The organism is Mesobacillus maritimus (assembly GCF_019749255.1).
GTDB lineage: Bacteria > Bacillota > Bacilli > Bacillales > Cytobacillaceae > Mesobacillus_B > Mesobacillus_B maritimus_A.
The window spans coordinates 115344-173014 of the sequence record NZ_JACWFH010000001.1 but is presented as its reverse complement, the minus strand read 5'-3'; the positions used below and the strand labels follow the sequence as shown (position 1 = coordinate 173014).

Here is a 57671-nt window from a genome sequence, read left to right as displayed (position 1 = left end):
CATTTGGGTGTCGGACAAAAGCCCTTTTTCACTAAAATTAGGCTGTAATTTTGGTTTGCTCTAGGTGAAAGGAAAACCAGGCTGCGATTTTCCTTTTAACAGCCTGGTTGAAAATTTCCTCCATTAGTGTTTAGAATCAGATTCCATTTCTGACTCAACATCGCCTGAGCTACTTAGGATTGGCAACTGTAAGCCAGCGTTGATTGCAGGTAGAGCAATCGCTATTTTAGGTGCAATTTGGATTGGAAGGACGAAAGCACCGCGTTTAGCATTAACAATTTGTCTGACGTCTCCGCTATTATCTGCTTTTACCTCTGCGCGTTGTGGTTGATTTTGTCCTGTGTTTTGTAGTGTATCATCATCGCTACGGCCACCGCGGCCACCCCTGGAGTTACCCCATTTACTTTCTAACATCTATAAACACACTCCTTTTCAAATTTTTATTCGTGCAATTCGGTAAACGAACGAGTTTTACAATGGAATCATAGTTTATTCGGAATCGGCGTCTGCTGATTTCTCAGGATCCGGAAGTTCAAGTTTAAAAAGGGTACGGTCATTAAATGTTAACTTCACATTTCCCCGCAAATTTCCCTCTACTTTAGGGAGAAACCTTTTATTTTGAAGAAATTGTCCGATTAACGGTAAACCCTTCTGGAGCTCCTTAAGATTTTTCAGGACACTTTCAGCAATACTGTCGTTGACTGCATCCATGATTTTCTGCATATCTTCCTCGCTCAACTTGTAGTCTCCACCTAAGGGATACTCCTTCCCATTGACAAATACAGTTGGGACAGCAACAGTGATATCTTGACTGTCTTCACTCATTCATCTTCACCTCCTTTGCACTTACTACAGTATATAGGGAGAGTGACCAAGCCGTTTCCGCTAATATCTTGGTTCATTCGCACATTTTTTAGATATTTAGCCTTCAAATTAAAAAAAACGTTAGGAATAACCCTAACGGAAGGAGTAAATTTAGATATTGTTTTCGTGAAAATTGTTGTTAAAAACCTAACATAGGTAAAGCGATTTTGTATGTTTCCATATAGGTATGAAGCTCTTTTTCGCTAGTTACGTTGAACTAAAAAAATCGTCGTTCAGCATATTAGATTAGAGAAAAAGCATTACATAATATGGAATCCTGAATCAACATGGATATTTTCACCGGTTATTCCACGCGATAAGTCACTGAAAAGGAATACGGCCGTATCGCCAACTTCTTCAGGAGTTGTGTTTCTACGCAAAGGTGCCTTTTCTTCAATTTCTTTTAGGATTGAATTAAAATCACTTACCCCTTTAGCCGATAACGTACGGATTGGGCCAGCCGAGATTGAATTCACGCGAATATTTTCTTTCCCCAAGTCACTGGCTAAATAACGAACGCTTGCATCCAAGGAAGCCTTTGCCACACCCATGACATTGTAGTTCTCAATTGCTCGTTCTCCCCCTAAATAAGTAAGGGTTACGATACTTCCTCCATCGACCATTAGCTTCTTTGCTTCTTTAGCAACAGCAGTTAGAGAATAGGAACTAATATTATGTGCGAGTAAGAATCCATCGCGAGTAACATTTAAGTAATCCCCATTTAATTCTTCTTTGTTGGCAAACGCAATACAATGAGCAACTCCTTGAATAGTGCCCACTGATTCTTTAATTCCATTAAAGCATGCTGCAATATCCTCATCTTTAGTAACATCACAAGGAAGCACAAGATAGTTTTTATCTAAGGAAGCTGCTAGTTCCCGAACACTTTTTTCTAACCTCTCCCCTGCGTATGTGAAAATAAGATTGGCTCCTGCTCCGTGAAGAGATCGAGCTATTCCCCATGCAATGCTACGTTTATTAGCTACACCCATTACGACATATGTTTTTCCTTCTAAAGAAAAGGTCATTGGTAATCCTCCTGTTAATACAAGTTATTAGTACCTAGTGCTAATATTACAACATATCCTGCTCTTTGAAAAGGGAAAGAACCAAGAAGTAGATTGTACCATGGATTGCGACTAGTGATAATTGGTGTATGTTGTGTGTAAAAAAGCTTGAGTTTTAAATAGATGGCTGTTGGATTTGTAAAGATACACCGTTGAAGTTTGTAGATAGAACATGGATTTAAGAGCGCTAAAAAAATTTATGGGTACCTTCGTGATATATGAAATCCTTTCTCCCAACACACCTACCTTATAAAATAACCCCGCCACTGCAGAATGGCGGGGTAAAGTCTAAATTATCTTGAATATTTCCATATTCCTAACTCAAGTTCCATCTTTAACTCTTCTACATATTCATTTGATCCTGTTACAATCAGACGATCATGTAAACGTAGTTCGGTATCCCCGTGAGGCACAATTGAATCCTTTCCTCTTAGAATACGAACAAAAATGACATCCCCTGTAAACGGAAATCTTCTTAATGTCATCCCATCAAATTGGTCATTCAGCATTTTAATTTCATACAAAGATGATTCCTGATTGGTAAGAATGTTTAATATTCCTGGCGATTCAATTAGAGCACGTAATAGAGTAGTTGTTGACATCAGCACGGAAAACACCTCAATATCCTGCTGTTTCAAACTAGTTTCCAACTCTGGATTTTCAATCCTGGCAATGACCCTTCCAGCCCCATGTTCTCTTGCTGCACGGGCAATCAATGCATTCGTATTTTCATTGCCAGTTGAGATAACAATAATATCTGCATTGTAAATATCCTGTTGCTTAAGCGTATCCGGCGAATAATCTTCCACTTCAAGAATATCAAATAGTGAACTAGATACTTTATTTTCTGCCTTATCTTGTTTTGTATGATATAAAACGGGCTCGTATAAGGAAGAAAGTCCCCTAGTAACGGATAGCGTCATTTGATTTGCTCCAATTAAAGCTACTTTTAACTTCCTATCTTTGCTAGCTGATTGTGGAAATAGTTTCTTAAATACAATTGGTGTTATTACACATGAAATAATCGCCACTAGAATTAAGGTCCCGCTCATTTCAGATGTAATAACTTCCATCCTTTCCCCGATTGTTGCAGCTGCAATAACTAGTGATAGTGTCGAGGTTAGCAAAAAGCCTGAAGCAATCACAGTCTTTGTATCGTACCACTTTCGCAAAATATATATAGGAACTATTTTTGAAAGTAATAATGCGATCAACAGAAGTGGAATCAGTAAAAGCATTTTAGGATCACTTAATAACGACCAGATATCCAAACCTACTCCAATCATCACAAAAAAGATTGGGATAAGAAATCCATATCCAAAAGAATCCAACTTATGAATTAACTCTTGATCAGGTGCTAATAAAGATACGAGTACCCCTGCAAGAAAGGCTCCGAGAATATTTTCTGCACCAACAGTTTCTGATATCGCCACTAAAACGATTAGCAACGTAAAAACAGCCCTTGTTCCAATTTGGGTTGTTCCGGTGGAAAGGGTTGAGACGAATTTACGACTCTTAAAACGATTTCCGATAAAATACAGGACAACCCCCGCTGCGAATAGAAGGAGAAGGAGCCACGTATTTCCACCCTCTGTATCATAAATTGATACAAATACAGCCAGTAGAATCATCGTAACGAGATCTGCAATAACTGCGACAAGTAAGATAATCTGTCCAATGTTTGTCTTCATTAAATGCGCTTCTTTTAATGTCGGTACGACAACGCCTAACGAAATGGTTGAGATAATCAAAGTCATTAAAAAGACATTATCGATAAAACCAGCCAAGACAAATAAATAAGATAAACCTAGCGAAGCGATAAAGATTCCTACAAAAATAACACTTGATATGATAAAGGCATTCGGCTCACTATTTTGAGCTGTTGATTTCTTCCCTTGTTGTTTTTTCACTTTAAAAGCACTAAAGTCTATTTCAAGTCCGCTTAAAAACATGAGGAAAAGAAAACCCAACGTAGACAGGGTCTCAAGCCACATATCGTCATGAACTAAATCAAATCCACTTTTCCCTATAAACAACCCCATAATAATTTCAGCAACAACAACCGGGATAAAATTCAGTTTAAATCGATGCAATAAAATAGGTGTTAAAAAAGCGATGATAATAACAATTAAAAGTGATGTAACGGAAGCATGGTGTTCCATCCTATCCCCCCTTACTTAGTAAGATAACTCATAAATGTAGTGGCAATCCCAAAATAAATTAAAATCGAGATAATATCATTAATCGTTGTGATAAAAGGACCGGAAGCCACTGCCGGATCAATTTTTAAGCGGTGCATGATTAGTGGAATCAGTGACCCTGCTAAAGTTGCAACAATTAAAGTAAAAAAGATTGAAATTCCCACAAGCATGCCCAGGAAAAGGTCCCCGTACCAGAAATAAATAATTAAAGTAATGAGGATCCCACATGTCAAACCAGTAATAACCCCTGTCCCTGCTTCTCTGATAATAATTTTTATTTTACTTTCATTCTCAAGGTCCCCGGTTGCAATTCCGCGTACTGCAACCGCAAGTGCCTGTGTTCCTGTATTTCCTGCCATCCCTGCAATTAACGGGATAAAAATAGCAAGAATTGCTACTTGATCCAACGTTTCCTCAAATCTGCCAATTAAGCTTGCTGTCAACATTCCTAAGAACAACAAAATAACAAGCCATGGCAGCCTTTTTTTAGCCGCTGATAGTGGATTTCGGTCAATTGAGTCTAAATCTGCTAACCCCGCGAGCTTTGAATAGTCATCAGACGCTTCTTCTTCCATTACGTCAATGATGTCATCAACAGTAATAATCCCTAAAAGATGGTCTTGGAAATCTACTACTGGTAAAGCAAGAAAATCATAGTCTCTCATCATTCTTGCTACCTCTTCTTGGTCTTCGCCAACGGATACAGATACAACACGGTCGTACATAATTTCCGAAATCATAACATCATCTTCATTAACAATTAAATCTCTTAGCGTCAACACTCCTGCTAGACGCTTCTCTTCATCAATGACATAAACATAATAAATGGTTTCCGCACTTGGTGCTTTACTTTTCAAAATATGCATCGCTGAACGAACGGTCTGATTCGCTGCAATTGCAATAAATTCGGTTGTCATGATACTTCCTGCCGTGTACTCCTCATAATGGAGTAACTCTTTTATCTCTTGGGCAGAATCTTTGTCCATAATCGTTAAATAACTAACGACTTGATCTTTATTAAGCTCATTAAGAACATCAACTGCATCATCTGCATACATTTTTGAAAGCATATCCGCTGCATAATCTGGCGCCATTTGGGCTAGAACACCACTGTATTCATCATCTTCTATCTCGAGGTTTTCAAAAAGGTTGGCCATTTCCTCTGGAGATAGGAAATGATAAACATGAAGCCGCTCAGCTTCATCTAACTCCTTAAAGAAAGTCGCTTGGTCATAAGAGTGCAACTCAAGAAATTCGGAGCGAAACTTTTCGATGTTGTCAGTTTGAAGAGCATCTAATAGAAGCTCTTTATCGATATGCTGTTTCTGTGAAGACTCCTGCGCTGATTCAGACATAACCATTCCCCCTTTCGAATGTTGGCCCCCTTAGCCTCCTGGGATTCTTTCTCTTTTTAAAAAGCAAGCCCTTAAACTAGAGGCTTGCTTTGCATTAAGATGTTTTTCATATCGTTAGGAAGAGGTGCTGTAAAATCCATCTTATTATGGTGAATTGGATGGATAAATTGTACTGCATGACAATGAAGTGCCTGCCTTGTTATATAATTGTTATTACCACCATAAAGACCATCTCCTATTAACGGGTGGTTTATATAAGACATATGAACACGGATTTGGTGTGTCCGACCAGTTTTCAATTTTAGCTGTAGATAGCAAAAATCGTCAAATTGTTGGAGGACTTGGTAACTTGTGTAAGCATACTGCCCCTCGGGACTCACTTCGCGCTCAATAATACTCGTTTTTTTTCGAGCAATAGGCTCTTCAACGAATCCTGTGGGATTTTCGAAATATCCCTCCGCAATTCCTTGGTAAACGCGTTGTAATGTACCATTCTTTTGTTGTTTACTCATCAAATGATGTACATGACGATGTTTAGCTATTACGACAATTCCCGAGGTGTCTCGGTCCAAGCGTGTGACGATATGGGTGGTCGCTTGAATTCCGTTCTTTTGATAATACCCAATTATTGCATTGGCTAAGCTGCCATTAGGATGCTCTCTAGAAGGTATAGTGTTCATGTTAGCAGGCTTATTTAGGACTAATAAATAGGAATCTTCATATAAGATATCGATGGGAATTCGTTCAGGTTGAACCCCTGTAGATGGTTCTTCTGGAGGAAACCTAACCTCAATGTTGTCCCCGAGCTTGAGTCTATATCGAACCGTCACAACCTCATCATTGACAAGGAGATTTCCACCTTTAAATTTAATATCTGTTAAAGCAGCTTTTGAAATTTCTTGTTCAACTAAAAACTCTCGTAGAAGTTTCCCTTCCATACTCTCAGGAACAGTCCAATTTAAAGTAAAGCATTTATTCATATTCCCACCTGCAATAATCCTTCCGAAGTTTAGATAATATAATGCCTATTCTAATCTGTCAATTATCTGAGATAAACGAATCATGGACTCGTTTCCAAAAAGGAAACGGTCTAAAACGAGCAAAGCGCATTTTCTCATCGGCTACCCTAAACTGAATAGACTTAACATCTTTATGTAATAAGGTTAAATGATCAATTGTCACCTGAAAGTCTGGTCTGTTTACCGGCTTTAGGATACAAGTATGGTGAGCTGGTAAAACAAGGGGGGAACCTACCGTTCTAAATACCCGATTATTGATTGAGGCCATCTCGGTTAACTGAATGGCAGAAAGAGATGGATGAAGAATCGCTCCACCTAAAGCCTTATTATACGCTGTACTACCGGAAGGAGTGGCTACGCATAAGCCATCTCCTCGAAAACGTTCAAAATGCTGACCACGAATCTCTACATCCATAACAAGCGTGCTATCAACCGATTTGACTGTAGATTCATTTAAAGCCAAATAACGAGTCTCTCTTCCTCCGTGTTGGTAACGAATGATTACCTCGAGAAGTGGATATTCAACAACTTGGTATGGCGTTTTGGCTATAGCGATGACAAGCTTTTCAATTTCTTCAGGCACCCAATCAGCATAAAAACCAAGGTGCCCAGTATGCACACCAACGAACGCCGTTTTATCAAGACGACTACTATATCGATGGAAAGCGTATAATAGTGTTCCATCGCCACCGACTGAAATGCAAATATCTGGTTGGTCTTCATCATATTGTAGGTCAAAATCCTGCAGGTAAGTCCTCATCTTATGCATGAGCGTATTAGACCTAGCATCCCCTTTTGAAGTTATAGCAAACCTCATCTTTCAACCACCTCACCTTTTCCAATGCCTACCCGTGGCATCTGTTATTTCTCCTCGTTTTGTTGCAATTCCTTTTTTCTTGAAAAGAAAACCTGTGCTTCTTGTATTTCATCCCTAATTTTAGACATTTCCTCATCAAGATTAAAAGCAGCCTCTGCAGCCCCTTTTAATCTCAGCCTAATTTCCTCTGGGATTTGTCCTTTATATTTATAATTCATGGAATGCTCAATCGTCGCCCAAAAGTTCATGGCAAGTGTTCGTATTTGTATTTCAGCTAATATTTTTTTTTCACCATTTATCGTTTGAACAGGATAGCGAATGACCACATGGTAAGAACGATACCCACTTGCTTTTTTAAAGGATATATAATCCCGTTCTTCAACAATTTCAAAATCATTTCGATTTCGCAGAATTTCAACAACTGGTTTAATGTCATCGACAAACTGACACATGATTCGTAAACCCGCGATGTCTTGCATCTCTTCTTCTAATTTTTCCAATGAGACGCCTTTTTGATTCGCCTTATCAAGGATACTTGCAATAGGTTTTACTCGACCCGTAACAAATTCTATCGGGGAATGGTCCGTATTTTGTTCAAACTGATTTCGCATTCCCCTTAATTTTACCTTGAGTTCTTCAACTGCCTGCTTATACGGTTCTAAGAAATGTTCCCAATGCTTCAAACGCAAGTCACCTCATCCGACCTTTATTCTTCAGATTAATGGGATTTCCCCTCACCCAACCTTTGGTAGAGGAAATCCCTTCATTCATCACGGATGAAGATCTACTCAATTAAAAGTATTTTCGACCTTCTCAACCATCTCTTCTCCGTAATTTGTATTTCCTTTAATATTCTCTATTAGATAATTCATTTCTTCTATAAAAGATTGCAAATGAAGACGTCCATCTTGATTTTCTACATACACTTCATACCCCGACTTCAAACCATTGTTCACAACATGCCATACTTCTTTTGGTATGTTTACATAATTATATTCTCCGTCGAGTTCAGCTATGTAAATAAAGGAGAGGTGATCGGAGTCAACTAACATTTGTCCTGTTGAAATTAATGAATGTAAATGAACTGGTTCATCTGTAAATAACACTAGCTCCTGATTTTTTATTTCTGCGCTTTTAATATGTATTTTTTGTTTCATAACCTTGCCACCCTTCATAAATCCTTTTCCATTTTATCATATAGCGTTAAACTTTACCTAGAAGGAGAGCCTATTCATAACCTCAAATATAAATGCTCCATCCTGCTTCACATAGGAGCTAAGAAAGGAAAACTCACTATGTCACAACACATTGAAATTGAATTTAAAAACCTGATTACGAAAGAAGAATTTATACGTTTATCATCTTACTTACAGTTTCATTCTGAACACTTTAATAAACAAGTGAATCATTATTTCGATACCTTGGATTTTAGTTTGAAAGAGCAAGGGTGCGCACTTAGAGTAAGAAAGAAGTCCACTCATTTTGAGTTAACGTTAAAACAACCTGCTCCTACAGGATTATTGGAAACAAACCAAACGATTTCTGAAACACAGGCGAATTCCATGATAAAAACAGGAATCGTTCCACCGGGACCTGTAGAGAAAGCTCTTTCGCCCCTTCTATACAATCAAGATTTACACTATTTTGGCTCACTAACAACGATCAGAGCTGAAAAGGAATACGAAGGTGGCCTCATCGTGTTAGATCACAGCCTCTATTTAAGTACGGAGGATTATGAAATTGAATATGAGGTAACAGATGAAAAGTCAGGCTACGAGGTATTTAAGGACCTCCTAGCGCAAATGAATATCCCCATACGTAACACCGCTAATAAAATTATGCGATTTTACACACAAAAGAAAGCTGAATTGGGGTCATAAATCATCCTGTCATCAGGAAAATTTATACAATTCATAGCCAATCAAAGCTGTTTGTTTGAGATATGAATTGGGCATTGTTAAAATATAAATCAGAAAGAGAAGCGACTGAATTTTCGCTGGGCTATTTTTATATTAATACAAAAAGGAGTTTTATAATGGTAGAGAATAAGCCTATACCGTTCGAAGCCATCGGCGAGGGTATGCTGCATCAGCTTGTAGACGCTTTTTACATTCGTGTAGCTCAGCATCCTGATCTTGCTCCTATTTTTCCTGATGACTTATCAGAAACTGCCCGCAAACAAAAGCAGTTTTTAACTCAATATTTAGGCGGACCATCTTTATATACCCAGGAACATGGACACCCTATGCTAAGAGCCCGCCATTTGAATTTTGAAATAACCCCTACCAGAGCAAAGGCATGGCTCGCTTGTATGCACGAAGCAATGGATGAAGTCGGGTTCTCCGGAGCGTTAAGAGAAGACTTTTACGCTAGGCTCATCTTTACGGCACAACATATGATTAATACACCTGACCAAGACGAAATAGGTGATGAGTTGTGATTTGGAAACGAGATGAACTATTAAATCAGAAATCGTCTCAAATGCTTCAAAGAAATGAAAAAAAACCATTAGAAATCTATTCTTTCGTTGACCCACTATGTCCTGAATGTTGGGCACTAGAGCCTACAATAAAAAAACTGTTTATTGAGTATGGCAAATATTTTTCGCTACGACATGTGATAAGCGGAAAATTAACCCGGTTGAATTTTGGACAAAGAAAGCAATATGAGAGCATTGCCGAGCTGTGGGAAAAAACCGCTAGTAGAACAGGAATGTCCTGTGATGGGAATCTTTGGCTAGAAAATCCGATTTCCTCTCCCTACTTAGCATCGGTAGCCGTAAAAGCAGCTGAACTTCAAGGTAGAAAAAAAGGGATTCAATTTCTTCGAAAGCTACAAGAAGTGATGTTTCTTGAGAAACAAAACATCTCAAGTATGAATGTGTTAAAAGATTGTGCCCAGGAAGTGGGGCTCGATATACAAGAGTTTTTAACGGACATACATTCCGATAGTGCTTCTAAGGCTTTTCAATGCGATTTAAAGATCACCTCTGAAATGGAGGTACAAGAAATTCCGACTCTTGTCTTCTTTAACGCGAATGTAGAAGAAGAAGGGCTTAAAGTCACCGGACTTTATCCATACGAGGTTTACGTTCAGATTATTGAAGAGATGCTCTCAATGAAACCAGAAGCGGCCACCCCACCACCATTAGAAGAATTTTTAAAACACTATAAAACAGTGGCCACAAAAGAAGTAGCTGTCGTATATAATTTGTCAATTAATAAAGCAGAGAAGGAATTAAAAAAATTGCAATTGAAGCAAAAGGTTGAACAACTCCCAGCAAAATATGGGATGTTTTGGCGTTATACGGAAAGTTGAGGATAAAAATGAAACGACCCTGTAGCAACGGGCTACAGGGTCGTTTTCTATTAATACGAACAAAGGGGATGGGAGAAATTTTTCACGGTCAAACAAAGGGGTATATGTTTGCTTCTGTGAACAACTTCACGTTACTAATATACCACTACTATAAATAATGAACAATAACTTTGTACGTTATTTCACAATATTGTCAAATCTATGATTCATGGATGTCCCTTTATCCACATATAAATGATATACACGATACTTATCAATCGGAGGGAATCCAATGAAAAAAAACTTCCCCTGGATTATTATCATCCTACTAAATCTTTTCTCATTTTGTCTTTATGTATTAGGACTCATGCATATTGTTCCTCTCTTAATTGGTGGTCCTGTTCTGTTTCTATCTCTTCTTTTGTTTTTTATCTTTTTAAATGATCGAAAAAAATTTAAAGGTTTCTAACCCTGGGTTTAAAGTGGAAAGTTCACGAGAAAAGTGATTTGAACACTAGACCACGGTTACATTATTTTAAATACAAATTCATTCAAAAACAACTGGAAAAGAGCTGCCGATTATCGACAGCTCTTTCTATCTTTTCTATGAAAGAAGTGCTTCCATTTCATTCAGCTTTTCTTCAAATACCCTACAAGCATCTTCAATTGGTTTTGGACTAGCCATATCCACTCCTGCTTTTTTCAGAACCTCAATTGGATAATCAGAGCTTCCAGCTTTAAGATAATCCAAATAGCGATCAACTGCCGGTTGTCCTTCCTCCAATATCTGTTTGCTAAGAGCTGTTGCTGCACTGAAACCAGTTGCATACTGGTACACATAGTAATTGTAATAGAAGTGAGGGATTCTTGACCATTCTAAGCCAATTTCCTCATCAATGATAATATCTTCTTCTCCGAAGTACTTTTTATTTAATTCGTAATAATCCTTTGTAAGCGAGTCTGCCGTTAAGGCTTCGTTGTTTTGTACCTTCTGGTGAATGAGGTGTTCAAATTCAGCAAACATTGTCTGTCTGAATACGGTACCTCTAAATCCTTCAAGGTAGTGATTTAGTAGATACAATCTTTTTTGTTCATCATCAATTGATTTTAGGAGGTAATCATTTAATAATGCTTCGTTACATGTTGAAGCAACTTCCGCTACAAAGATGGAATAGTTCCCATATGCATATGGCTGGTTATTCCTTGTGTAGTGACTGTGTAATGAATGCCCCAATTCGTGTGCGAGCGTAAACAAGTTATTCACATTGTCTTGCCAATTCATCAGGATATATGGATTGGTCCCATAAGCCCCTGAAGAGTATGCCCCACTACGCTTCCCTTTATTTTCTTGAACGTCAATCCAGCGATTTTCAAATCCCTCTTTTAGTAAACCAACATACTCTTCCCCCATCGGAGCCAAACCTTTTAGTATCAATTCTTTTGCCTCAGAGTAAGGAACTTCCATTTTTACATTTTTCACAAGTGGTGTGTAAAGGTCGTACATATGAAGTTTATCAACACCAAGGACTTTCTTACGTAGCTTGATATAACGGTGTAGCAAGTGGAGATTGCTGTTCACCGTGCTCACTAGGTTTTCATAAACACTCTCAGGAATATTATTTGCTGCAAGGGCCGCTTCCCGTGCTGATTTATAATGACGAACTCGTGCATTAAAATTATCTTTCTTAATGTTTCCACTTAATGTACTAGCAAAGGTATTGCGAAACTTTCCGTATGTTTCATATACTCCTTTAAAGGCATCCTCTCTGACACGACGATCAGAGCTTTCTAAGAAACGAATATAACGGCCATGCGTAATTTCCGCCTCTTCGCCATTTTCATCCTTAATGGTCGGAAACTCTAGGTCCGCATTATTTAACATCCCAAAGGTATTAGAAGGGGAACCCATTACCTCTGCTGCCTCGGCAAGTAACGCTTCCTGCTCCGCAGATAAGATATGCGGCCGCTGTAGATTGATTTCTTCTATCGCATGCTCATATAGCTTTAATTCTGTTTTTTCTTTAAGAAAGTCCTTTACTTTTTGTTCATCAATTTCAAGAATTTCCGGAACAATATAAGCGAGAGAACTTGCGGCTTGTGAGTATAGGTTACTAATTCGGTCGTTTAAGCCTTGATAAAAAGAATTGGTTGTATCTTGGTCATACCTCATGTGGGCATATGTATACAATTTACCTAGGCGTTCTAAGAGCTTATCTTGATATTGCAGGGCTTCAAAAAGCTGGTCAGCACTTTCTCCTAGCTTGCCTTGAAAATTTTGAACACCTGGGAGTAAGTCTTTTACTTCCTGAAACTCTTTTTCCCAAACCTCGTCACTTGCAAAAATGTCTTCAAGTCTCCATGTATCTTCAACAGGGACTTCACTTCTTGCTGGGAGCTTTTTTACCTGTGATTCGTTCGTCATTCCTCAATCCTCCATCTCAAATTCATTTCAGAATAACCTCTATCCTGATAAGTTCGCTTCAATTCTACGAATTCCTGCATTCCGATAAACATTCAACCCGTACAATTTCCTACATCTGTACTCTTGTGAACCATTCTTGACTATTTTACGCAGCTTTCTACTATTTCATTATATGGCTACGAAAGAAACTGATTCATAATGATTTTATCAAATTTTTCATAAAACTGCTTTTCCGAGCTTACTTGTTGTTCCACCGAGCTAGGGAGATAAAATGGGCGCACCATTTTATAATGATAATCAGCTATTTTTTCTAGGGTTCCAATACTTTCAAGCAAGGTAATATATTCGTTAATTGCCTCAGAAATATCACTACTCTTACATAATGGCATGGTTCGTAAAGTGATTTGCTGTCTCTGTTTTCGAATTAGAAACGCATTACTTACATTCTGCTTCGAAATAATATCCCCGACTTTCATAAAGCGAAGAAGATCAAGATAAAGATAGGTCTGCCAAATCAGAGGTGGCGTTTCAAGAAAGGGTGCAGAAGGTACAGGTAGACCTAATTCAGGTGGAAGCAACTGTAGGTTCATCCTTTTTAGATAAAGCTCGTTTAAGAATCGTTTCTGTGTGAGTGTAGGTTGAATGAAAAAACTTGTTTTGGTTTTCTTGAGTTCATGGAGCATTCCGAAAAGGGGTATTGCTGTTACAGGTGAGGGGGTGAGTAAAACTGATAGGCTCGTTTCATTCCTCTGAAAAGTAGAAATTGAAGCTACCACTTTCTTTGATGACACAGGCATTGTATGTTGAAGAAATATAAAACTTCGGAGATCAGGACAATAAACCGGCATGTTCCACCCTCCTTGTTCTTTTCGTAGAAAAAGATATTGAAAGTGGTTAAAAGAAAATAGATTCGTCCCCATACGCTTTAATTGTTTTCCACCCATAATCCAAATGGGGGTCATTCCGTTTGCTAAATATCCTTGTGTTCTTTTATTAAAGATTTCAGTACTAATAGATGAACATTGAAATTCTAGTGCGTATCTCTTGTGTTTCCACTCAAAAGCAATATCTGCCCTTTGTTTACAGCTGTTTAGATAACTTTCAAGTTCCGCCTTTATTCCTTGCAGTTTAAGCCATTGATAGAGTTGAAGTTTCCCCATCATATGATAGGAGGATTCTCGTTCATAACTTTCTGGACAATTTGCCTCTTTACGATGCGAAAAATGCCAAATTCTTTGGTAACCGAGCTTTAATATCACTAGTTCTCCACAGACCGGACAAAGAAATTCCTCTCTTCTACGATACTCTTCCAATTCATCCCTATCCCGATAATCGGCTAGGGAGAATTTTTCTCCATTTTTTCTATTTGCGACTAACAATTTAGTAGCCTCCCTTCTTCAAATGTTATTCGCCAAAAACAATAATTCCCCTTCCGCCTATGGCTCGTAAAATAAAAAAATCCAGTTCAGAATAGACACTGGATTCTTAGTACCGAAAAAATACTTATATCAAGGCAGGAGCTAAGTTAACTGCTTGGCGGATGGCCTCTTTTAGACTGAGTTCATTCACGATTCCTGTTCCTGCAATATCAAAGGCTGTTCCATGATCAACACTTGTTCGAATAATCGGCAATCCTATGGTGATATTTACACCTGCTTCTAACCCTAATACCTTAATAGGTGCATGCCCTTGATCATGGTACATAGCAACAACAATATCAAAGTCTCCTCTTATTGCACGATAAAATAATGTGTCCGCAGGAAGTGGCCCCTCAACCTGTATACCCTCTTCTTGTGCCTTTATTACTGCAGGTACAATCTTCTCTTCTTCCTCTCCATTCCCAAAAAGCCCGTTTTCCCCTGCATGGGGGTTAATACCACAAACAACGATTTTTGGATTTAAGTTACCAGCCTTCTTTAATGTTTCATAGGCAAGTTTGATCGTTTTATATACCCGCTCTTTTGTAATAAGTTCAATCGCTTTCACTAAGCCAACATGTGTGGTGACATGAATCACCTTTAAATTAGGTGCCGTAAGCATCATTGCGTAGTCCTGTGTTCCAGTTAGTTCCGCTAGTAGCTCTGTATGCCCAGGATAAAGATGCCCACCTTTATGTAATGCTTCCTTACTAATTGGTGCAGTACATATCCCGTGCACCTTATTATTTATTGCTAATTCCATGGCCTTTTCGACATAACAATATGCTGCATGCCCTGCCTCTGCGGATACTTTCCCAAACCCTATGTCTTCGGATACCAAGTTTAAATCAATACAATCCACTTCACCAAATTCAAACTTTGCTTCATCAATGTCTGATATGGAATGAACGCTTAATTGTGTGCCAACAATCTGATCAGCGACCTGTAAAATTTTACTATCGCCTATTACAACTGGATTGCATTGTTGATAGAGTTTTTCATCTTTTAATGCTTTCATAATAATTTCAGGACCAACTCCAGATGGATCTCCCATCGTAATACAAATAATTGGTTTTCTCATCCTTAATCACCTACCTTCGCTTAGTTTAATCTTGCAAATGGCATTGGATAGTGTATCTTCCCTCCCAAATCCTCCTGCTTTCGTAACAAGTTTTAAAGCATGATTCTGCTTATTTTTATAGACAACGAGGGGAATTCCTTCCTCCACTTCTCCAATCATATCGACCTTTTTGATGTTTAATTGATAGCATGTTTGAAAAGCAATGTCTCCACCTGTCAACACCAGCCCGGCTAATCTTATCTTCTGAGTCAAAGTTGCACCAATTCTACCAAACTGAGAGGCTATGTTGTTGCCAATATCATGATTCGTAAGTTGATACAAATCCTTATAAGCTTGAATGTTGATACTTACTTGCTCACTTTGTTTTATTGTTAGAACGATACACTTCTTAGAAATCAATTCTTTTTCAGCTTCATGAATCAGTTGCAATAATTCTTCTTCTCGATTTCTGAGCTCCAATAATAGTAGAGGATCGATTTCAAGAATAGAATAACCATTTTCACGGAGGTATTGAATTTGCCTTCTTGTCGTACTCTTCATACTGCCTGCCAAAACAAGAATAGGTAAACACTCTACTTCCTGTTTCAGCTTTACGCGAGGTTTATCTGTCTTGTTCGGGATAGGTCTGTGCCTTACTAGGGAATTAGCCAGACCTGCAGAACCTACCCATAAAAATTTACTAATAGAAGGACCCATACTTTCAGCAATCTTGTCTAAATCTTCTGTTTCCACACTATCAAGAATAAAGTATTTATACCCTTCCATTAGCTTTTTAGTAAGTAAATTATCAAGTTCTCCGCTTCTGACCTGTTTAATTGATACCTGATATACCTTACTCTTACTTTGATTCGCCAAAATATCAGGTAAGAACGAGTCTTCAATTGGGTTCTTATAATCTCTAGCAAACTCAGTATCTTCTAAAAGCTTATTATTGACAAGCTGGTATCCACCTACAACAATTCTTCCATTTTCAGGATAAGCAGGTGCGATGATTGCTCCTTCTAGGGGAGCAAGACTAAGAATGGCATCAATTTCACTTCCGATATTCCCTCTCATCGTTGAATCGATTTTTTTATAAACGATATCAGCACACGGCCAGTCGAAATTTTTAAAGAGATCTCTAATTTTGCTAGCGGCAGTCTTACTTGTAAGTGCCCTTGTCTCTGTATTAATGACAATACAGTCTTCTATTGGTCCGTCCATAGGTAATCCATCCAGATGTACGCATGTCGGGACATTATGTTTAAATATTTTTACCCCTGTATCATTTGCACCTGTTAAATCATCAGCAATGATCAATATCCCCATTTAACCGCTCCTTAATAGGATGTAGGCCTTCACTTCTTCCTGCTAGATTGGATTGTTTACAATGGAAGAATACATCTTACTATAGTCATTGCTATAATAACCTAACCTTTTACTGAGCCACTTGTTAAACCTTTTACGACTCTCTCCTGTGCAAAAACAAATACAGCAATTAGTGGGATACTAGCTAGAGTTAATGCTGCCATTAATCCAGGAACGTTTACGGAGAATTCGCCATAGAACTTTTGTAACCCAAGTGGTAGAGTCATTTTTTCTGGTGTCTGAATAAGGACTAAAGCAAAGATAAACTCATTCCAAATATGAACGAAGTTATAAATGACAACTGTAGAAATAGCTGGTTTAATATTCGGAAATATAATGCTTGTGAATATTTTCCAATATCCCGCTCCATCAATTTCTGCTGCCTCTTCCATTTCTCGAGGGATTTCCTCCATGAACTGTGAAAAGATAAAGATGGAAATTGGCAAAGCAAAGGCAACATAAGGTCCCAATAAAGCCCAGATGGTATCATAGAAACCAGCTTTATTTGACATAACAAAGATTGGAATTAATGATGCATGGATGGGAATCATCATCCCTACAATAAAAAGTAAAAGGATCGGACGATTCAAACGGAATTTCAATCGACTAAGTGGGTAACTAGCTAATGCTGCTACAAACACGACGATTGCTACTGAAACGACGGAAATGATGATACTGTTAACAAAGTAATGCGTTAACCCCATTTCAAATACAGAAGCATATTGCTCAAAGGTAAACATCTCAGGAATAATCGTAAACGGGTTCACAAAGAACTCCTTCATTGTTTTAAATGAAGTGGCAATCATATATAGAAATGGATAGCTAGTAAAAACAACCAATACTGCTGCTAACACGTATAGAAATACCTTGTTTGAAATCGCTCCAATTCTCATTCTAATATCCCCCGTTTCTTTCGTACGGAATTTGTATACTGAATAATGATGACACTAATTAACGCTAGAATAAACATCACAGAAGCAATCGTGCTACCATAACCCATATTAAAGTTTATAAAACTTTGTCTATACATATAGGTACCTAATATTTCCGTGGCACTACCTGAGCCACCACCAAGCATGACATAGAACATGTCAAACGTTTTTAGTGATCCAACGACCGCTAGGATGGAAGAACTAACAATTGTTGGCATCAGTGCTGGGAATGTTACATGGAAAAACTTTTGTCTGCCATTGGCCCCATCAATTTCCGCTGCTTCATATAGTTCTTCTGCAATTCCAACCATCGATGCTTTAAAAAGAATCATATACATCGGGGCAAATTGCCAAACGATAACGATGAGTACAGCAATAATTGCCATATCACTGGATGCTAACCAGTGAACAGATTCTAGTCCTACAACATTTAATAACTGATTAATCGGTCCTTTTACTGGGTCATACATGAAAATCCATAATAAACCGATAGCAACTGCGGACATTAAGAAAGGCAGGAAATATAATACATTTAAAAGTCTTTTTCCTCTTATTTTACTGAGGACAACTAGAGCCATCACAAGTCCAAGTGGGATTTGGACAAATACAGATACGCCCACTAAATATAAGTTATTTTTAAGTGCTAGCCAAAAGGTAGGATCCGATAATAGTGTTTTAAAATTATCCAAACCTACAAAGGTTTTATCGGCTTGTAGACCATTCCATTGATAAAAGCTATAATTAAAGGTTGAAAAAATTGGATAAAGAATAAAAACAGCATAAATTAGGAGTGCAGGAAGGAGAAATAAGAAAATGGCAGTTGATTTTTTTCGTTGTCTTTTCTTTCGGACTTCTTTTTCTGTACTAACGACTTTGCTACTTTTTGTTTTACTTTCTGTATCGATTATACTCTGTGTACTCATTGTAAGACCCACCCTTCATTGAATATAAAGTTCTGCATCATTGCGGGCTCTTTCCCCACCGATTGAAAGTTGCGCTTCTTATGATTTACTTATCTAAAGCTCCCGTTTAAAGAAAAGAAAGACGAACCCACCTATTAAACACTTTAGATACTCCTCCCTATCCTACGTTTTCCTTAAAGCCTAAAGGTAAGAGTCTTACTACTAGTTAAGATGAGATAAAACAGGAGAAAGCTAGATTCACTAACCTTCTCCATGGAATGTTATTTCAAAATCTCTTTTGCCTTTTTCTCCATGGCTTCTGCTGCTTCTTCAGGAGTCATTCCTAGACCAAATAATTCAAAGGTTGTATCCTTATGAAGCTCGCCTAGTTCTGGTGGCAATGTTTGGTCATATGGGAACTGAATGGAATTTGCTTCATTTACCCATTCTGTAAAGGTTTTTACATACTCGTCTTCTACTTCTACACCCTTAATTGCAACCACATTTCCAGAACGGTTCACATAATCTTGAGCTGTTTCTACACTAGTCAATTCATTTAGCAAAGCAACTGCCAATTCAGGATGCTTTGTATCTTTCTTTACGGACCAAGTTGGTGATACCCCTGCACTAATATTGCTTGGATTACCTTTTCCGCCTTCGACAGCAGGAAATTGAAATACGCCTAACTTTTCTTCAAACTCTGGGAACTCTTCACGAACATGGTTAACAAAAGCACCTGTTTGAAGCATCATAGCAGCTTGATCAGAATACATCATTTGTCTCGCTTGACCAGAATCATAAGGAATACCGTTGAATCCAGGGTTAAAGGCATCTAACTCCACTAACTCTTGGATATATTTCCCTGCCTCTACGTAGACTTCATCGTCAAAGCCGCCACCGGTTCTACGATGCGCATTTTGGAATACCTCTTCACCGCCAATTCTGTCCGCAAGATACATGAGATAGAATGCACCTGGCCATTTTGGTTGGTTTGCTAAAGCAAGTGGATAAATATCATTCTTTTTCAATACTTCAATATGAGAAAGAAGTTCACTATAGGTTTTTGGAACCTCTAGTCCATTTTGTTCAAAAATCTCTTTATTATAGAAGAAAGTGTATAGTGAAATCCCTAATGGCAACCCATAGATCTTGTCATCAAATTTAGAGTTATTCAACGCCACTTCAATGAATTTGTCGAATTCAATATCTTGTTCAGTCAAATCCATAACTTTATCAGACTTCACAAACTCTTCTAACCAGCCGCCACCCCAACTAGCAAAAACATCTGGAGCTTCTCCGCCGGACATTGCGATGATGACACGTTGCTTATAATCATCATTGGGTACTTGTACAACATTGACCTTTACATTTGGATTTTTTTCCTCGAAACGTTTAATAGCTGCACCATAAATATCTTTTCTAGCTCCTGTGTCAAAATGCCAAAAATCTAGTTCAATTTGATCTCCAGATCCAGAATTAGAACCACCAGATGCTTCATCTTTGCTTGTTTCCTTAGAACCTGAACATGCTGATAATATTAATGCACTCAACATCGCCAATACAATAAACAGAGATATTTTCTTCAAAACCAATCACCCTTTCTATTATGTTGTTTTATATGTTTTTTTCGAACATCCAATAGATAGTAAGATAAAAAGAATCCAACCTAGGACACAACCGTCTTATTGGTATGTTTCTTTAAGACATTCAGTAAACCATCATTAATTTTACAGTTCTTAAAGGCGAATGATTGCATCACATCATCAATTTTCTCTTCAGACATATTTTTGAAAAGCTTCGCATAGACTGGCTGAATCAAAGCTCCTGTATAAACGGTTAAAACAGACTGAGAAAGTGCTGCAATATTGAAGCTATGATTGATATCCGTGTCCCCAATAACGTTTTCAAGTGTAGTAGCCAAATTGGCTATCGTATTTCTAGCCTCACGTCCCGGAAGCCAAATCATCCAATCATCCGTATTTAATTGATGTTTCATCCTGATAATTGAAGATATCCGTTCCATATATTCTGATTCCGGGTCCAGCATCGCAAGACCCATTACCCCTACATCCTTATAAGTCCAAGTCGTCCAATGGGCTCCAAACTCTTCAAATATTCTAAGTTGATCGTCCATTGCAGCTAATCGGTGAGGAACTTCATCAAGAGGACCATTATAAACGGAGCCAAACTCTCCTACCCACAATGGTACTTGATGCTTCTGAGTGTATTTTGTTCCTTGATGGTCTGTAAATACCTGGAGTTGCTTCTCCCTATCCCAATAGACACCGCTTTCAATTCTTGCCGTTTTCGCATCAGCTATCCCTGGGTATGGACCAGGGCCAAATCCTGCTGCCGTATAATTATGGCTGCTGTATACTAAATTATCTGCAAAAGGCGCTTCCAACCCTTCAAAAAGCTTCGAGTAATTATCACCTTCAAGAAAAATTATATGGTGAGGATCAATCTTTCTGATTGCATCAACAGCTCGTCTATATATCCGATTCATTCGTTCCCAATCAGGCTTATAGTTGGCAAAGAAGTTATGTGGATAATCCCCATGTGGTGTATTCACACAAGGTTCATTCATTAAATTGTACCCAGCAATAACTGCTCTTCCTTGATATCGACGTGCAAATTCTTCCCATAAAGCAATAAAACGATCTTGGTACGTTTTGTCATGCCAGAATAAACTATGCCTGATATCATTATCAGAATGCCAATGAGTATTTTGATACCCTTGAACTGCGTGAAGATCCAAAATTACATATAATCCATGCTTTTCACACAACCCTAGAATCTCATCTAGACGGGTAAACCCTTTTTCTTTATAGGAAAATGGATTCTCATCGTCCTCAAAGTGCCTGTAATTCAAAGGGATTCGTATAGTAGTAGCACCCCAGCTTTTAATGAATTTAATATCTTCTTCCCCAAAGAAGTGATGTTGCATTCTATCAAACAAGAACTCTGCTTTTGTTAATCCTATTTCTTCCCCAACCGCATGGCGCAGTCCATGTTCGGACCCGGTAAAACCATTAATGAAATCCTCCATGTTCATCCATCCGCCAATACAGGTTCCTCTAAGCTGAATTGGATTTCCCTTAGTGTCTGTAATCTTATTTTTATCGACCTTGAGCATTTCCATTTATTCGTACCACCTTTTCGACTGTGTTTTACGATAGAATGATAACGACTACGTAAATCCTCTATCATAGAGAAGTCTTATTTTCTACTAAACTCTGTTCAATATATGAATAAAAACCAAGACAATCCTTCACAAAAACATATTAGTATGGCAGTATGCGCTAGTTTAAAGATAAGGTTTATAGAATATAAAAGCTTCTCTTACCACCACCTTTTAGTTTTCTGTCCGTTCAGTTATTGTTTATTGCCTAACTGTCCGAGCTAAAAACAAACGGTATATTTGTTCACTGGTATGCTCCAACAATATACTGGCATTTCCCATTGCCTCATCCAGTCCCATAGGACCATTAGTAATGCTGAAAGCAGAGGTTAATCCTAATTCTTGAAAAACAGAACCGTCCATCTCTACCTGACCACAAATCGCGACAACTGGTATTTTACTTCGATTAGCTAACGTTGTTAGACCTGCCACTACTTTTCCAAATCCAGTTTGGTAATCAAGTTTCCCTTCTCCTGTGATGACAAGATCAATGTTTCCGTCCGCCAAAATTTCAGGAATCTTTAATGCTTCCATTACAATTTCCACTCCAGGGTGTAAGCTTGCATTCAAAAATGCTAAAAGTCCCCCTGCCGTTCCACCAGCTGCTCCTGCTCCTTTGAGGTCATGGATTCGCCTTCCTGTTTTCTCGTAAACAACGTCAGCAAATACCTTCAAGGCTTGTTCTAATTCAACAATCTGAGCTACTGTTGCTCCCTTTTGCGGACCAAATACATGTGTCGCACCATTTACTCCGATAAAGGGATTATTCACATCACACGCAAGTTGAAAGGTCGCCCGCCTTATGGAAGGGTTTACATTTTTGTCGTCAATAGCAGCTAGATTTCGGAGCGCAAGCCCGCCTTCTGAAAGTTCCATGCCATCTTTATCTAATAACCTAAACCCTAAAGCTTTTAGAATTCCTGCACCGGCATCATTTGTTGCGCTTCCTCCTAAACAAATGATAAAAGAATCGATGCCTTTCTCAAGTGCGTGATTAATTAATTGGCCGGTACCATATGTGGAAGTCACATATGGGTTTAATTCTGATTGCCTTAATAAAGGAAGACCAGAGGCAACGGCCAACTCAATAACTGCAGTACGGCTGTTTCCAAGTATTCCATAATATCCTGTGATTTCCCGGCCGAGTGAATCTAATACGTTTACCTTAATTACCTCTCCATTTGTTGCTTTGATTAAGGCAGTTAATGTTCCCTCTCCCCCATCCGCCATTGGAAGGATCGTAGTATTCGTATGTATATCCACCTTTTTCAAACCAGACTCAATTGCTTTTGCTACATCCAAGGATGTTAAACTTCCTTTGAATGAATCTGGTGCTATCAGGAGTTTCATTTTAAAATTCCTCCGTTAATGTATTCGCTTACAATAATTATAAGATTCTAAAAAGTCATTTTATATAGATAAAAGGTACAATGTTTTTGCTGTTTTTTATCTTTTTTTTGTGCAATATGTATATATTTATAACCAATCAGAAATTTTCAAGTATAGTGAATCATAGAACTTTCTAGGATTATAGCCTGTTAGTTCTTGTATTTTGTTCAACCGGTATAACAAAGTATTGCGGTGAATATATAGTGCTTCCGCTGCTGCTTTTACATTTAGGTCATGAGAAAAGAACACCTCTAATGTCTCTTTCAATTCAGATGTTAACTGTTTTTGGATTCTTTTTTTCACTTGCAAACGTTTGACTTCATTGATGTCATTTAATAGAAGTTGGATCTCCAAGTCTTTTATGTGAATTCTTTGATCGTTTGACAGTTGTAATGCAAGCCTTAACTGATAAAAGGAATCTCTCACTTGTTCTAATTTATCTAATAGATGTCCACTGGCCATACGGACTTGATCATATTTTGTAAGCATATATCTTTCTAAGAGGTTTTGAACTTGGTTCACTACATGGACAGATTTTGAATGAACAAGCAGTAAAAAGGTTTCTGAATCAATAAAAGCATATATACATGAGTAAGGCTCTAAAATAGATCCGATTTCCTTATACATTAATGAGAGAATTACTGGCTTCTCTCGTTCTACATGTTTCAAGGAGAGAGCAATAGGAACATATGGTGCCGAAAGTTTACTATTTAATACTAGTAGCTTTTGGTTAATCTTCCTATGGTTTAAATTTTCGGACATTAGCTCTTCCATTACGGTTTCAATTGTTCGAGATTTCCACTCTACTTCATTCGATAACAACTGTTGTTTTATTAATAACTCAGTCATTAATACAACTAAAGATCCAAAATCTTGAATTTTCTCCGGTATCCCAGAAATCCCGACAACTCCAATGATTTCATCCTGATTGAAAATCGGAAAGTTAATCCCTGGCTTTACACCACGGAACTTTTGTACGTCATCGCTAGAGATGATAAGAGGCTCTCCTGATGTTACCACTTGAAGAGCCCCTTCGTGAAAGGTATCAATTCTCATTTTTTCTCCTGAGCTCAGAACAATCCCATTATGATCAAAAATATTTATATTATGGCCTAATCTTTTCATTGTTTCCTTAACAACAATATCTGCAATCTCTTTGGTAAGCATACAGTCTCACTCCCTATCCACCAAACTTCCTACACTAGATACAAATTCTCCTTTTTCTTAAGGGTATTTTTCATTCCATAATAGCATATGTACTAGCCTTTTAGAGATTGACCCGAAATAAAATGATGCCATAAAATAACAAAAAGCCAGTCTCTGTATAGAAACTGACTTTCAATATTAAGAGAAGTATTTCTTAATGGTCGTAAATACATCCTCAGCAATCACTTTATTCCCATATTCCTCAAGACGATGAACGGTTAGACTCGATTCCTCACCATATTCTAGAAGGATACTTAAATAGTCGTCAATAACGTCTTCGTCCTCTGATTCTTCTTCAGTAAAATCTGTATATAAATAATATCTTCCTTCGTGGCTAAACAAACTAGTCTTAACGTCTATCTTATCAAGATCATGTCTTTTGGATAATGAAATGATATCTTCAAAGTCATTAAAGACAAGTAGATATTCAAGATCGTCACCAAAAGCCGTATCTGAATCTTGAGCTCTCGGATTAAAATGATGGTCAAGCATTTCTTCAATACGATCATCCACTGGCAGATCCTTTAGCTTCTCATCTGAAATCGGAAGTTCGAACTTTTGACCATCTTTCGTTACCTGCGTTTTTGTAACTAAAATCTCCAAGCCCTTTTCAAGTGCCTGTACTTGAATCCAAAGTGGCCCCTCGATGGTAAATTCTGCTTCATGATGAACTTCATCCATCATCTCCCAGAAAAGCTCTTCACTTCGTTCGCGGTTGTACCATATTTCTTCCCGGTCAAAACCTCTTTCTTCTATATCAATGTACGAAATATAAAACTTGACCGTGTTCTCATTGATGCGCTCAATTTCCATTCATTATCTCTCCCTTCCAGGCAAAGAATTGAAGGGACTAAATACCCCCGCAAGACTAACAAGTCCACAATATTTTAACATAACAGATGATGAATCATCTCTCTTTAGACAACCTTATAAGAGGTTGATGATCTTGTACTATTATTTTATGACAAAGCAATGCGTTTTGGAAATAAAAACACTACCCATTTTTAAAATTGGCATCAGCCTAAATAATCCTAGTTTGCCAAAGGTTTATGCTTATATACTAGGGAATAAAACTAGGATATATTCCTTAAATTTTAACAGGTTTTATCGAGTATTTCAAATAGAAACAAAGCCTCCGTTTCCAAATTGGGTCGGAGGCTTGGACTTAATTGACTAACCGCCGAGCTTCTCTCAGCTGATAAGTACGTACTTTTCGTGGTAGAAACCTACGGATTTCGTCTTCATTATAGCCTACTTGTAATCTTTTCTCATCAATAATGATGGGACGACGTAGTAATCCAGGGTTATCTTTGATCAATTCGTATAAATCTTGAAGCGGTAGTGTTTCTAAGTTGACATCTAGTTTCTGGAAAGTCTTTGAGCGAGTTGAAATAATCTCATCCGTTCCATCTTCTGTCATGCGTAGAATCTCTTTAATTTCATCAATTGACAATGGTTCAGAAAAAATATTACGTTCTTGATAAGGGATCTCATGTTCTTCTAGCCATGCTTTGGCTTTCCTGCACGAAGTACAACTTGGTGAAGTGTATAAAGTGACCACAACTAATCACACTCCTTAATATGATAAAGAACTATATATAGATTGCTCAGCAACATGTATGCTTATTCTTAAATTAAAATTAATACAATTTTATAATCTCTACAGTTAAATTATACACCAATCGTCGGACAATGGGTATCCCCTTTCATAAAAAGTTTTATGTAAGAAGGTGCTACACTATATAACGATTGAGAAAGTAATAGGTTTCAAAATTTGTTTAAGAAATTTCTTTTTTTCCCTAAAACCTTATGAGAACCTACAAAATCCTTAGTCTCACGCCTCAATGATTAGCCCAATACACCGTTAATTACCCTACTTTTCAGAACTTCAAACTAGAATAAGTGATTTTTTTTTGTGATTCTCAATTAAACGTTGGAAAATGAAAAAAGCAATCACCCATAGAGTGATTGCCTCCCCACTTAAATATCCTCAAGCAAATCCTCATAATTTTTACGTTTCTTTAAGACCTCATCTACTGGTTGGTAGGATTGACCGTAAAATTCTTTATCCTTATACGTGTGTACCATATTATACGTCTTCTTCATCGCCTCAAAGATTTTCTCTTCAGAATCATTGGTTGGTGACCAATATAGTATTTCAAGCTCATTCATTTTGTTTGTTGCTAACGACCTGCGGCTATAACCAATTGAACGAGCATGCTCAAAGCCTTCACGTTTATAAAATTTCAAGCGCTTCTCTGTATCTGTGTCTTCATAATCTATTGGTTCAACCTCTAAAATAATTGCCTTTTTCTTCTCTTTTAATTTTTCAATCAAGCTATGTCCAAGCCCCTCACCTCTTGCCTCTTTTGACACAAATAGGTAATCAACAAAGACAAAATCTTCCAGTTCCACATACATTAATACATGTTTGGGGCCTTCATCCTTATGATAAATTTCGGGCCGTTCCTTTAATAGCGTTTCCATATGCTCCTTTGACTTCATTTCCTCAACTGGAAAATATTGATTTAACTTTTCATACCAATGCATACTTTAAGCCTCCTTAACAATATTTTCATTCTAAAACGTAATCCTATACAGATTCCTATCTTCTTACGAAATACTTTCTTTTAATACTGAACCATTTCTTTTACAATATATATAGAATAGAAAGTGTTAAACCTATATAATCAGGTTATACGAAACGAATCCCTACTTGGACAGGAGATGGAGGTTTACCATGGGTGGATACATAGTAGATTTTACAATTGTCGCTTTATTAATCATTGGTATTACCGCACTAAATGGTGTAATGAGTAATGCGATTGGATTAAAGGTTTTTGGTGGGAAAAACAAAAATGAAATTGTCGACAAATCCGTTAGCCTACAAACCGGTTGGAAGAGCGTTGGTGGAACGAAGAAAAAATAACCTAATGTCCTTAATTACCCAAAAAGTTCAATTTTAAAACATTGGTCTGAAGTGATCTTCCTTTAGGCCTTTTTCTATTTGTCTTATTTATATTCTTTAAGCAATCGTCTATAAGCTATGACAAAAACCATTTAATTACTAGTGTAGATTGGCTCTAAACCTGCTATATTAAAGCTGTATCGTCACAAGAGGAGCTGTGTAGAAAGTGAAATCTTTTATTCGAAATTATCGATTTACCTTAATCCTTTTAGGTTCTATTTTGCTTGGTGGGGCTATCGGGCTACAATTTGGTCCAAGCGCTCAAGTTCTACAACCACTAGGGGATTTATTCTTAAATTTATTGTTTATGATGATTGTTCCCTTAGTCTTTTTTAGTATTTCCTCAGCGATTGGTAACATGAGCGGAATGAAACGACTCGGAAAAATCATGGGAAGTATCCTGATTGTCTTTTTTCTGACGGCCTTGATTGCAGCAGGTCTGGGCATTTTAGGTACTTCTATTATTAACCCTTTAAAAGAGGCTGACATCTCATCTATTAAAGGCTTCATGACTTCACCAGAAGAATCAGCATCTACGGAAGAAATATCGTTTTTGGGTCAGTTGGTCAATACTTTTACCGTAACTGATTTTTCACTTCTATTCTCTAAAAGCAATATGCTACAACTCATTGTTTTCTCTGTTTTATTTGGAATTGCCACTGCCTTGGCGGGTGATAAGGGCAAACCAATTGCTACTTTGTTATCGTCAGGATCGGCAGTTTTTATGAAAATGGTCAGTATTATCATGTACTATGCACCAATTGGATTAGGAGCGTACTTTGCTTCGATAATCGGACAACTTGGCCCTCAGCTTCTTGAAGGCTATGCAAGGGCGTTTGTCTTGTACTTAGCGATTACTGGTATCTATTTTTTAGGCTTCTTTACTCTATATGCTTTTATTGCTGGGGGAAGTATGGGGGTCAAGGTGTTTTGGAAAAATGCACTTACACCATCCATTTCTGCACTTGCCACCTGTTCAAGTGCAGCGTGTATTCCTATCAATTTAGCCGCAGTTCGTAAAATGGGAGTTCCGACTGATATCGCAGAAACGATTGTTCCACTGGGCGCTAATACCCATAAAGATGGTTCAGTCATTGGCGGCGTCATTAAAATCGTCTTTTTGTTCACTTTATTTGGGAAAGAAATGACTAGCGTCTCGAGCATTTTGAGCATCTTTGCAGTTTCCTTTTTGGTTGGCGCTGTTATGGGTGCCATACCAGGAGGCGGAATGATTGGCGAAATGTTAATTTTAAGTGTATTCGGTTTACCGCCTGAAGTCCTTCCTATCATTGCTGTTATCAGTACCATAATTGATGCACCCGCAACCTTGCTAAACTCAACTGGAAATACAGTATGCGCCATGCTTGTTGCACGGTTAGTCGAGGGGAAAAACTGGTTGAAGGATGCAATAAACAATAAAAACATTGAGGCTCCTTTTTAACAGTAGTACAGAAAAAACACTCGCCTTCTTGATTCTAAACGAATAGTGATTTATAATTTTCTCATTAGAAGATGATAATTAAGGCGTTGACAAAGAGTAGTACACTTGCAGAGGTTTATCAGAGAGTTTGTGGATGGTGTGAACAAACAACCGAACTTGTGGAATGGACTTTCGAGCCTCTACTGTGAAATGAAAGTATCAGTAGACGTTTCCAGCGTTACCGGATCATGCATTGAACGCATGAATGAGAGCTCTTTTTTGGAGTAATTAGGGTGGCACCGCGGACCATTCGTCCCTATTTGATGGGGATGTATGGTCTTTTTTCTATTCTTTTAACATTTCGGAGGTCAAAAAATGAAAACAATCTTCTCAGGAATTCAGCCTAGTGGTACTATTACCCTTGGCAACTATATCGGAGCGATGAAACAATTCGTTGAGCTTCAAGATGAATACAATTGCTATTTCTGCATCGTCGATGAACACGCTATCACTGTTCCTCAAGATAGGCTTCAACTTCGTCAAAATACAAGAAGTCTTGCAGCCTTATACCTTGCTTCTGGCATTGACCCAGAAAAAGCAACACTATTCATCCAATCTGAAGTTCCAGCTCATGCCCAAGCAGGATGGATGTTGCAATGTGTAGCTTATATCGGGGAACTTGAAAGAATGACTCAATTCAAAGATAAGTCTGCAGGTAAAGAGGCAGTAACAGCTGGCCTACTTACCTATCCACCACTTATGGCCGCAGATATTCTACTATACAGCGCTGACCTTGTTCCTGTTGGTGAAGATCAAAAGCAGCATATTGAACTAACAAGAGATTTGGCAGAACGATTTAATAAGAAATATAATGATATCTTTACAATTCCCGAAGCACGAATTCCAAAAGTTGGAGCAAGAATCATGTCCTTACAAGATCCATTAAAGAAAATGAGCAAATCTGATGCTAACACAAAAGGGTTCATTTCAATGCTGGATACTCCAAAACAGATTGAGAAAAAAATCAAAAGTGCGGTCACAGACTCTGAGGGAATCGTAAAATATGATAAAGCAAATAAACCTGGAATCTCTAATCTACTCTCTATCTATTCCATCCTGACCAATCAATCCATTCAAGAGCTTGAGCTAGCTTACGAAGGAAAAGGGTATGGAGACTTCAAATCAGATGTCGCAGAAGTTGTGGTAAAAGCAATTGAACCAGTTCAAACTAGATATCAGGAATTAATGGAGTCCTCAGAGCTTGATGATATTCTTGACAGAGGTGCGGAAAAAGCCAATTTAGTAGCAGGCAAAATGGTGAAAAAGATGGAAAATGCAATGGGACTAGGAAGAAAAAGAAGATAAATTGAATTAAGCCAAAATTAAAAGGAGCCAAATGGCTCCTTTTAATTTACCTTTGATCCGTGTTCCATTTCCCATAGTTTCTCGAAAAATGTTTGGCCTTTAATTAAATTTTCACAGAAAGCATAATGCCTTTTTGACCAACCATATTTCGTTTCATCATATAGCTCTTCCCAAACTTCCTCAAAAGAAAGTTGTTGAATTGTTTCATACTTTTCAGGACTCCATTCAGTCAACCAGTACCTGACCTCGGCAACATTTTGAGAAGAATGCAACTGGTCCATTGCCATAAACAATAACTGCTTTAACTGTCTTTCTTTTCTAGTAAGTCCCCTCATTAAATCTGGGGCTGGTGAAAGAATATGAAAATCTTTTAAGGATGAGTGATCGTTAAAGTTATAGTTACTTGTTTCTTGGTTTTCGAGCATTTCAAAAACTAGTTGTTCCTGTCTTGGAATTAATCTACTTTTTCGGATTGGAATATTATATCCAATCGTATCTACCGCTAGAATCCCAACTCCATCTGATACGACAAAACAATAATCCAATTGTACTCGCTCATGATTCTTCCTTAAAAAGGCTTTTTGATAGATATCATCCATAAGCTGCTGAGGTAATTCTGATAAATCATTTTCTATGTAATTAAATAATAGAGAATCAATTTTTAATAGTGGCACTTGGTCCAAAAGTTCTACACCATCATCTTTTCTCCATTCGTGGAAATGGCAAACATTGTATCCATTTTCTTCACCTTCAAACCAATTCACCCAAACATCGTGAAGATACAACATGATTACAACCCCTCTCAACAAGTTACTCTTTGCACTCAGTATGGGCAGACATAAGTAAAATTATTCCTTATTTCATACAGACCGAACGAATATTAATAAGTAATTTCCTCCCACCATCAGTAAGAATTAAAACAAAAAAACACTGCATACGTTTTGCAGTGGGATATAAAATTCTATATCTTTATAATTCGACATCTTTCACGAACTTTTTAGAGGGTAGGATAAATGATTCCTCGGTGGACAATATATTTTTTTCTTTAAATAGTGTCACAATCTTGTACCCTAGTGCGTAACCAATCATTGGAGGATACTTTTTAAGTCCAAATAATAAATCATCATGCAATCTACTTGTTTTTTTACATTCTAATTGCTCTTTAAATACCTGATTCCAAATCTTCGAAAGCTCTTTAGAAGAATATTGAGTACACCATTTTGCCAAATATTTCTCCCCGCATTGTTCAAAAACAGCATTTTCAGCCAGCCCCTCTAACACAACTGAATCCATTAAGGTATAGTCCTTAACTTTCTTCTTTTGTTTATTCAGCCTGCACACATGATGGTATTCGTGTACAAATAGTGCTTCTAGCTCCTTTTCATCCTCTAACGGCGAAATAAACAGGAATACCTTGTCTTCAAATGAAACACCCGACTTTTGAGTATCCTGGGTCTTTGTTGAGAAGATTCCTCCTATATTTTTTGGAAACAAATAAACTGGAACATCTGGTCCCTGCCACTTGTTCTTATATTTAAGAAAAAGCTTTTCTAAACGTTCCCATGCTTTTTGTTCCTTCAACTCCATAAATGTTTGTTGGGTACGATGATTTGGCCGATACATTCCAAACTCTAATAGATATTGATAAATTCTTTTTGATGAATCCCCTCCGAAAGATTCTCGCATTCTTTCACATATTTCCAATGGACGGTGAAAATCAGTTTCAAGCCACTTATCTGTCTCGACTCCTCCCACACCACTCACCCCCTAAGGAATCTAGTTTTGAACAAATTTCTCATTTTAGTTTATGTAATAAATATTTTATCGTTAATAACATGAAAACTTAGGTGCAAATAAAATGGCCTTAAACCAATGTGATTTAAGGCCATGTACTATTTATTCATTATATTTCTTAAGTGCAATCGTGGCATTATGTCCCCCAAAACCGAGGGAGTTACTAATAGCCGCTTCAATTTCTTGTTTACGAGCTTCGTTAGGTACATAATCAAGGTCACAATCTGGATCAGGTGTTTCATAATTGATTGTAGGAGGTAACATTCCTTCTTTAATTGCTAAAGCTGTGAAGATTGCTTCAATCCCACCTGCGGCACCTAGCAAGTGTCCTGTCATTGATTTAGTCGAGCTTACAGCCACTTTGTATGCATGCTCACCAAACACCTTCTTAATTGCCATTGTTTCAAACTTATCATTATAATCTGTGCTAGTTCCGTGAGCATTAATATAGCCAATTTCATCTGGATTTAAGCCTGCATCATTTAGTGCCATTTTCATTGCACGTGCCCCACCCTCTCCTTCAGGAGCAGGTGCTGTAATATGATAAGCATCCCCTGTTGCACCGTAGCCAACGATTTCCGCGTATATTTTTGCCCCTCTCGCTAATGCATGTTCCAAGTCTTCAAGGACAACAATCCCTGCGCCTTCTCCCATGACAAAGCCATCACGGTTTTTATCAAACGGACGACTTGCCTTCAAAGGATCTTGGTTCGTTGAAAGTGCGGTGTTCGCACAAAAGCCAGCAAAGCTCATTTTTGTTATTGGAGCTTCGGCACCACCACTAACCATAACGTCAGCATCGCCACGCTGGATGACTTTGAATGCATCACCAATAGAGTTTGTCCCTGTTGCACATGCCGTTACAGTACAAGAATTAAATCCACGTGCCCCTAGACTAATTGAGACCTGACCTGTAGCCATATCTGGGATTAGCATGGGCACGAAGAAAGGACTTACACGACGATACCCTCGTTTTTGGAAGTTTTCATACTGTTGTTCAAACGTCTCCATGCCACCAATACCAGATCCAATCCAAACCCCAACCCGTTCAGCATTTTGTTCATTGATTTCTAAATCTGCATCTTTTACAGCCATTAAGGAAGCAGCCACCGCATAATGAGTAAAGCGATCCATCTTTCTTGCTTCTTTTCTATCAACGAAATCTTCTATATTAAAATCTTTTAATTCAGCAGCAACTTTGGCAGGATACTCATCAGCGTTAACTCTCGTTACAGGTCCAATGCCTGATACTCCTGCGAGAATATTTTTCCAAGTTGTCTCAGCATCATTTCCTACAGGGGTCACTGCCCCAATCCCAGTAATCACAACTCTCCGTTTTTCCACTTAAGTCATCTCCTTTTTGATGAACGATTATTTTCCCCAACGCATGGCTATAGCGCCCCAAGTTAGACCGCCTCCGAACCCAACCATGACAATGAGATCTCCATCTTTAATCTTTCCTGCCTCTAGTTCCTCAACCATCGAAATGGGAATAGAAGCTGCAGAGGTATTTCCATATTTATGAACTGTTTTTGACATCTTTTCAACAGGAAGCTCCAGACGCTGCCTTGCAGCTTCCATAATCCGAATATTTGCTTGGTGCGGAATGAGAAAATCAACATCTTCCTTTGTTAATCCTGCCTTTTCTAAGACATTGACACTACTTTCCCCCATTTGTCTAACAGCAAATTTAAAAACCTCTCGGCCATTCATTCTTATATGTGTATCCTGGTAAAGATACTTACCACCAGATCCGTCAGAACCCAATTCAAAGGAAAGAATACCTTTCCCCTCGCTAACAGGTCCCATTACTACAGCTCCAGCACCATCGCCAAACAGGACAGCTGTATTTCGGTCCTCCCAATCGGTTACCTTAGATAATTTCTCCACACCTACTATTAATACATTCTTGTAAACTCCGGTTTCAATAAACTGTTTTGCCGTTACCATTCCGTACATGAAACCTGCACAAGCAGCACTAACATCCATCGCCGCAGCCTTTTTAGCACCTAATTTATCTTGAAGCATGCACGCAACACTAGGAAAAGGTTGATCTGGGGTAACAGTCGCAACCAATATCATGTCTATTTCCTCTGGTGCAACGTTCGCTGCTTCTAGTGCTTTTTTTGCCGCACGATAGCCTAACCCTGATGTATCCATATCATCTCCGGCAATTCTTCTTTCTTCTATACCGGTTCTAGTTCGAATCCATTCATCAGAAGTATCCATTTGTTTTTCAAGGTCAAGATTGGTAACAATATTTTCTGGAATAAAACGACCAACTCCAATTATCCCTGCATTCATAGGGCCATCTCCTTTATATATCTCTTGTCTTTTGTTTTTTAATATCAAATATTATTAGCTGGTACTAATTTTATCAGATGTTGGTATAAACCTGCAACAGGAATTGCCTAGTTTCCGCTAATGACTATGCCGTGTCTTGCCTATCGACATAAACTAAACCAAAAGGAGAATGATGAAAAGGAGGTTCTAAAATGGATTATGATAAAGATGAAAGTATCCAAACAGAAACCGATAGCCCAAACACAATAGAGACCGGGAAGAATGAACAACACCCTTTTGATCGTTTAATGTTTGGTTCAAGTCGAAACAAACATCATGTTGAAGATGAAAAAAGGGCAACAGAAACACCAGCAGAAGACAATCTCCTGAATCAAGTAAACTTAGAGGAAATTCTGATGCATATTGATTCCCTTGTAGGTACCGCCAAACAATTAAAACCGATGTTCAGTAAAATTAAACCTTTATTCGACCAATTTCTAAAAAAGTAGGTATAAGTGCTTATTCAGCAGCTATGACCTCTAAGGAAATAAAAAAAGGCTGCAGCAATTCAAATGCCCGCAGCCCAATCACTTTACTCATTGGGTAATTTACCAGTCGCTTTATAGGTGTTCATATGCTGGTGCATGACTTCCCTAAATTCAGGATCAACATTAGGACTGAACTCCCCAAGGGAAATCACTCCATCAGGTATATCGAAATATAAATTTCCTGGTTCTAAATTCTCTTCATTATATTTTGAAGCAACTAGTTCATAAAGGACATCTACATGCTGAACCGTACTAGTTAGCACTGTAGACTCCCCCAAATCTGATTGATCAGAAACATACCCAATTACAAACAAACCTTTTTCTTTTACCCGTTCAATAATTGGAATATTATAGCCATCGCCCGCTGGGTAAATCACGTCAGCTCCTCTTGAGAGTAATCTGTCGAGAATTTCCAATGCCTTTTCATCATGATCCCAATGTCCAACATAATGAATTTCCACTTCAGTGTCATTGTTATAAAACGTTGCTCCTTCATAGAAGCCTTCTACTTCTGGCTGCCATTCAAAAGCCGCAATGACACCAAGATGATTTGATTGCGTCATATGTGCTGCAACCATGCCGCCAAAAAACCCCATCGCATACGCATCAAAATTTAAACTTGTGGTATTTTCATTTTTGGCATCGCCATTAAAACTGATAAAATGGATATCTGGATATTTCTCTGAAATATGATTAAAGTATTCAGCATACTCGTTCCCATGACCATAGATGAGGTTAACACCGTTGTCATCAAATTCTTTTACTGCGGCTTCGACTAAAGCTTCGGATTTCATTCCTTCTTTATAAAAAACATCAATATTAAAACGGGATTGAATTCGCAATAACCCTCGGTAACCCTCGGTACCCCAGACTTGATCGTTAATTGTTTCAGGAACGAGTAGGCCCACTTTTTCAATTTTTCCTGTTGCAAGAGGTTGTCCGCACCCTCCCAACAATAGCAGGCTAAACAAAATAAGCCCAAAACGTTTCAACATTTGCTGCAACTCCTTTTATTGCATCCGTGACTTGGAAATAATAGTAGCTGGCTTTTTCTGTTCGCCTATAATGTGTATATTATTAATTTTACTTTTTAACCATTCATTTGAAAAGGGTTTTCACACTTTAAACCTGATTCCCTCTTGATAGACGTAAATGGTGGTTCCGTTGTTTTTCCAGTCCCTCTAAGATGTCCATTGGTTCTTTTACATAGACTACATCGTATTCTCTACTCAACTTTTGTACCTGATCTAAGGGCGAGTTCATATTTTTCATGTTTTCGAGATTCGTTATACATTTTCCTTCCACTTTACTTAGCTTTGAATTAAATAAGCTATCATATATGCTCTTCAAGCATTTTCTCCAACTATTATTTTCGCCGCTTCGTAAAACAAACTTTCCCTCCTGGTCCTCTTCCAGCAAATCTCTAACCAAGGATGCTGCATCAGCTATATAAATTGCATCACTAGTACATTCTCTTTTGTTCAAAGTTGGAACGTTAATTGTATCTTCACCTAAAGAAAGGAGTTGCTGAAAAAAACAACCTTCGGGTTGCCACGGACCATATAAGGTTGGGACTAGGACTTCTTTGAGTAAGAAACCCTTTGTAGATAAATTCTGCTTAAGCTTAGCTAGCGGCTCGATTTCAAAGGAGTCTTCGTAACCAAGTTGCTCAGGAAGCAACAAGGTTATTGGATGATTCTCCGGAGTTAATGATAATAGCTCTTCCTGAAGAAAGTGATGCTCAAACAGTAGTTCTTCCTCTTCTAGCATATAAAAATCACAAAATGGGATGATCACCGGAATTTGTTCCATTTTATCTTCATTTATCAAAAGATCGCCCTCAAGAAAATTGGCATTTCTGCCAATTTGCATTCGCTTTTCTTCAATAACATTAGGAAACTTCTTACCTACAGAAATTGCATTTACCTCTATTCCCTCATCAAGCATAACGCGGCAAACACTGTACCCTAAAAAACCAAATGCGCCAATAATAATTGCCTTATTCATATACAATCCCCCTGATACATCTTCAATGTATCCTATGACATTAGCTGAAAATTATTGCACCTGGTTTAAAGGTCCTGTTCATGTTTATTAAAGAACTGAACCGTTTGTATTCCTATTTGTGGTTTCTTTTCAGGGACCATATAAAGTACATTGAAGTTAACCTTCTGCTCCTTCCATGTTTGGCTGAACTCTTTTAATAACATAGATTGCTTATAGGCACGATTTCCAGAAAGCACATGGATTACCTTCATAGGTATTTCTGCAGGTATATGAGGGAAATCCTCTTGTTCGGAAAGATACTTTGTGACTTCTTTTGGTTCCAATTGGTAGGCTATAGCTAATTCCTGTAACAACTTTTTATAGAAAAATTTATGCTCTTTTTCCTGTTCCAAGTGCTTGTTTAAAGAAAGCACAGGATTTAGTAATAATAGTGAACGAATTCTTTTCTCTCTTTTCAATAGTTTCAATGCAGTAAGTGCGCCCATTCCTTCTGCAAATACATGTATTTTATCGTTCAAGATTTCGGACCGGCGGATATGTGCACATAATCGTGCTGCTAGATCTACTGCATTTTGGCTTCCCCAATTCATTCCGAATAAATTCGAATAAAATATGGTATATCCAGCTTCTTTAAAATCATGAAGAAGTTTGCGTTTTCCTTCATTTTGCGTCCAAAAACTGTTTTGGCTATCAACAAAATGCCTCTCGTCTCCCAAAATTAAGATACCGAAACCGTTAGGTCTGTGCGGGTAATGTATCATATTCCATTCGGTATCCAGTCTGAAGTTCCGGTTCTCCATTATCTCAAAACTCCTTTAAACAGTTTGTTCATATTAATGTATGAGGTTCTCGACAAAATGAATGGGGATTAGCCTACGGTGGAGAAGGATAAGCTAGTCTTATAGTTGCTAATTTTTATTTATTAATTTTTCACATTATGGTAAGATAAAATGAGAACTTTTGCAGGGTAGAGGTGAAAATCATGCGTTATTTCTGGACTTTATTTTGGACATTCCTTTTGATTCAAATGTTGACTTATGTAACCGGCTCCATGATGGGTGTTGGGTATGACCTCCAAACTGGAATCATTCTTACAGTCGTATCAGCCATTTTGGTATTCATCATTCCATTAGTGCTACCTGCTGATGGTCCTGCTGACCAACATGGATCTCATTAATTTGAGATGAAAAAGTCATCCTAAAATAGGATGACTTTTTTTATTTGACCACCATGTCCACTTGACCGTCGGTAATAGATATTTCAATATGACTCTTTTCACGAATTTTTCCAGCAATAATATCCCTCGCTAGTTTCGTTTCCACATTTCTTTGTATATATCGTTTCAATGGTCTTGCACCATAAACAGGGTCAAACCCGTTAACGGCGATAAATTCCTTAGCCTCTTCGCTAATGGTTATCTGTATGTTCTGGTCTTTTAGTCTATGCTGCAATTCGTCCAATAGTTTCACAACAATTTCTTTTATTTCATTGATCTGAAGTGGTTTAAATAAGATAATCTCATCAATGCGATTTAGAAACTCCGGACGGAAGTGGTTGCGAAGTTGTCCCATTACATTTTCTCTAGCTTCCTCCTTAATTCCTGCTTCAAAATCAGATTGTTCAAGTAAGAAGTGTGAGCCAATATTTGAAGTCATAATGATGACCGTATTTTTAAAGTCCACTGTCCGACCTTGAGAATCAGTAATTCGTCCATCATCAAGCATTTGAAGTAAGATATTAAATACCTCTGGATGTGCCTTTTCAATTTCATCAAATAAAATAACTGAATATGGCTTCCTTCTCACTGCTTCGGTCAATTGACCACCTTCTTCATAGCCAACATAACCAGGAGGTGCTCCTATTAATTTTGAAACCGTGTGTTTTTCCATGTACTCTGACATATCCAGTCGTATCAGTTGTTCTTCACTGTCAAATAATGCTTCAGCCAGCGTTTTAACCAATTCGGTTTTTCCAACTCCTGTCGGACCTAGGAAGATAAAAGACCCAATCGGTTTGTTCGGATCCTTAATCCCCGCTCTTGCCCTAAGAACCGCATCAGAAACAAGTGAAACGGCTTCATCTTGACCAACCACGCGCTTTTGGAGAATTGTTTCTAAGCGGAGTAGTTTTTCTCTCTCTCCCTCAACCAGCTTTGTTACAGGAATGCCCGTCCACCTTGCCACAATAGAAGCAATTTCTTCTTCTGTCACTTCCTCACGAAGAAGTCTGTCTTCCTTATCTCCGTCCGTTACCCGCAGTTCAATTTCCTTTAGTTCATTTTCCAATGCAGGTATACGGCCGTGCCTAAGTTCAGCAGCTCGATTCAAATCATATTCATTTTCTGCCTTTTCTAGTTCATGTCTTAACTTTTCAAGAGTTTCCCTCTTTAACCGGACCTTTTGGATATCCTCTTTTTCTTTTTCCCATTTCCCTTTCATTACACCAGCAGTTTCTCTTAAATTGGCAAGCTCCTTTTGAAGGGTCACTAATCTTTCTTTGCTAGCTTCATCCTTTTCCTTTTGGAGTGCTGCTTCTTCAATTTCCAACTGCATAACGCGACGAGTCACTTCATCAAGCTCGTTTGGCATTGAATCAATTTCTGTACGAATCATGGCACAAGCTTCATCAACAAGGTCGATTGCTTTATCAGGAAGAAAACGGTCGGTAATATATCGATCTGAAAGAGTGGAGGCGGCAACAATTGCTCGATCATGGATATTGACCCCATGATGGATTTCAAACCTTTCCTTCAGTCCCCTTAAGATCGAAATGGTGTCTTCCACATTTGGTTCCTGTACAAGGACTTGTTGAAATCTTCTCTCTAAAGCGGGATCTTTTTCAATATATTTCCGATGTTCATCTAAAGTGGTTGCACCAATGCAATGAAGTTCTCCTCTTGCAAGCATTGGTTTTAACATATTGCCTGCATCCATTGCTCCTTCTGTTTTTCCTGCCCCCACAATTGTGTGGAGTTCATCAATAAACAGGAGGATTTTCCCTTCACTCTTTTTTAATTCATTTAAAACGGCTTTTAATCTTTCTTCAAACTCTCCTCTAAATTTTGCCCCTGCAATTAAAGCACCAATATCCAGTGAAAAAATAGACTTGTCTTTCAAACCTTCCGGAACATCACGTCTAACAATTCTTTGGGCAAGCCCTTCCACTATCGCCGTTTTCCCAACTCCCGGCTCTCCGATTAAAACGGGATTGTTTTTTGTCTTTCGTGAAAGGATCCTGATGACGTTGCGAATTTCGCTGTCCCGACCAATGACTGGATCCATTTTCCCATTTCTAGCTTCTTCCACTAAATCTCTGCCATATTTTTTTAAGGCATCATAACCTGCCTCAGGATTTTGAGAGGTCACTCGTTGATTCCCCCTTATATCTTTAATAACCGATAAAAGCTTTTCTCGACTAATTTTATTCGATAGTAAAAGTCTGTTCGCATCCGTTAACTTTGCTTGTTGCAAAGCTAGTACAATATGTTCAGCTGAAAGGAACTCATCTTGAAACTGCTTCATTTCTTGTTCTGCATGTACTAACAGTTGCTGTAAGTTAGAGGTGATATACAATTTTCCAGCCTCTGTTCCACTTCCTGATACTTGTGGTTTTTTATGTAGGGCAACTGTTAAATCCTTTTTATACGCTTCAACGTCTTCTCCAAGCCTCTCTAGAATAGTACGAGCCAGACTTTCTTCTTGATTAAGCATTGTAAGAAATAAATGGACGTCATCTACTTCCTGATGATGGTTTTCAGCAGCCAATGACTGTGCCTGAAAAACAGCTTGTTGAAGTTTTTCGGTCATCCTGTTTATATCCACCGAAGCTCCTCCTTTTATTCTGACCATTTTTGACCTTTATATTATTATATCTTTGTGTAAACTAAAAATAAAGCCATCCTAGCCGGATGGCTTTACTTTTTTATTGCCTAAGTCGCAAAAACAGGGCACTTCCGCTTTTCTTTGTCTAGCTTCAGCACCCTAGCGGCTAGTGTCCTTCGCTTACCATCCTCCGATAAGTCAACATCGAATCACCTACGGTTCTTCGTGTTTCCTTTATCCTTTATCTCAGGTGGAAGCTCCAGGCTATACGCCGCTAAACAGGGCGCTTCCGCTTTTCTAGGTATGTCTATGGATTTTGTGGTACGTCCATAGTCTGTTGTGATTAGAATTTTCCGGAAAATAATCTCCTGCATTTAATTTAATTTTTTGAGGATTGGTCACATTGCTTCCTGTTTCACCGATTTCAATATAGACACCATTATTAGGTGCCTTTTGTCCTGCACGAAATTGTCGGTTTTGGCCCATATAGCTGCCTCCTCCCTTTCCAATATCTTTGCCATATTATTATTTCCGAACGTGCTGATAACATGAAGGAAAGTTTGCCCAACAATAGTCCACTAAATGAGTTTAGATGCTTAAGCAGAGGAATGCTCATTTCTATTCGCACCATAGCGGTTTCTATCCACCATTTTTAGGGTTCTATTCGCGCAAACTCCATTTCTATTCGCACTTTACATCCTTCTATTCACGCAGATCACCTTTCTATTCGCACCGACCTTTTCTATTCACCTTTATTGAGGTTCTATTCGCGCAAACTCCATTTCTATTCGCACTTTCCACCCTGCTATTCACGCAAATCATCTTTCTATTCGCACCGACCTTTTCTATTCACCTTTATTGAGGTTCTATCCGTGCAAACTCCATTTCTATTCGCACTTTACACCCTTCTATTCACGAAAATCATCTTTCTATTCACACCGACCTTTTCTATTCACCTTTATTGAGGTTCTATCCGTGCAAACTCCATTTCTATTCACACTTTACACCCTTCTATTCGCGCAAATCATCTTTCTATTCGCACCGACCTTTTCTATTCACTAATATCGAGGTTCTATTCGCGCAATTTCCACTTCAATTCGCACTTTCCACCCTTCTATTCACGCAAATCACCTTTCTATTCGCATCGACCTTTTCTATTCACTAATATCGAGGTTCTATTCGCGCAATTCCACTTCAATTCGCACTTTCCACCCTTCTATTCACGCAAATCATCTTTCTATTCGCACCGACCTTCTTTACCCACATTTCCCTTACTTTTTCACGTAAACCCCAGTCTATTTATCCTTCCACATAAAAAAAGCACATGAGATTATAAAAAAATCTCATGTGCTAATGCTTAGTCTTTTAATAATTCAACTAATAATGCCTTTTGTGCATGAAGGCGATTGCCTGCTTGCTCAAATACTACGGAATTAGGTCCGTCAATGACACCTGTAGTTACTTCTTCCTCGCGATGGGCTGGTAAGCAATGCATGAAAAGATAATCCTTCTTTGCGTGACTAACAAGATCCTCATTAATTTGGTATTCATGAAAATCTTTTAAGCGCTGTTCGTTTTCTTCTTCCTGCCCCATACTCGTCCAAACATCTGCGTAAACCGCATCCGCATTTTGAACTGCCTCTACAGGATTAGCGGTAACTGTAATTTTACAGCCTGTTTGTTCGGCAATTTCTTTGCACTTAGAAGTCACTTCCTCATCCGGCCAATAGGACTCAGGTGCAGCGATTGCAAAATCGATGCCCAATTTTGCACAGATAGCCATTAATGAGTTAGCAACATTATTGCCATCCCCTACATAAGCCAATTTTAATCCCCGGACAGCACCCTTCTTTTCTGTTAGTGTAAGAACATCCGCAATGGCCTGACATGGATGTGCTAAATCCGTTAGTCCATTTATAACAGGCACAGTAGAATGATTGGCAAGTTCCTCCACTCGTTCATGTCCATGAGTTCGAATCATTATGGCATTAACATATTGAGATAACACTTGAGCAGTATCAGCAATGGTTTCCCCACGCCCTAGCTGGGAATCCTGGTTATTCATATAGATCGCATGACCTCCAAGCTGGAGCATTCCAGCTTCGAAGGACATCCGTGTTCTTGTCGAATTTTTTTCAAAGATCATTGCGAGAATTTTTCCAGCTAAAGGATTTTGACCTGGTCCTTTCGATTTCAGTTCAATCGCCTTATCAATTAGCAATTGAATTTCCTCAGTAGAAAAATCAAGGATTGTTAGGAAATGTTTCCCCTTCAAAGACAATTTGTTGATTGTCGATTGCTGAGCCTTACTCATTTAACTGCCACACCCTTTTCAATTTGGTTTAACCATTCTCCCATTGGTTTCACGTTCCACTCAGTATTTTTCATTCCTTTTAGATAAGCCTTAAAGGTTTCTTCCTGAGAGAAGATCAGCCTACGTTGGCGAATTGCCCATTGACGAAGAAAAACATCTTCACTGCTACTTCCACTGCATAATACCCCAACAATGTTTTCCGTTGCGATCTCATTTATTTCCCCTTCATAACGAATAAGGTCTATGCCACACTGAGCCGCTTCTTGAATAAGGGTTTGATCACAACTTGTGAAGAGAATTTTATTTCCCTGTAACTTAGTAGACAATGAAGCAAAGTATTTCTTTAAAGCTTCCTCTGTTGTTTGGCCAATACTAATTCCTTCACCAGTTGACATCATTTGTGGACCCGTCTTAATATCGAGGCCTCTTAAGGCGAAGTTGGAAAACACTGGATATTTCAAACAAACATACGGGCTAGGTCCTTCACCAAATACCGGTAATTCATTTTTCGACATCTTGTATTTCCCAAGCAATATTTTTGTCGCTTTATTGACAAGAGGCACGCCTGTCACTTTGCTTACAATTGGCATTGTTCGACTTGAACGTGGATTTACCTCAAGGATATAAACTTCTTCCCCAGAGATAATATACTGTATATTCATCAATCCCTGATAACCTGTATCCTTGATTATTAGAGATGCATATTCAATAATTTTCTTTTTAACTGATATAGATAAACCTTGTGCGGGAATCATCGATAAGCTATCACCAGAGTGAACACCTGTTCTCTCAATATGTTCCATGATTGCAGGGACGATAATATGAGTTCCATCCGCGGCAAGGTCGATTTCAGCTTCTCTTGCCTCTAAAAATTGGTCAATTAGCACAGGATATTGAACGATACTATTAGCTAAATGAGCTTCCAACTTCTCCTGATTTTCAATGACCATCATATCCTGACCACCAATTACATAAGAAGGACGAATTAAAACAGGAAATCCAATTGTAGCTGCAGCATCGACAAGTTCTTGCTGGTTACCAGCAATTAACCCTTTTACCCGTGGAATGTTTAGACGATCAAGAAGACGATAAAACTTATCTCTATCTTCAAATAAATCAATCATTTCCGAACTTGTACCAAGTAATGTTACTCCATGATTCTCTAGGCCTTTTGCTAAGTTTAGAGCCGTTTGTCCTCCGAGTTGAACAATAACTTCCTCTATTCCTTCTACTTCAATCACATCGAGAATTTCTTCTAAGCATAATGGTTCAAAATAAAGTCGGTCAGATAAGGCAAAGTCTGTGCTTACTGTTTCTGGATTATTGTTAATCATAATCGTTTCAATGTTTTCTTCTTTTAACGCAAGAACCCCATGAACGGAACAATAGTCAAATTCGACGCCCTGACCAATGCGAATAGGTCCGCTTCCTACAATTAATACCTTTCTTTTGCTACTTTTCGGCGATTCATTTTCCCCAAAATAACAAGAATAAAAATAATTAGAGCTAGAATCAAATTCTGCAGCACAAGTATCCACCATTTTATAACTTGGTTTTACCCCGAGCTTACTTCTAAGGTTTCTAACCTGCTTTTCGGTCATCTTCCATGCCTTTGCAAGATAATCATCACTGAAACCTTTCTCTTTATATGAAGCTAATTTTTCAGCACTCACCTCAAGAGCATTTTCATTGGCAATTTCGGCTTCAATTTGAATAATACCTTCTAACTTATTTAAGAAAAATAGGTCAATTTTTGTATCATCATGAATGCTCTTTTTGCTTACGCCACGACGTAATAATTCCATTATCACGAAAAGTCGTTCATCTGACTGTTGAGCTAAAATTGATTTTAATTCCTCAGTTGATTTCCCTTCAAATAATGCCAAGGTTAAATTCTGAACATTCATATCTAATGAGCGAACTGCTTTAACCAAAGCACGTTCGAAATTCCGATCGATTCCCATTGCTTCCCCAGTTGCTTTCATTTGCGTACCTAGGCGTCGCTCTATACCAGGAAACTTATCAAAAGGCCATTTAGGAATTTTCACGACAACATAATCAAGTGCCGGCTCGTAACTTGCATACGTATTTCCCGTTACAGGATTTTTTAACTCTGATAACAAATGACCAACAGCAAGCTTTGCAGCCATCCTTGCAATCGGATAACCCGTTGCTTTTGATGCCAATGCCGATGAGCGGCTAACGCGCGGATTTACTTCGATGAGATAGTAATTTTTACTTTCAGGGTCGAGAGCAAACTGAATATTACACCCACCAACAATTCCAAGAGCAGATATAATTTTTACAGCTGCAGATCTAAGCATTTGGTACTCTCGGTCTGTCAACGTCTGCGAGGGAGCAACAACAATCGAATCCCCAGTATGGATTCCCACAGGATCAAAGTTTTCCATATTACATATGGCAATACATGTTCCATTGGCATCCCGCATCATCTCATACTCAACTTCTTTGTACCCGGCAATGCTTTTTTCGATTAAGCATTGATGAATCGGGCTTTCATTGAGGCCACCGGTCACCAAACTAATAAGGTCTTCCTCAGTTGGAGCGATGCCACCACCCGTACCGCCTAGTGTATAAGCAGGTCTAACAATAACGGGATATCCTGTAGCTTTTGCAAACGTTAGGGCTTCATCAACACTATGGACCACTTCACTCTCTGGAACTGGCTCATTGAGTTTATACATCAGGCTTCTAAACGCATCTCGGTCTTCACCTTGCTTAATAGAATCAATCGATGTCCCTAGTACTTTTAGTCCGTATTTCTCAATAATGCCTTGTTCACTCAACTGAAAAGCCATGTTTAAACCTGCCTGGCCCCCAAGTGTGGCAAGGAGCCCGTCCGGCTTTTCCTTTTTGATAATTTTTTCTACACTTTCCACGGTCATTGGTTCAAAATAGATCGCATCCGCAAATTCGGGATCGGTCATGACAGTGGCTGGATTATTATTTAACAAAATCACGCGGTATCCTTCTTCTTTTAAAGCAATACAAGCCTGGGTTCCCGCGTAATCAAATTCGGCTGCCTGCCCAATAATAATTGGGCCGGAACCAATAACTAAGATGGATTGAATGCTAGTATCTTTAGGCATAATTCACTTCTCTCCGCTTCGTTGATTCAACAAGATTGATAAATTCATCAAATACAAAATCGCTGTCTGCCGGTCCTGGATGAGCTTCTGGATGAAATTGGACGGTTACTAGCGGCAATGTTTTATGCGATAGTCCCTCAACAGAACCATCATTACTATTGATAAAACGTGCAGAAAGACCCGCTTTACTAATACTTTGTTCATCAACAACATAGCTATGGTTTTGTGAAGACATAAACACCTTCCCAGTTTGATGATCACAGACTGGCTGGTTGGCCCCCCGATGACCAAATAGCATTTTTTTGGTGTCACCACCAAGCGCAAGAGCAGCTAACTGATGGCCTAAACAAATCCCTAATGTAGGAAGATGTTCAATAACCTTCTTAATTTGTGGGAGTTTTTCTGTTAACTCCTTGGGGTCTCCCGGTCCATTAGACAAGAGTACACCATCAGGTTGAAGAGATTGGATATATTCAAACGTACTATCGTATGGGACGACCGTCACTTTACACCCTTTGTTCAAAAGACTATCTAAGATTGATTTTTTATATCCAAAATCAAAAAGGACAATATGCGGATAACCTTCTCCGTAAACTTTCGGTTTTGAAATTGACACTTGTTTTACCTTCATATCAGGACTTAGCGTAAAGTCTTTCAGAAACTCTTTTTTGTCTGAAAGAATTGCTGGCATTGAGCCATGTTCTCGAATGCTTTTTACAACCGCTCGTGTATCGATATGGGACAGAACAGGAATATTCCATTTTTGTAGATAATCACTCATACTCATTTCTGATTCATAATGAAAACAATGGGTCTCTGCCTCATATACAATTACAGCTGCTGGTTGCGGAACAAGACTCTCGGCATCCTTTTTATTAATACCGTAATTTCCTATTAACGGATAAGTAAAAACGACTATTTGATCTTTATAGGATGGGTCCGTTAACACCTCTTGGTACCCCGTCATCCCAGTAAAAAAGACAACCTCTCCTTTAATTTCCTTATCCGGTTGTTTCCCTACCCATGAGCCTTTATAGGAAATCCCTTCACTTAGATGTAAGTAACCGTCCATAATTCACCTCGTATTTTCGAATAATTATATACACAACCTAATAATTATTCATTTAATCTCTAAAAATATTCGGCTATAATGCTGCCGAAGTTATATTTGTTAATGTAGACTCGAGTATACCTATCGCCTGATTCACTTCAGCCTCTGTTATCGTAAGTGGTGGAAGTAAGCGAATGACCTTTTCCCCTGCAGGCAAAAGTATTAACCCTTTTGTTCGAAGGCTAGAAAGCACTTCTGGAACATTCCCGGATATTTCAATTCCGAGGATCAGCCCCATCCCTCTGATATCTAGAACACCATCTATCTTGCTTATGGTTGTCACAAGTTGGTCATATAGATATTGCCCCATCGCTGTCGTTTCAGTTAATAGTTGTTCAGTGAAAATCATTTCCATAGTAGCAACTGCTGCGGCAATGGCTATTGGGTTTCCACCGAATGTTGATCCATGACTTCCTGGTCCAAAAGCATCTTGAAGCTCTGCTGTTCCGACCACTGCACCAATCGGTAACCCACTTCCTAAACCTTTTGCAGCGGTAATAATATCCGGTTTTATATCGAAATGCTGAAACGCAAAAGGTTTTCCTGTACGTCCAATACCTGTTTGAATTTCATCAATAATGAGCAATGTGCCATTGTCTTTACATGCTTTTTCGATAACCTTCAGAAACTCAGAAGTTGCAACGTTAATTCCACCCTCACCTTGGACAACCTCTAGCACAACTGCTGCGGTATTCTGATCTATTTCTTTTAAGAATGCCTCCACCTGATTAAAAGGCAAATGGATAAAGGTCTCAAGCATTGGTCCAAAACCGTTTTTTATCTTATCTTGACCCGTTACTGCCATCGAACCAAATGTCCGCCCATGGAATGAATTGTTAAATGAAATAATCTTCGATCGGTTCGTTGCTTTCCGTGCAAGCTTTAGTGCAGCCTCATTTGCTTCCGCACCACTGTTTGCAAAGAAAACTAAATCTAACCCTGCTGCATCTGCTAGGAGCTTTGCAGCTTTTTCCTGCATTGATTGTGGAAAGAGATTAGACACATGCCAGAACTTTTTCAGTTGTTCTGTAACGGCCTGCTCGATATGTGGATGGCAATGCCCCAAGTTGCAAACACCAATTCCTGAAGTGAAATCAAGATACTCTTTCCCATCCACTGCCGTAATCTTTGTTCCTTTAGCGCTAGCTGGTTCTATTTCCCAACGGCTATAGGTCGGAAATAAATGGCTCATTATTTAACCCTCTCTTTATTGGTTATTGCCGTTCCAGTCCATCCTCCTTGTTGATAAAAGGCCTTTTTCCCGGAAACAATCATAACCTGATTTATTCCTTTATCCAGAGCTGAAATTGCTGATTCTACTTTTGGAATCATTCCACCGTAGATATGTCCATCAGAAATATATTCTTGGATTTCAGTAGTAGAAGTTTCTTCAATAAGCTCCCCGTTAATTAAGATTCCTTCTACATTTGTTACAAATATACAGCGTTCTGCATCTATTGCTTTTGCAACTGCAGCTGCTGCATAATCTGCATTAATATTTAATCGCTCGCCGTCTTCTGTTGCCCCTATTGGAGTAATAACCGGAATTAAATCTGAATCGATTAATTTATTTATGATTTCCTTATTTACCATCGTAACAGTACCAACAAACCCAAGGTCTTCTTTGTTGATAAAATCCGCAACGAGGCACCCTCCGTCGCTTCCATTCAGTCCAATCGCATTTAATCCACCTTCTGCTAACAGGCTAACAAGCTGTCGGTTTGTTTTACCTGAAAGGACCATTTCAACGACTTCCATTGTCTTGTCACATGTTACTCTAAGCCCATTATGAAACTTTGAATCTATCTTATAGAGGTCGAGCATTGTATTGATTGCCGGACCACCACCATGGACAATAACTGGTTTATAACCATTCTTTTTTAAAGAATGAATGGCTTCAAAAAATGCTGGTGATAACTCATCAAGTACACTACCACCGCATTTGAGTACAATCGATTTCATAGTAACCTCCTATGTTCGATAGCTTGCATTGATTTTGACATAATCATAGCTAAGGTCACAGCCCCAAGCCATTCCAGATCCTGAGCCGACATTAAGGTTTACGGTAATTTCGATTTTCTCTTGCTCCAAGTACGCTTTAGCCTGTTCCTCGGAATAAATCAGTGGATTGCTTGCTTGCAACAATTCCATTGAACCGAGTTTAATGTCAACTGTATCCGGATTGACAAAGGCATTTGCCTGACCTACAGCACCTATTATTCTTCCCCAGTTTGCATCTGCACCATAAATGGCCGTTTTCACTAGGTTGGATCCAACGATTTGCTTTGCAACAGCTCTAGCCTCTTCATTTGAGACTGCACCGATAACGGAAACCTCCACTAGCTTGGTTGCCCCTTCTCCATCTCTAGCAATCTGTTTTGCAAGGCTTTCACAGTTTTCTTTTAATAGCTGGATAAAAATTGGCCACTCTGGATGTTCCGGAGATAACGGCTCATTCCCTGCATGGCCATTAGCCATTACGAGAACCATGTCGTTTGTAGATGTATCTCCGTCCACTGTAATTTGATTAAAAGTGACGTCTGTTAACTCTTTTAAAGCAACGCTTAAATGTTCTGATGAGATATTTGCATCGGTTGTAATGAAGCCTAGCATCGTGGCCATATTGGGATGAATCATCCCCGAACCCTTGGCAGCTCCACCGACAGAGACAGGCTTACCATCAATTTCTGCCTGATAACAACTGCTCTTCATCACTGTATCAGTTGTAAGAATTGCCGTCTGGAACTCCTCTGCGTTCTCCGCTAACAGACCAGGATTTAACGCTTGGATTCCTGTCTCAATTTTATCCATTTGCAGAAACTCTCCAATGACACCAGTAGATGCTACAGCAATGTGATGCTCTGCTATATTAAAGGCTTTAGAGGTCAAAGATCTCATTTTATACGCATCATCCAACCCTTGTTGGCCGGTACAGGCGTTGGCGCAGGCACTATTTACAATGACGGCTTGAATTAACCCTTCCTTGGAAATACTATCCTTTGTCACGATTATTGGGGCCGCTTGAAAAGCACTCGTTGTATAGACTGCCGCACAATTAGCCGGGGTTTCGCTTAGAATGATTCCAACATCTAATTTGCTATATCTAAGACCAGCATGAACCCCACCAGCACGAAAACCTTTTGGACTTAATACACCACCTGCATCGATTTTTCTAATCATCTTCTTTTCTGTCAGTGCCTGTTTCATCGTGTCCTCCTTAAGGATAGATTGGAATAAAGTTCAATCCTGCCTTTTCATCGATTCCGTTCATTAAATTGGCATTCTGTACCGCCTGCCCAGCAGCACCTTTCATTAGATTATCAATTACAGAAACAATGGTAAGGCGCCCTGTTCGTTGATCAACATTGAGTCCAATATCACAAAAGTTAGAACCACAAACTTCTTTAACAGATGGATATTGGTTTTCTTTTCGCACTCTAACGAATGGGTGATTCAAATAAGTTTCCTGGTAAAGTTCGATCACTTCAGCGGTAGTAAGTTCCTTTTTAAGTTGAACGTAGGCGGTCGTCATAATCCCCCTTGTAATCGGGATTAAATGTGTACTGAAGGTAACTGGGGTAATGTGACCATCCCATAATTTGAGTTGCTGTTCTATTTCCGGAATATGCTGATGCTGATTCACCTTATAAATTCTAAAATTATCATTCATTTCCGCAAAGGCAGTTGTTTTTGAGAGTGATTTTCCTGCTCCAGAAACGCCTGATTTCCCGTCAATTATGATTCCTGTGGGTTCAATTAATCCTGCTGCTACCACTGGACCAAGGCCAAGTAAAGCGGCAGTTGGATAGCACCCCGGGTTAGCTAGCAGTCTAGCATTTATTATATTTTCACGATTCCACTCACTTAGTCCATAAACTGCATCAGCTAAGGTTTCTTCATTGACACAGTCGTGTTTATACCATTTTTGATATTCCTCTGCGCTTTTAATTCGAAGGTCTCCAGATAAATCAACAATCTGGATGTCTTTGCCGTAGAATTGTTGCGCTAGTTTTCCTGAAACACCAGATGGCGTCGCTAGAAAAACTAAATCTGCATCCTCAGCAATTTTCTCTGAATCTACCTTTTTCAAAGAGTCTTCAAATATATTTTCGAGATGAGGAAATTCCTCTGTAATTGGCATTTCTTCCCTAGTTGAGTGAATGGAGTGAATGCGGAATATAGGATGATTATGTAATATCCTAATTAATTCGCCCCCACCATATCCTGTTGTGCCGATAACCGCAACCTTCACTCTACTCCCCCTTCCGATTATTGTATAAATAACCATTTATTTTTATATTTATTAATTTCAGTTCTTTTTATTATAAGAACTCCACCTCAGAAACGCAACCAATTTCGTAAAATTCCGCAAACTTTTTTAGAAAAAAGAACCATATTTACAAGCTAGAAGTTTAAATGAAAAGACAAAAAAACACGGCTGTTCGCCGTGTTCAACTATACAGGATGATTGGAAAAAGCATGATGATAAAAAATAGTGCTGCGTTTACAATTTCATACACACCAAGTTTCATCATTCCCAAAGGATTTCCATACAATACAAAGGCTCTGATTAAACTTGGTATGAAAGCAAGGGCTACAATCCACTCGCCAATAATTATCCATAGAATTAACACCACAGCATGGTAAATCCATGATATATATTTGTAACGAATATTTTTCTTTTCACGTACCATCGTCTTTACATACAAGGTACTGCCAACAAAGAAAAGAATTGAGGAGAAAAAAACCAACAAAGCTTCGAGTGTTAGGTTGCCACTTGCAAGATAACTACTTGCAAGGCCTGCAATACTAAAATTTATAATCGCGCTAAGGTCATTCATTAAGGCTCTTTCGTTTTTCTTCCTTGAATAGTAAGTATTAACCGCAAAGAACGGGAGCATCGCTAGACCAAAGTAAACAATAGTCGGCATAGTAAATAACGGGACCATTAGAAAGGCGAGTGCAGGGACTAAATAAATAATCGTCCACTTACGATAGAAAGGAATGTTTTTCTTTTTAAATAAAAGTAGCATGGGATACGTTGCTAAGTATAATAAAAGCCATCCGAGGAAGAACGGAATATGCTGCCATACAATTTCTGTAGCTGCGGCACCAAGCCAGAACGGGATGATTAACATAGCCCATGCACCATGCTGCTTCGGTATAAATAACTTCACAATCATCACTCCCCTACATTTCTATTCTTACTATAAGACACACAGCAATACTATTAAGTGAAACTTGTCACATTTAAGAGCAGCAAGGATTGTGAAGTCACGAAATCGTCAAAAACGAAAAGCAGCAGCACCTTGGTTAGGCCGTAAGTCTAGATGCAACTGAATAGAAGGCGTTCTTCACCTTCAATTCAAGGGGTGGCTTATGACCCAAGGACTTGGCGCTGCAGCTTGACAATTCTCAAGGTATTTTTCTCGATATAAGAAAAAGACATCTTATAGATGCCTTTTAACTAAGTTAAGCTTTAATAGCAATTCTTTTATATATAAATGTGGTTTGGAAATGTAGCCTATTTTATTAGAGAAGGACAGACTAAGCAAAAACAAAAAGATAATCACGATGTGCACTTGTGATAATAATGAGATATCATTTATTAATCTCATATCTGGGTGTAACTGTACAAAGCTTAGAAACCATAAAAACAACTGAGCAATTTCATCATAAAGGTGAATAACCACCAGCCCAGTCAAGGTACATAAAACAAGCAACCACTTTAGTGATCCTGAAAGGATTCTTTCTGTAGTTGTCTTTGTCTTTCCACCGTTTGGAGTTTGCAATTGCCAAATAAGTCCCATCCCAACAATAGCCATCACTGTATAAGGAAAAACGATCCACACCATTTGATACATTCCCATCTTTTCACCTCTGCCACATATTAAAACAGGTACATTTACCTATTTATCTTAACTAGTTAGCAGTGAAAACACAGTGAGAAATATCGCTTGTTTGTCTAAAATACGAATTTTTTTTTACTTTATTAGTCTGATGGATTAGCGTTATTAAAACAAGAAACTGTTGTCTCTACATACTTAATGATCCAAGAGTAAAAACCTTCAACTTCGGAATAGACCGGATAGGGTAAGTCCCTTTGAAGCATGTTGGCCAATTCTGGTTGCCGGCATAGGATGATTTTTATATTGGTTAGCTCTTTAAGCAGGTGCAAATCTCCTTCATCCCGTAGCAGAACACCCTTAGGAAAGACTTCATGCTTATGACCTTCAATCAGGATTGTATCCGGGCTCAAAGCAGAAGCTAGATGAATCTGTTCCGCTAAGCTCCAGTTAGGCTTTTCAGCCTGTAAAAGAACCCTTCCCTCCCCTTCAATGATCGAAGCTAAGGCTCCTGCATTTACATGCCGAGCTGAATCTTTATTTTCAACCATATCTGGTTTGCCACCGTGACCATGGTGTTTTATTGTAACAATTTTATAACCTTTAGTTGAAAGCCTATGAATGACTTCATACATCGTAGTCGTTTTCCCACTATTTTGGTAACCCACCAGCTGAAATAGAACTGGTTTTACCATGGCCATTTGCTGCCTGTCTGATCTTCAAGTAAAAGCACATCTACTTCTACTCCATGTTCAAACCCTCTCGTACCGCCCGGTAAAATCATTAAGGAATTGGCTCCGGCAAGGCTCATGATAATATTCGACTTATCTAAACCACTCGGAGTAACAACCAGCCTTCCGTCTTCAATGGTCAATGCACTTCTTACAAACCGCGTAAATGGATTGGCTTTTGGGAAATCTGCATGTAGTATAGCCTTTTCCTTTCGAAGATGCGGCATGTCTATACTTAACATTGTCCTAAGAATTGGCCTAGCAAAAAGTTCAAAACCTACATAACAAGCTGATGGATTCCCTGAGAGACCAAATAACAGCTTCCCATCAAGGTGTGCGACAGTTGTAACACTGCCCGGCCGCATGGCTACTTTATTGAATAGAACTTCCGCACCGAGCTTTTCATATATTTGTGGCAAGTAATCAAAATCCCCGACAGAGACGCCACCAGTTGTGATAAAAATATCGACTTCTCCAATCGCACTGGCAACCGCCTCAAAACAGGTGTCAAAATCATCTGGAAGTTGACCAAAGTAACGGACCTCCGCTCCAACTCTTTGAATTTGAGCGGCTATCATATAGGAATTGCTATTTCTTATTTTACCTGGCTCAAGGGGCTCATGTACCTCAAGTAACTCGGTTCCCGTTGCATAGAGACCAACTATTGGCTTTTTGGCTACCGGTACCTTAGCAAACCCAAATGTAGCTAGCATTGCTTGAATACCAGGGTTAATAAACGTCCCCTTACTGACTAGCACTTCCCCTTCTTTTGCATCTTCCCCGCGGTAGGAGACATTCTCGCCTTTTTTATGTACCTTTTTAACACTCATATATTTTTTATCTTCTTGACTGGCTTCCTTCGTTAGCTCAAGCATAACTACTGCATCCGCCCCTATTGGCATCTGGGCACCAGTCATAATTCTCACGGCTTGAAATGGTCCAAGCTCTTTGTCAGTTAACATCCCTGCACCGATATGGTCGACAACTTCAAATGTAACGGGAGTGGATTGAGAAGCCTTGCTCGTGTCGATAGCTCGAATCGCATACCCATCGTATGGAGCTCGATCAAAATGAGGCACGTCACTTGTGGCTCTTAAGTCTTCAGACAAGAATCTTCCATAACTTTCATTTATTGAAACCCACTCAGTGGTTCCATTCTTTTTAAACTTCATAATTCTATTTACCGCTTCTCCAATTTGAATCGGTGTTCGTTTCTCTAGCATCATTTTCAGCTCCTAGTATCTGGGCAATTAAACCTAGTAATTCTATTATATTATTATAAGAATAAATAAGGACTCACAACATGACAAATATCACAAATTCTCGGCTAGCCCCCACATTATCTCTTTTAATATTTTCTTCAAGGTGTGATTCATATCACCTACTATTAAAACCATTTCCTTTATGATTAATTTGTAAACAATATTGGATTTCTTAAGGAGGAAAACATACATGCAACTTCCATTTAATGAACATACATTAGTAAGAGACATTGTAAACCTATTTCCTAAATCAAGTGATATCTTTAAAAAGAATCGTATCGACTTTTGTTGCGGCGGCAGCATTCCGTTAACAGAGGCAGCAGAAGAAAAGGCAGTCAATGTTGAAGCGCTTATGGTTGAATTAGGTGATCTATATGAAAAAAACGCCAATTCTGCTGAAGATATGGAGTTCTGGACTCAAACAGAATCTTCTGTATTAGTTAAGCATATCCAAGACCAATACCACCGTACACTTGAAGAAGAGCTTAAGCTAATGAGCCCCTACGTAACAAAGGTTGCTCGTGTTCATGGAGCTAATCATCCAGAACTAATTAAAATGCACGATCTTTTCTATGAATTGAAAAATGAATTACTTGAGCATACTGCAAAAGAAGATGCGACTGTATTCCCTAACCTGCTTTCATTAGATAACCCTGATTTACCAAACCGCGAGGAAATTCTTGATGAGATTCGCGAACTTGAAAAAGAACATGACCATGCTGGTGCAATTCTAAAAGAACTACGTGATGTTACATCTGACTTTAATCCACCAATGGATGCTTGTGGAACATATCGCCTAGTTTACAAGCGTCTTGAAATGCTTGAAGAACACACTTTCATGCATGTTCACTTAGAAAATAATATTTTATTCCCTCGTTATTTTGTAATGTAACAGTTTAATAAAACATAAGATAAAATCAGAAAAAATATAACATACAGTAGACAAGGCTAGGACAGGTTCTTGATTTACTCAAATTTTAATCAACACACGGCAAATTTCCAATTAGGAAATGACGTGTGTTTTTTCTATTATAAAAAGTGTGATTTGATTTGGCATTGAACATTTCAATTTGAAAAATGCATCATTACCTATAATCAATTTTTTACCTGATTTGGGCAATAAAATTTCTCGTCTCCCATACTCTTTGTTTCCTACTTAGTATGGGCATTGAGCTCACCCCTTCCCATACTCTTTGTTTTCCACCTAGTATAGGCATGGAGAGTAACACAACAACTGTTTCTACGTAGCACAAAAAGGTTAGAACTCTATACTAACGCACAAGAGTCTAACCTTTTAAATTGGATATCATCCACCGATATAAGACATTTCAATTTTTTTACGGTTCGCTATGGTTTCCGCTGTTCTTTCGTCAGAGTAACGGTCTCCACGATTATTCCAAATCCTAGCAACCTTTTCTCTTAATTCCTCGTCACTTACACCAGTTCTCATGAAATCACGTAGATCGTGACCATTTCCATTGAAAAGACAAGTGAATATCTGACCGTTTGCCGACAGTCTTGATCTTGTGCAGCTAGAACAGAATGATTCTGAAACAGATGAAATAAATCCTACATGTACATCTGTTCCTTTATAGCGATACCTTTTCGCCACTTCGCCAAAATAAGCTGCGCCAGTATGTTCAAGCTCATAATTTTCCTTCAACATCTCATATATTTCTTTTTTGGTAATGACGTCGTCCATTTTCCAGCCATTCGTACTGCCGACATCCATATACTCAATAAACCGTAGTTCAAGCCCTTCGTTTTTGCAAAACTCAGCCATTGGAAGGATTTCTTGATCATTTAAGCCCTTTTTCACAACCATGTTTATTTTTACGCCAAGACCTGCTTCCTTGGCCGCTCTAATTCCTGTTAAAACGGGACCAGTTTTAACCCCACGGCCATTAATTTGACCAAATAATTCGTCATTTAACGTATCTAAACTAATATTTACTCGCTTTAATCCAGCTGCTTTTAATGGGGCAGCAAGCTTCGGGAGCATAACGCCATTGGTCGTTAAGGCTATATCGGACAATCCTTCTATAACGGATAGTTTTTCGACGAGAATTGGGAGATCCTTACGCATAAGCGGCTCTCCACCTGTTAGTCTAATTTTTTCGACACCCAGGCTAACAAAAACTTTTGCTACTCGTTCAATCTCCTCATATGACAAGAGTTCACTTTTAGGAAGAAAGGCAAAGTCCGGTCCAAAGATATCAGCTGGCATACAGTACGTGCAGCGGAAATTACAACGATCAATCACGGATATGCGCAAATCACGCATCGGTCGATCTAATTTATCTTTAACTAATTGTCTACTCATCTATATCAACTCCATAATGAAGTTTTGCCCGTTCCTAATGAAGGAATAACAAACTATTATAATGATCGTATTCTAATACCTCATTCAAAAGTACTCATTAATGATATTCATCCTATTATCAATGATACTATATATTGAATCATAAAAACTACAGTCATAGTGCAAATAGCTTAAAATGTCATGAGGTTGTCATAAGTTCCAAAGTATAAGGAAACTAAAATTTCAAAGGTTTATTTTTGACTATTTTACTATTAAAAAATGGAGGCGCCT

The 57671-nt window shown here is 38.5% G+C and carries 52 protein-coding genes and 1 other annotated feature; of the genes, 9 read left to right on the top strand and 43 right to left on the bottom strand.

The window, feature by feature from the left end; genetic code table 11:
- Positions 1-123 precede the first annotated feature (123 nt).
- From H0185_RS00840 to H0185_RS00800, 9 genes are all read right to left on the bottom strand, one after another.
- A complete protein-coding gene (locus tag H0185_RS00840) occupies positions 124-414 on the bottom strand; it encodes a hypothetical protein (protein ID WP_221870257.1) in 291 nt (96 codons plus the stop codon).
- A 75-nt stretch (positions 415-489) separates the two neighbouring features.
- On the bottom strand, positions 490-825 hold the full coding sequence (locus H0185_RS00835) for a hypothetical protein (protein ID WP_221870255.1): 336 nt from the start codon (positions 823-825) through the stop codon (positions 490-492).
- A gap of 299 nt (positions 826-1124) precedes the next feature.
- Positions 1125-1892, bottom strand: coding sequence for an enoyl-ACP reductase FabI (gene fabI, locus H0185_RS00830; protein WP_221870253.1), 768 nt, complete (start codon positions 1890-1892; stop codon positions 1125-1127).
- A 332-nt stretch (positions 1893-2224) separates the two neighbouring features.
- Positions 2225-4093 carry a monovalent cation:proton antiporter family protein gene (locus H0185_RS00825; protein ID WP_221870251.1) on the bottom strand — a complete coding sequence of 623 codons (1869 nt, stop codon included), beginning with the start codon at positions 4091-4093 and terminating at the stop codon, positions 2225-2227.
- Positions 4094-4104: 11 nt separating this feature from the next.
- On the bottom strand, positions 4105-5487 hold the full coding sequence (gene mgtE / locus H0185_RS00820; RefSeq protein ID WP_221870249.1) for a magnesium transporter: 1383 nt from the start codon (positions 5485-5487) through the stop codon (positions 4105-4107).
- Positions 5488-5558: 71 nt separating this feature from the next.
- Entirely contained in the window at positions 5559-6467 is a 909-nt protein-coding gene (locus H0185_RS00815; RefSeq protein WP_221870247.1) for an RluA family pseudouridine synthase, read from the bottom strand.
- 58 nt (positions 6468-6525) lie between these two features.
- Positions 6526-7323, bottom strand: coding sequence for an NAD kinase (locus H0185_RS00810; RefSeq protein ID WP_221870245.1), 798 nt, complete (start codon positions 7321-7323; stop codon positions 6526-6528).
- 44 nt (positions 7324-7367) lie between these two features.
- Positions 7368-8006, bottom strand: coding sequence for a GTP diphosphokinase (gene yjbM, locus H0185_RS00805; RefSeq protein WP_281427493.1), 639 nt, complete (start codon positions 8004-8006; stop codon positions 7368-7370).
- 105 nt (positions 8007-8111) lie between these two features.
- The gene (locus H0185_RS00800) at positions 8112-8480 is read right to left on the bottom strand and encodes a UPF0738 family protein (protein WP_221870241.1); all 369 of its coding nucleotides are present in this window, start codon (positions 8478-8480) and stop codon (positions 8112-8114) included.
- Positions 8481-8618: 138 nt separating this feature from the next.
- Between H0185_RS00800 and H0185_RS00795 the strand changes: the two genes are divergently transcribed.
- The 3 genes from H0185_RS00795 to H0185_RS00785 all read left to right on the top strand — a co-directional run bounded on the left by H0185_RS00795 (position 8619) and on the right by H0185_RS00785 (position 10641).
- Complete coding sequence (locus H0185_RS00795) at positions 8619-9203, top strand: CYTH domain-containing protein (protein ID WP_221870239.1); 585 nt, start codon at positions 8619-8621, stop codon at positions 9201-9203.
- A 155-nt stretch (positions 9204-9358) separates the two neighbouring features.
- Entirely contained in the window at positions 9359-9763 is a 405-nt protein-coding gene (locus H0185_RS00790; RefSeq protein WP_221870237.1) for a globin domain-containing protein, read from the top strand.
- Between the two features lie 41 nt (positions 9764-9804).
- Positions 9805-10641: a ClpXP adapter SpxH family protein gene (locus tag H0185_RS00785; protein ID WP_221870310.1), complete on the top strand. Its 837-nt coding sequence runs from the start codon at positions 9805-9807 to the stop codon at positions 10639-10641.
- Between the two features lie 583 nt (positions 10642-11224).
- Here the strand turns inward: H0185_RS00785 and pepF are convergent.
- From pepF to H0185_RS00720, 13 genes are all read right to left on the bottom strand, one after another.
- Positions 11225-13042, bottom strand: coding sequence for an oligoendopeptidase F (pepF, locus tag H0185_RS00780; protein ID WP_221870235.1), 1818 nt, complete (start codon positions 13040-13042; stop codon positions 11225-11227).
- Positions 13043-13218: 176 nt separating this feature from the next.
- Positions 13219-14421, bottom strand: coding sequence for a competence protein CoiA (locus tag H0185_RS00775; protein ID WP_221870234.1), 1203 nt, complete (start codon positions 14419-14421; stop codon positions 13219-13221).
- Between the two features lie 124 nt (positions 14422-14545).
- A complete protein-coding gene (gene pdxA, locus H0185_RS00770) occupies positions 14546-15541 on the bottom strand; it encodes a 4-hydroxythreonine-4-phosphate dehydrogenase PdxA (RefSeq protein WP_221870232.1) in 996 nt (331 codons plus the stop codon).
- Between the two features lie 6 nt (positions 15542-15547).
- Positions 15548-16849, bottom strand: a complete 1302-nt coding sequence (locus H0185_RS00765; RefSeq protein ID WP_221870230.1) for a four-carbon acid sugar kinase family protein — start codon at positions 16847-16849, stop codon at positions 15548-15550.
- Between the two features lie 101 nt (positions 16850-16950).
- On the bottom strand, positions 16951-17781 hold the full coding sequence (locus H0185_RS00760; protein WP_221870227.1) for a carbohydrate ABC transporter permease: 831 nt from the start codon (positions 17779-17781) through the stop codon (positions 16951-16953).
- Positions 17778-18743, bottom strand: coding sequence for a carbohydrate ABC transporter permease (locus tag H0185_RS00755; protein ID WP_221870225.1), 966 nt, complete (start codon positions 18741-18743; stop codon positions 17778-17780). The genes H0185_RS00760 and H0185_RS00755 overlap by 4 nt, the downstream gene beginning before the upstream one ends.
- 260 nt (positions 18744-19003) lie before the next feature.
- Positions 19004-20308: an extracellular solute-binding protein gene (locus tag H0185_RS00750; RefSeq protein ID WP_246628940.1), complete on the bottom strand. Its 1305-nt coding sequence runs from the start codon at positions 20306-20308 to the stop codon at positions 19004-19006.
- A gap of 80 nt (positions 20309-20388) precedes the next feature.
- Positions 20389-21864 carry a glycoside hydrolase family 5 protein gene (locus H0185_RS00745; protein WP_221870222.1) on the bottom strand — a complete coding sequence of 492 codons (1476 nt, stop codon included), beginning with the start codon at positions 21862-21864 and terminating at the stop codon, positions 20389-20391.
- A 240-nt stretch (positions 21865-22104) separates the two neighbouring features.
- Complete coding sequence (locus H0185_RS00740; RefSeq protein ID WP_221870220.1) at positions 22105-23253, bottom strand: glycerate kinase family protein; 1149 nt, start codon at positions 23251-23253, stop codon at positions 22105-22107.
- 126 nt (positions 23254-23379) lie between these two features.
- A complete protein-coding gene (locus H0185_RS00735) occupies positions 23380-24459 on the bottom strand; it encodes a CdaR family transcriptional regulator (RefSeq protein WP_221870218.1) in 1080 nt (359 codons plus the stop codon).
- 177 nt (positions 24460-24636) lie between these two features.
- Positions 24637-25311: an adaptor protein MecA gene (mecA, locus tag H0185_RS00730; protein WP_221870216.1), complete on the bottom strand. Its 675-nt coding sequence runs from the start codon at positions 25309-25311 to the stop codon at positions 24637-24639.
- 352 nt (positions 25312-25663) lie between these two features.
- The gene (gene spxA, locus H0185_RS00725; RefSeq protein ID WP_221870214.1) at positions 25664-26059 is read right to left on the bottom strand and encodes a transcriptional regulator SpxA; all 396 of its coding nucleotides are present in this window, start codon (positions 26057-26059) and stop codon (positions 25664-25666) included.
- 419 nt (positions 26060-26478) lie between these two features.
- Positions 26479-27048, bottom strand: coding sequence for a GNAT family N-acetyltransferase (locus H0185_RS00720; protein ID WP_221870212.1), 570 nt, complete (start codon positions 27046-27048; stop codon positions 26479-26481).
- Between the two features lie 190 nt (positions 27049-27238).
- Here H0185_RS00720 and H0185_RS00715 point away from each other — a divergent pair, with 190 nt between their 5' ends.
- The 3 genes from H0185_RS00715 (at position 27239) to trpS (ending at position 30251) form a co-directional block, all read left to right on the top strand.
- On the top strand, positions 27239-27427 hold the full coding sequence (locus H0185_RS00715) for a hypothetical protein (RefSeq protein ID WP_221870210.1): 189 nt from the start codon (positions 27239-27241) through the stop codon (positions 27425-27427).
- 205 nt (positions 27428-27632) lie between these two features.
- Entirely contained in the window at positions 27633-28907 is a 1275-nt protein-coding gene (locus H0185_RS00710) for a dicarboxylate/amino acid:cation symporter (RefSeq protein ID WP_221870208.1), read from the top strand.
- 77 nt (positions 28908-28984) lie between these two features.
- Positions 28985-29207, top strand: a binding site (T-box leader).
- Positions 29208-29261: 54 nt separating this feature from the next.
- Positions 29262-30251 carry a tryptophan--tRNA ligase gene (trpS, locus tag H0185_RS00705; RefSeq protein WP_221870207.1) on the top strand — a complete coding sequence of 330 codons (990 nt, stop codon included), beginning with the start codon at positions 29262-29264 and terminating at the stop codon, positions 30249-30251.
- Between the two features lie 41 nt (positions 30252-30292).
- Here the strand turns inward: trpS and H0185_RS00700 are convergent, their stop codons facing one another.
- The 4 genes from H0185_RS00700 to H0185_RS00685 all read right to left on the bottom strand — a co-directional run bounded on the left by H0185_RS00700 (position 30293) and on the right by H0185_RS00685 (position 34349).
- Positions 30293-31039: a YjbA family protein gene (locus tag H0185_RS00700; protein WP_221870205.1), complete on the bottom strand. Its 747-nt coding sequence runs from the start codon at positions 31037-31039 to the stop codon at positions 30293-30295.
- A gap of 181 nt (positions 31040-31220) precedes the next feature.
- A complete protein-coding gene (locus H0185_RS00695; RefSeq protein ID WP_343223057.1) occupies positions 31221-32006 on the bottom strand; it encodes a DUF2268 domain-containing putative Zn-dependent protease in 786 nt (261 codons plus the stop codon).
- Between the two features lie 141 nt (positions 32007-32147).
- Complete coding sequence (gene fabF, locus H0185_RS00690) at positions 32148-33389, bottom strand: beta-ketoacyl-ACP synthase II (protein ID WP_221870203.1); 1242 nt, start codon at positions 33387-33389, stop codon at positions 32148-32150.
- Between the two features lie 27 nt (positions 33390-33416).
- Positions 33417-34349, bottom strand: a complete 933-nt coding sequence (locus tag H0185_RS00685; RefSeq protein WP_221870201.1) for a beta-ketoacyl-ACP synthase III — start codon at positions 34347-34349, stop codon at positions 33417-33419.
- A 191-nt stretch (positions 34350-34540) separates the two neighbouring features.
- On the opposite strand from H0185_RS00685, the gene H0185_RS00680 reads away from it, so the two are divergent.
- A complete protein-coding gene (locus tag H0185_RS00680) occupies positions 34541-34837 on the top strand; it encodes a hypothetical protein (RefSeq protein ID WP_221870199.1) in 297 nt (98 codons plus the stop codon).
- A gap of 83 nt (positions 34838-34920) precedes the next feature.
- Here the strand turns inward: H0185_RS00680 and H0185_RS00675 are convergent, their stop codons facing one another.
- The 3 genes from H0185_RS00675 to H0185_RS00665 form a co-directional block, all read right to left on the bottom strand.
- A complete protein-coding gene (locus H0185_RS00675; protein ID WP_221870197.1) occupies positions 34921-35871 on the bottom strand; it encodes a BMP family ABC transporter substrate-binding protein in 951 nt (316 codons plus the stop codon).
- A 127-nt stretch (positions 35872-35998) separates the two neighbouring features.
- Positions 35999-36883, bottom strand: a complete 885-nt coding sequence (locus H0185_RS00670; protein ID WP_221870195.1) for a hypothetical protein — start codon at positions 36881-36883, stop codon at positions 35999-36001.
- A gap of 65 nt (positions 36884-36948) precedes the next feature.
- A complete protein-coding gene (locus tag H0185_RS00665; RefSeq protein ID WP_221870193.1) occupies positions 36949-37683 on the bottom strand; it encodes a hydrolase in 735 nt (244 codons plus the stop codon).
- A 182-nt stretch (positions 37684-37865) separates the two neighbouring features.
- On the opposite strand from H0185_RS00665, the gene H0185_RS00660 reads away from it, so the two are divergent.
- Entirely contained in the window at positions 37866-38060 is a 195-nt protein-coding gene (locus H0185_RS00660; protein ID WP_221870191.1) for a YjzD family protein, read from the top strand.
- A gap of 40 nt (positions 38061-38100) precedes the next feature.
- Here the strand turns inward: H0185_RS00660 and clpB are convergent, their stop codons facing one another.
- The 13 genes from clpB to H0185_RS00595 form a co-directional block, all read right to left on the bottom strand.
- Positions 38101-40704: an ATP-dependent chaperone ClpB gene (clpB, locus tag H0185_RS00655; RefSeq protein WP_221870190.1), complete on the bottom strand. Its 2604-nt coding sequence runs from the start codon at positions 40702-40704 to the stop codon at positions 38101-38103.
- A gap of 297 nt (positions 40705-41001) precedes the next feature.
- Complete coding sequence (locus H0185_RS00650) at positions 41002-41190, bottom strand: YjzC family protein (RefSeq protein ID WP_221870188.1); 189 nt, start codon at positions 41188-41190, stop codon at positions 41002-41004.
- Positions 41191-42061: 871 nt separating this feature from the next.
- On the bottom strand, positions 42062-43018 hold the full coding sequence (gene argF / locus H0185_RS00645; protein WP_221870185.1) for an ornithine carbamoyltransferase: 957 nt from the start codon (positions 43016-43018) through the stop codon (positions 42062-42064).
- Positions 43015-46128: a carbamoyl-phosphate synthase (glutamine-hydrolyzing) large subunit gene (carB, locus tag H0185_RS00640; protein ID WP_221870183.1), complete on the bottom strand. Its 3114-nt coding sequence runs from the start codon at positions 46126-46128 to the stop codon at positions 43015-43017. Before carB ends, argF begins: the two co-directional genes overlap by 4 nt.
- A complete protein-coding gene (locus tag H0185_RS00635) occupies positions 46121-47200 on the bottom strand; it encodes a carbamoyl phosphate synthase small subunit (protein ID WP_221870181.1) in 1080 nt (359 codons plus the stop codon). Before H0185_RS00635 ends, carB begins: the two co-directional genes overlap by 8 nt.
- A gap of 73 nt (positions 47201-47273) precedes the next feature.
- A complete protein-coding gene (gene argD / locus H0185_RS00630) occupies positions 47274-48431 on the bottom strand; it encodes an acetylornithine transaminase (RefSeq protein ID WP_246628938.1) in 1158 nt (385 codons plus the stop codon).
- Complete coding sequence (gene argB, locus H0185_RS00625; protein WP_221870179.1) at positions 48431-49201, bottom strand: acetylglutamate kinase; 771 nt, start codon at positions 49199-49201, stop codon at positions 48431-48433. Before argB ends, argD begins: the two co-directional genes overlap by 1 nt.
- Before the next feature lie 9 nt (positions 49202-49210).
- Positions 49211-50446 (bottom strand): bifunctional ornithine acetyltransferase/N-acetylglutamate synthase, encoded by a 1236-nt coding sequence (argJ, locus tag H0185_RS00620; protein ID WP_246628937.1) that lies wholly within the window; start codon positions 50444-50446, stop codon positions 49211-49213.
- Positions 50447-50456: 10 nt separating this feature from the next.
- On the bottom strand, positions 50457-51491 hold the full coding sequence (gene argC / locus H0185_RS00615) for an N-acetyl-gamma-glutamyl-phosphate reductase (protein ID WP_221870177.1): 1035 nt from the start codon (positions 51489-51491) through the stop codon (positions 50457-50459).
- A gap of 199 nt (positions 51492-51690) precedes the next feature.
- Positions 51691-52416, bottom strand: a complete 726-nt coding sequence (locus tag H0185_RS00610; protein WP_343223056.1) for a YwiC-like family protein — start codon at positions 52414-52416, stop codon at positions 51691-51693.
- A 273-nt stretch (positions 52417-52689) separates the two neighbouring features.
- Positions 52690-53109, bottom strand: coding sequence for a respiratory nitrate reductase subunit gamma (locus H0185_RS00605; RefSeq protein WP_221870173.1), 420 nt, complete (start codon positions 53107-53109; stop codon positions 52690-52692).
- A gap of 122 nt (positions 53110-53231) precedes the next feature.
- Positions 53232-53780 (bottom strand): molybdopterin-guanine dinucleotide biosynthesis protein B, encoded by a 549-nt coding sequence (gene mobB, locus H0185_RS00600; protein ID WP_221870170.1) that lies wholly within the window; start codon positions 53778-53780, stop codon positions 53232-53234.
- A complete protein-coding gene (locus H0185_RS00595; RefSeq protein ID WP_221870300.1) occupies positions 53774-55039 on the bottom strand; it encodes a molybdopterin molybdotransferase MoeA in 1266 nt (421 codons plus the stop codon). Before H0185_RS00595 ends, mobB begins: the two co-directional genes overlap by 7 nt.
- 229 nt (positions 55040-55268) lie before the next feature.
- Here H0185_RS00595 and ric point away from each other — a divergent pair, with 229 nt between their 5' ends.
- The gene (gene ric, locus H0185_RS00590; protein WP_221870168.1) at positions 55269-55970 is read left to right on the top strand and encodes an iron-sulfur cluster repair di-iron protein; all 702 of its coding nucleotides are present in this window, start codon (positions 55269-55271) and stop codon (positions 55968-55970) included.
- A 414-nt stretch (positions 55971-56384) separates the two neighbouring features.
- Here the strand turns inward: ric and moaA are convergent, their stop codons facing one another.
- A complete protein-coding gene (gene moaA / locus H0185_RS00585; RefSeq protein WP_221870166.1) occupies positions 56385-57401 on the bottom strand; it encodes a GTP 3',8-cyclase MoaA in 1017 nt (338 codons plus the stop codon).
- Positions 57402-57671: the final 270 nt, after the last annotated feature.

Bases quoted from the DNA above. Each gene is read 5' to 3' on its own strand.
- H0185_RS00840 (WP_221870257.1), bottom strand. From the start codon at position 414: ATGTTAGAAAGTAAATGGGGTAACTCCAGGGGTGGCCGCGGTGGCCGT.
- H0185_RS00835 (WP_221870255.1), bottom strand. From the start codon at position 825: ATGAGTGAAGACAGTCAAGATATCACTGTTGCTGTCCCAACTGTATTT.
- fabI (WP_221870253.1), bottom strand. From the start codon at position 1,892: ATGACCTTTTCTTTAGAAGGAAAAACATATGTCGTAATGGGTGTAGCT.
- H0185_RS00825 (WP_221870251.1), bottom strand. From the start codon at position 4,093: ATGGAACACCATGCTTCCGTTACATCACTTTTAATTGTTATTATCATC.
- mgtE (WP_221870249.1), bottom strand. From the start codon at position 5,487: ATGTCTGAATCAGCGCAGGAGTCTTCACAGAAACAGCATATCGATAAA.
- H0185_RS00815 (WP_221870247.1), bottom strand. From the start codon at position 6,467: ATGAATAAATGCTTTACTTTAAATTGGACTGTTCCTGAGAGTATGGAA.
- H0185_RS00810 (WP_221870245.1), bottom strand. From the start codon at position 7,323: ATGAGGTTTGCTATAACTTCAAAAGGGGATGCTAGGTCTAATACGCTC.
- H0185_RS00800 (WP_221870241.1), bottom strand. From the start codon at position 8,480: ATGAAACAAAAAATACATATTAAAAGCGCAGAAATAAAAAATCAGGAG.
- H0185_RS00795 (WP_221870239.1), top strand. From the start codon at position 8,619: ATGTCACAACACATTGAAATTGAATTTAAAAACCTGATTACGAAAGAA.
- H0185_RS00790 (WP_221870237.1), top strand. From the start codon at position 9,359: ATGGTAGAGAATAAGCCTATACCGTTCGAAGCCATCGGCGAGGGTATG.
- H0185_RS00785 (WP_221870310.1), top strand. From the start codon at position 9,805: ATGCTTCAAAGAAATGAAAAAAAACCATTAGAAATCTATTCTTTCGTT.
- pepF (WP_221870235.1), bottom strand. From the start codon at position 13,042: ATGACGAACGAATCACAGGTAAAAAAGCTCCCAGCAAGAAGTGAAGTC.
- pdxA (WP_221870232.1), bottom strand. From the start codon at position 15,541: ATGAGAAAACCAATTATTTGTATTACGATGGGAGATCCATCTGGAGTT.
- H0185_RS00765 (WP_221870230.1), bottom strand. From the start codon at position 16,849: ATGGGGATATTGATCATTGCTGATGATTTAACAGGTGCAAATGATACA.
- H0185_RS00760 (WP_221870227.1), bottom strand. From the start codon at position 17,781: ATGAGAATTGGAGCGATTTCAAACAAGGTATTTCTATACGTGTTAGCA.
- H0185_RS00755 (WP_221870225.1), bottom strand. From the start codon at position 18,743: ATGAGTACACAGAGTATAATCGATACAGAAAGTAAAACAAAAAGTAGC.
- H0185_RS00745 (WP_221870222.1), bottom strand. From the start codon at position 21,864: ATGGAAATGCTCAAGGTCGATAAAAATAAGATTACAGACACTAAGGGA.
- H0185_RS00740 (WP_221870220.1), bottom strand. From the start codon at position 23,253: ATGAAACTCCTGATAGCACCAGATTCATTCAAAGGAAGTTTAACATCC.
- H0185_RS00735 (WP_221870218.1), bottom strand. From the start codon at position 24,459: ATGCTTACCAAAGAGATTGCAGATATTGTTGTTAAGGAAACAATGAAA.
- mecA (WP_221870216.1), bottom strand. From the start codon at position 25,311: ATGGAAATTGAGCGCATCAATGAGAACACGGTCAAGTTTTATATTTCG.
- H0185_RS00720 (WP_221870212.1), bottom strand. From the start codon at position 27,048: ATGCATTGGTATGAAAAGTTAAATCAATATTTTCCAGTTGAGGAAATG.
- H0185_RS00715 (WP_221870210.1), top strand. From the start codon at position 27,239: ATGGGTGGATACATAGTAGATTTTACAATTGTCGCTTTATTAATCATT.
- trpS (WP_221870207.1), top strand. From the start codon at position 29,262: ATGAAAACAATCTTCTCAGGAATTCAGCCTAGTGGTACTATTACCCTT.
- H0185_RS00700 (WP_221870205.1), bottom strand. From the start codon at position 31,039: ATGTTGTATCTTCACGATGTTTGGGTGAATTGGTTTGAAGGTGAAGAA.
- H0185_RS00685 (WP_221870201.1), bottom strand. From the start codon at position 34,349: ATGAATGCAGGGATAATTGGAGTTGGTCGTTTTATTCCAGAAAATATT.
- H0185_RS00680 (WP_221870199.1), top strand. From the start codon at position 34,541: ATGGATTATGATAAAGATGAAAGTATCCAAACAGAAACCGATAGCCCA.
- H0185_RS00675 (WP_221870197.1), bottom strand. From the start codon at position 35,871: ATGTTGAAACGTTTTGGGCTTATTTTGTTTAGCCTGCTATTGTTGGGA.
- H0185_RS00670 (WP_221870195.1), bottom strand. From the start codon at position 36,883: ATGAATAAGGCAATTATTATTGGCGCATTTGGTTTTTTAGGGTACAGT.
- H0185_RS00665 (WP_221870193.1), bottom strand. From the start codon at position 37,683: ATGGAGAACCGGAACTTCAGACTGGATACCGAATGGAATATGATACAT.
- H0185_RS00660 (WP_221870191.1), top strand. From the start codon at position 37,866: ATGCGTTATTTCTGGACTTTATTTTGGACATTCCTTTTGATTCAAATG.
- H0185_RS00650 (WP_221870188.1), bottom strand. From the start codon at position 41,190: ATGGGCCAAAACCGACAATTTCGTGCAGGACAAAAGGCACCTAATAAT.
- argF (WP_221870185.1), bottom strand. From the start codon at position 43,018: ATGAGTAAGGCTCAGCAATCGACAATCAACAAATTGTCTTTGAAGGGG.
- carB (WP_221870183.1), bottom strand. From the start codon at position 46,128: ATGCCTAAAGATACTAGCATTCAATCCATCTTAGTTATTGGTTCCGGC.
- H0185_RS00635 (WP_221870181.1), bottom strand. From the start codon at position 47,200: ATGGACGGTTACTTACATCTAAGTGAAGGGATTTCCTATAAAGGCTCA.
- argD (WP_246628938.1), bottom strand. From the start codon at position 48,431: ATGAGCCATTTATTTCCGACCTATAGCCGTTGGGAAATAGAACCAGCT.
- argB (WP_221870179.1), bottom strand. From the start codon at position 49,201: ATGAAATCGATTGTACTCAAATGCGGTGGTAGTGTACTTGATGAGTTA.
- argJ (WP_246628937.1), bottom strand. From the start codon at position 50,446: ATGAAACAGGCACTGACAGAAAAGAAGATGATTAGAAAAATCGATGCA.
- H0185_RS00605 (WP_221870173.1), bottom strand. From the start codon at position 53,109: ATGGGAATGTATCAAATGGTGTGGATCGTTTTTCCTTATACAGTGATG.
- mobB (WP_221870170.1), bottom strand. From the start codon at position 53,780: ATGGTAAAACCAGTTCTATTTCAGCTGGTGGGTTACCAAAATAGTGGG.
- H0185_RS00595 (WP_221870300.1), bottom strand. From the start codon at position 55,039: ATGCTAGAGAAACGAACACCGATTCAAATTGGAGAAGCGGTAAATAGA.
- ric (WP_221870168.1), top strand. From the start codon at position 55,269: ATGCAACTTCCATTTAATGAACATACATTAGTAAGAGACATTGTAAAC.
- moaA (WP_221870166.1), bottom strand. From the start codon at position 57,401: ATGAGTAGACAATTAGTTAAAGATAAATTAGATCGACCGATGCGTGAT.